General features: G+C 64.7%; 48 protein-coding genes and 2 pseudogenes (2 of these 50 only partly in view). 8 read left to right on the top strand and 42 right to left on the bottom strand.

Annotation, left to right across the window (positions count from 1 at the left end; genetic code table 11):
- From GY791_12755 to GY791_12740, 4 genes are all read right to left on the bottom strand, one after another.
- Positions 1-26, bottom strand: partial view of a YdbL family protein gene (locus GY791_12755; GenBank protein ID MCP4329295.1) — the 5' end (the start) only. The gene continues 325 nt to the left of window position 1, outside the view; 26 of the gene's 351 nt are visible here — the first part of the coding sequence; its start codon is at positions 24-26; its stop codon lies off the left edge, out of view.
- Between the two features lie 12 nt (positions 27-38).
- Positions 39-254, bottom strand: coding sequence for a YnbE family lipoprotein (locus GY791_12750; GenBank protein ID MCP4329294.1), 216 nt, complete (start codon positions 252-254; stop codon positions 39-41).
- A 44-nt stretch (positions 255-298) separates the two neighbouring features.
- Positions 299-3127 carry a hypothetical protein gene (locus GY791_12745; protein MCP4329293.1) on the bottom strand — a complete coding sequence of 943 codons (2829 nt, stop codon included), beginning with the start codon at positions 3125-3127 and terminating at the stop codon, positions 299-301.
- A gap of 96 nt (positions 3128-3223) precedes the next feature.
- Positions 3224-4627, bottom strand: a complete 1404-nt coding sequence (locus GY791_12740; protein ID MCP4329292.1) for a UDP-N-acetylmuramate--alanine ligase — start codon at positions 4625-4627, stop codon at positions 3224-3226.
- Between the two features lie 75 nt (positions 4628-4702).
- Here GY791_12740 and GY791_12735 point away from each other — a divergent pair, with 75 nt between their 5' ends.
- A complete protein-coding gene (locus tag GY791_12735; GenBank protein ID MCP4329291.1) occupies positions 4703-5536 on the top strand; it encodes an LD-carboxypeptidase in 834 nt (277 codons plus the stop codon).
- Between the two features lie 61 nt (positions 5537-5597).
- On the opposite strand, the gene GY791_12730 is transcribed toward GY791_12735, so the two are convergent.
- The 26 genes from GY791_12730 to GY791_12605 all read right to left on the bottom strand — a co-directional run bounded on the left by GY791_12730 (position 5598) and on the right by GY791_12605 (position 39864).
- Positions 5598-6032, bottom strand: coding sequence for a hypothetical protein (locus GY791_12730; GenBank protein ID MCP4329290.1), 435 nt, complete (start codon positions 6030-6032; stop codon positions 5598-5600).
- Positions 6033-6084: 52 nt separating this feature from the next.
- A complete protein-coding gene (locus GY791_12725) occupies positions 6085-9438 on the bottom strand; it encodes a hypothetical protein (GenBank protein MCP4329289.1) in 3354 nt (1117 codons plus the stop codon).
- A gap of 52 nt (positions 9439-9490) precedes the next feature.
- Positions 9491-11578 carry a hypothetical protein gene (locus tag GY791_12720; GenBank protein ID MCP4329288.1) on the bottom strand — a complete coding sequence of 696 codons (2088 nt, stop codon included), beginning with the start codon at positions 11576-11578 and terminating at the stop codon, positions 9491-9493.
- The gene (locus tag GY791_12715; protein ID MCP4329287.1) at positions 11575-14085 is read right to left on the bottom strand and encodes a putative baseplate assembly protein; all 2511 of its coding nucleotides are present in this window, start codon (positions 14083-14085) and stop codon (positions 11575-11577) included. Before GY791_12715 ends, GY791_12720 begins: the two co-directional genes overlap by 4 nt.
- Positions 14082-16568, bottom strand: a complete 2487-nt coding sequence (locus tag GY791_12710; protein ID MCP4329286.1) for a putative baseplate assembly protein — start codon at positions 16566-16568, stop codon at positions 14082-14084. Before GY791_12710 ends, GY791_12715 begins: the two co-directional genes overlap by 4 nt.
- A complete protein-coding gene (locus GY791_12705) occupies positions 16565-16933 on the bottom strand; it encodes a GPW/gp25 family protein (GenBank protein MCP4329285.1) in 369 nt (122 codons plus the stop codon). Before GY791_12705 ends, GY791_12710 begins: the two co-directional genes overlap by 4 nt.
- Before the next feature lie 2 nt (positions 16934-16935).
- The gene (locus GY791_12700; GenBank protein ID MCP4329284.1) at positions 16936-17259 is read right to left on the bottom strand and encodes a hypothetical protein; all 324 of its coding nucleotides are present in this window, start codon (positions 17257-17259) and stop codon (positions 16936-16938) included.
- 42 nt (positions 17260-17301) lie between these two features.
- Positions 17302-17817 (bottom strand): baseplate assembly protein, encoded by a 516-nt coding sequence (locus GY791_12695; GenBank protein ID MCP4329283.1) that lies wholly within the window; start codon positions 17815-17817, stop codon positions 17302-17304.
- Positions 17814-18941 (bottom strand): hypothetical protein, encoded by a 1128-nt coding sequence (locus GY791_12690; GenBank protein ID MCP4329282.1) that lies wholly within the window; start codon positions 18939-18941, stop codon positions 17814-17816. Before GY791_12690 ends, GY791_12695 begins: the two co-directional genes overlap by 4 nt.
- The gene (locus tag GY791_12685) at positions 18934-19296 is read right to left on the bottom strand and encodes a LysM domain-containing protein (GenBank protein ID MCP4329281.1); all 363 of its coding nucleotides are present in this window, start codon (positions 19294-19296) and stop codon (positions 18934-18936) included. Before GY791_12685 ends, GY791_12690 begins: the two co-directional genes overlap by 8 nt.
- Entirely contained in the window at positions 19293-19955 is a 663-nt protein-coding gene (locus GY791_12680; protein MCP4329280.1) for a hypothetical protein, read from the bottom strand. The genes GY791_12685 and GY791_12680 overlap by 4 nt, the downstream gene beginning before the upstream one ends.
- A complete protein-coding gene (locus GY791_12675) occupies positions 19952-22732 on the bottom strand; it encodes a DUF4157 domain-containing protein (GenBank protein MCP4329279.1) in 2781 nt (926 codons plus the stop codon). The genes GY791_12680 and GY791_12675 overlap by 4 nt, the downstream gene beginning before the upstream one ends.
- Positions 22733-23279: 547 nt before the next feature.
- Positions 23280-23558 (bottom strand): hypothetical protein, encoded by a 279-nt coding sequence (locus GY791_12670; GenBank protein ID MCP4329278.1) that lies wholly within the window; start codon positions 23556-23558, stop codon positions 23280-23282.
- 18 nt (positions 23559-23576) lie between these two features.
- Complete coding sequence (locus GY791_12665) at positions 23577-25112, bottom strand: DUF4157 domain-containing protein (GenBank protein MCP4329277.1); 1536 nt, start codon at positions 25110-25112, stop codon at positions 23577-23579.
- A gap of 190 nt (positions 25113-25302) precedes the next feature.
- Positions 25303-27603 (bottom strand): DUF4157 domain-containing protein, encoded by a 2301-nt coding sequence (locus GY791_12660; GenBank protein ID MCP4329276.1) that lies wholly within the window; start codon positions 27601-27603, stop codon positions 25303-25305.
- Entirely contained in the window at positions 27600-27851 is a 252-nt protein-coding gene (locus GY791_12655; GenBank protein MCP4329275.1) for a hypothetical protein, read from the bottom strand. The genes GY791_12660 and GY791_12655 overlap by 4 nt, the downstream gene beginning before the upstream one ends.
- Positions 27848-29830, bottom strand: a complete 1983-nt coding sequence (locus GY791_12650; GenBank protein ID MCP4329274.1) for an ATP-binding protein — start codon at positions 29828-29830, stop codon at positions 27848-27850. The genes GY791_12655 and GY791_12650 overlap by 4 nt, the downstream gene beginning before the upstream one ends.
- Positions 29827-31140: a DUF4255 domain-containing protein gene (locus GY791_12645; GenBank protein MCP4329273.1), complete on the bottom strand. Its 1314-nt coding sequence runs from the start codon at positions 31138-31140 to the stop codon at positions 29827-29829. Before GY791_12645 ends, GY791_12650 begins: the two co-directional genes overlap by 4 nt.
- Positions 31137-31931, bottom strand: a complete 795-nt coding sequence (locus GY791_12640; GenBank protein ID MCP4329272.1) for a hypothetical protein — start codon at positions 31929-31931, stop codon at positions 31137-31139. The genes GY791_12645 and GY791_12640 overlap by 4 nt, the downstream gene beginning before the upstream one ends.
- Positions 31928-32692 (bottom strand): phage baseplate protein, encoded by a 765-nt coding sequence (locus tag GY791_12635; protein ID MCP4329271.1) that lies wholly within the window; start codon positions 32690-32692, stop codon positions 31928-31930. Before GY791_12635 ends, GY791_12640 begins: the two co-directional genes overlap by 4 nt.
- A 2-nt stretch (positions 32693-32694) precedes the next feature.
- Entirely contained in the window at positions 32695-33219 is a 525-nt protein-coding gene (locus GY791_12630) for a phage tail protein (protein MCP4329270.1), read from the bottom strand.
- Positions 33220-33229: 10 nt separating this feature from the next.
- Entirely contained in the window at positions 33230-35176 is a 1947-nt protein-coding gene (locus GY791_12625; GenBank protein ID MCP4329269.1) for a hypothetical protein, read from the bottom strand.
- Between the two features lie 61 nt (positions 35177-35237).
- Complete coding sequence (locus GY791_12620) at positions 35238-35630, bottom strand: hypothetical protein (GenBank protein ID MCP4329268.1); 393 nt, start codon at positions 35628-35630, stop codon at positions 35238-35240.
- Positions 35631-35852: 222 nt separating this feature from the next.
- The gene (locus tag GY791_12615; protein ID MCP4329267.1) at positions 35853-37223 is read right to left on the bottom strand and encodes a sigma-54-dependent Fis family transcriptional regulator; all 1371 of its coding nucleotides are present in this window, start codon (positions 37221-37223) and stop codon (positions 35853-35855) included.
- A gap of 524 nt (positions 37224-37747) precedes the next feature.
- Positions 37748-38488 (bottom strand): protein kinase family protein, encoded by a 741-nt coding sequence (locus tag GY791_12610; GenBank protein MCP4329266.1) that lies wholly within the window; start codon positions 38486-38488, stop codon positions 37748-37750.
- 302 nt (positions 38489-38790) lie between these two features.
- On the bottom strand, positions 38791-39864 hold the full coding sequence (locus GY791_12605; protein MCP4329265.1) for an MBL fold metallo-hydrolase: 1074 nt from the start codon (positions 39862-39864) through the stop codon (positions 38791-38793).
- A gap of 163 nt (positions 39865-40027) precedes the next feature.
- Here GY791_12605 and GY791_12600 point away from each other — a divergent pair, with 163 nt between their 5' ends.
- Positions 40028-40279 (top strand): hypothetical protein, encoded by a 252-nt coding sequence (locus GY791_12600; protein ID MCP4329264.1) that lies wholly within the window; start codon positions 40028-40030, stop codon positions 40277-40279.
- Between the two features lie 90 nt (positions 40280-40369).
- On the opposite strand, the gene ggt is transcribed toward GY791_12600, so the two are convergent.
- Both ggt and GY791_12590 read right to left on the bottom strand, forming a co-directional pair.
- A complete protein-coding gene (ggt, locus tag GY791_12595) occupies positions 40370-42139 on the bottom strand; it encodes a gamma-glutamyltransferase (protein MCP4329263.1) in 1770 nt (589 codons plus the stop codon).
- Between the two features lie 306 nt (positions 42140-42445).
- Positions 42446-42679 carry a DUF1127 domain-containing protein gene (locus GY791_12590; protein MCP4329262.1) on the bottom strand — a complete coding sequence of 78 codons (234 nt, stop codon included), beginning with the start codon at positions 42677-42679 and terminating at the stop codon, positions 42446-42448.
- Between the two features lie 229 nt (positions 42680-42908).
- Between GY791_12590 and GY791_12585 the strand changes: the two genes are divergently transcribed.
- The 5 genes and pseudogenes from GY791_12585 (at position 42909) to GY791_12565 (ending at position 47154) form a co-directional block, all read left to right on the top strand.
- Positions 42909-43604 carry a YafY family transcriptional regulator gene (locus GY791_12585; GenBank protein MCP4329261.1) on the top strand — a complete coding sequence of 232 codons (696 nt, stop codon included), beginning with the start codon at positions 42909-42911 and terminating at the stop codon, positions 43602-43604.
- A gap of 232 nt (positions 43605-43836) precedes the next feature.
- Entirely contained in the window at positions 43837-44628 is a 792-nt protein-coding gene (locus GY791_12580; GenBank protein ID MCP4329260.1) for a DUF1194 domain-containing protein, read from the top strand.
- Between the two features lie 21 nt (positions 44629-44649).
- Positions 44650-45288, top strand: coding sequence for a cupin domain-containing protein (locus GY791_12575; GenBank protein MCP4329259.1), 639 nt, complete (start codon positions 44650-44652; stop codon positions 45286-45288).
- Positions 45289-45720: 432 nt separating this feature from the next.
- Positions 45721-46279: pseudogene (locus GY791_12570) on the top strand (LysE family translocator).
- Between the two features lie 59 nt (positions 46280-46338).
- A complete protein-coding gene (locus GY791_12565) occupies positions 46339-47154 on the top strand; it encodes a methyltransferase domain-containing protein (protein ID MCP4329258.1) in 816 nt (271 codons plus the stop codon).
- A gap of 31 nt (positions 47155-47185) precedes the next feature.
- Here the strand turns inward: GY791_12565 and GY791_12560 are convergent, their stop codons facing one another.
- Positions 47186-47770: a tetratricopeptide repeat-containing protein gene (locus tag GY791_12560; GenBank protein MCP4329257.1), complete on the bottom strand. Its 585-nt coding sequence runs from the start codon at positions 47768-47770 to the stop codon at positions 47186-47188.
- Positions 47742-48155 (bottom strand): annotated as a pseudogene (locus GY791_12555) (branched-chain amino acid ABC transporter ATP-binding protein). The gene GY791_12560 and the pseudogene GY791_12555 overlap by 29 nt, the downstream one beginning before the upstream one ends.
- Positions 48156-48818: 663 nt before the next feature.
- On the opposite strand from GY791_12555, the gene GY791_12550 reads away from it, so the two are divergent.
- Positions 48819-49250 (top strand): aminomethyl transferase family protein, encoded by a 432-nt coding sequence (locus tag GY791_12550; protein MCP4329256.1) that lies wholly within the window; start codon positions 48819-48821, stop codon positions 49248-49250.
- On the opposite strand, the gene GY791_12545 is transcribed toward GY791_12550, so the two are convergent.
- The 8 genes from GY791_12545 to GY791_12510 all read right to left on the bottom strand — a co-directional run.
- Entirely contained in the window at positions 49240-50199 is a 960-nt protein-coding gene (locus GY791_12545; GenBank protein ID MCP4329255.1) for a DUF2877 domain-containing protein, read from the bottom strand. The two genes, GY791_12550 and GY791_12545, sit on opposite strands and share 11 nt — an antisense overlap.
- Before the next feature lie 7 nt (positions 50200-50206).
- Positions 50207-51175, bottom strand: a complete 969-nt coding sequence (locus tag GY791_12540) for a carbamate kinase (GenBank protein MCP4329254.1) — start codon at positions 51173-51175, stop codon at positions 50207-50209.
- A 13-nt stretch (positions 51176-51188) separates the two neighbouring features.
- Positions 51189-52691, bottom strand: a complete 1503-nt coding sequence (gene fdrA, locus GY791_12535) for an acyl-CoA synthetase FdrA (protein ID MCP4329253.1) — start codon at positions 52689-52691, stop codon at positions 51189-51191.
- Positions 52688-53938, bottom strand: coding sequence for a DUF1116 domain-containing protein (locus GY791_12530; protein ID MCP4329252.1), 1251 nt, complete (start codon positions 53936-53938; stop codon positions 52688-52690). Before GY791_12530 ends, fdrA begins: the two co-directional genes overlap by 4 nt.
- A gap of 17 nt (positions 53939-53955) precedes the next feature.
- Positions 53956-54147 carry a hypothetical protein gene (locus GY791_12525; protein ID MCP4329251.1) on the bottom strand — a complete coding sequence of 64 codons (192 nt, stop codon included), beginning with the start codon at positions 54145-54147 and terminating at the stop codon, positions 53956-53958.
- A gap of 86 nt (positions 54148-54233) precedes the next feature.
- Positions 54234-55421, bottom strand: coding sequence for an amidase (locus GY791_12520; protein ID MCP4329250.1), 1188 nt, complete (start codon positions 55419-55421; stop codon positions 54234-54236).
- A gap of 33 nt (positions 55422-55454) precedes the next feature.
- The gene (locus GY791_12515; GenBank protein MCP4329249.1) at positions 55455-56684 is read right to left on the bottom strand and encodes an amidohydrolase family protein; all 1230 of its coding nucleotides are present in this window, start codon (positions 56682-56684) and stop codon (positions 55455-55457) included.
- 3 nt (positions 56685-56687) lie between these two features.
- Positions 56688-57671: the 3' portion of an ATP-binding cassette domain-containing protein gene (locus GY791_12510; GenBank protein ID MCP4329248.1), read on the bottom strand. It continues 1557 nt past the right edge of the window; 984 of the gene's 2541 nt are visible here — the last part of the coding sequence; the start codon falls outside the window, past its right edge; the stop codon is at positions 56688-56690.

Genomic DNA, 57671 nt, shown 5'->3' with positions numbered 1-57671 from the left:
AGCAGAGAACGGAGCAAATATGCCATGGACCAGCCCACCTAGAAGATGTCCGGATTCTTCTCGATGTCTTCCTCAGCCTGCCTTTCGAGCTTCACACGGACCTCGGCATCGATCTTCACGTTGAGATTGATCGTGATCGGCTCTTTCGGCGCCTCGACACGCACGGTTGGCTCGCAGGCCGCGAGCACGACCGCTACCGCGACGGCCAAAACTACGCCATGCGCGCGGATGGTATGGATCGCTGTGGTAGACATCTCAAAGGCAAGCGTACGTTAGCTGTCACCGCCAAACAAGGGACTCATTGCACGGATTGAATTGCGTCCCGCAACAGGTCGGTCGAAAGGCCCTCGCCTTGCTGTAGCGCATCGAGTACCGGCTCGAGGTCGCCGCTCAGGGTGATGTTGAAGCGGAACGGATAACCTTCCAGGACGTCCGGATTTTGACCCTCCATCTGAATCGCCAGTTCGAGGTCGCCCGCGGTTGGCCGATCGATGCCGAGTCCGAGTAGCTTGTATTGAAAGTTTTCGAGAACCTGGACCATCAGTGCCACCTGCTCGCCCTGCTGCGCCAGCACGTCCCTGGAAGAACCGAGATCGACACGCAGAACGCCGCTCTCAGCGGCATCGAGCCGGCCCGCGGTTATTGCCACGCCGTCGGGGCCAAACCGTACCGGAATCGTGCCCGATAGATGACCGGTGCCGCTCAAGCCTTCCACCGCCCACTCCTCGAACAGCTGGGCCAGCGACAATCGACGCACCCGAACGTCGAACTCGCTCATCGCGGCGTCGAGCGGGATCCGGGCGTTGTCGATCGTGATGACGCCGTCGGCAAGCCGCCCCTCGGCATGCGCCAGTTCGACCATCGGCGTTCCCGCCGCGGAGACGACCTGGAAGCGTCCTGCGACATCCGCGATGGTAACGCCGGTGACGACCTTGTCGATCTTGATTTCCGTGTCCGGTTCCGTGGTTGGAGGATTGATGTCGGTGAACTTGATGGATCCGGACAGGCCTTGGACGCGAGCCGCCGGCATATCCAGTGACAACGCGTCGAACGAAATAGTTGCCGTACCGTTCATGTCTCTGCCGGCGCCGAACGAAAGCGCGGCGTCAGAGGTCACGGCACCCGAGACGTTCTTCAAGGTGGACAGACGAGGGCTGAGGTCGGCCGGCTGGAGGCCGCCTTTTTCGAATGCGAGGTCGACGGGACCGGCGGTGAGCTTGCCGCGCCCGTTGTCGAAGCGGTAGCGCGCCTTCAATGGGATGCGAGCCTTGCCGTTGGCCAACGAGGCACGGCCGGTGGCGTCGATCGCGTCCGTCTCGAGGGCCGTCTCAAATTCGATCGTCAGCGGTGAGGACAAAGTGGTTGCCGTCGTGTCCCGGACGACGGCGGACAACGTTCCGCGCGCCGGACCCGCGCCGCCGAAAGGTGTCGTGGCGCGGATGTTTTCGATCCGGATACCAAGTCCCGGAAAATCGATCATCGAGCCGTCGCTATCGATGCGGCCCGAAACCTGCTCGGCAGCCGAAATGGAGAGATCGATGGGACCGGCGGTGGCGGCGAATTCCAGGGCATCGGCGCCGTCACGCGCGATACTGCCGGTGATCGTTTTCGCGCCAGCGCGGATTTCGGCCTCGATCGTAGCGTCGCGATAGACCACGGATCCGCTCTCGAGCCGGAGGTCGACCGGGCGGTTGAGGCGCAGCGCCCCGAGCCTCGGCGGGCGGGCGAGGGACACATGCGCCGGTTCGAGCAGGGTCGCGTCGAGCGCGTCGCCACGACCTGACAGCTTTACGTTGCCGTCGAATGTCGTGGCCTCGAATCGATTGCCGCCGACCACAATGGCTTCGGCCGCTGCCAGAAGCGGACCCTCCAGGGCGTAGGCTCCGTCCCTCATCGATCCGCTGCCGCGCCAATCGAAGGATCCCTGCGCGATCGGACCGGCGGTCAATCCGCGGCCGGCGAAAACGGCGTCGGACACCGTCACCAGACGCGGCCGGTAGGCCGGATCGTGCTCGATCTCGCCCGTAATATCGGCACTGGCGGCGGTCTCGCCGCTCTCCATCAGAAATGCCAGTGCGATCCGGGCGGTGCCGCCGTCCTCGCCCGGCCGCCACAAGATCAGCGGCAGATCGGACGTGCGTTTTCCAAGCGACAGGCGGACCGCCCTGGTGTCACCGATAAAGTCACCCACCGCGCTGCCATCGATCGGTGCCAGCAAATCCGCGGCGATTTCCTCGGCGGCGATCGTGGCCGGAGCCGTCAGGTCGACGACAAGAGCGCCGTCGCGCGGCTCCACGGACAGGGCGGCCGACATGTCGATGCGGTCCGCGATGGTCGGGAACGAGGCCGCCGCCACGTCGATGCGGACCGTGATCTTCGCATTTTTTTCGAGCAGGGTACCTGGGTCGATGGAGCCGTCTGCTTCCAGCGGAATGTCGCCGTCGAACGTAGCCGATATCGTGCCGCTTTGGGGCGGGGACGAAAACCCGGCGGGCCAGGGCAAGGACGCCAGTGCCGCTTCGCCGTCGCCACCAATATCGAGGCGGAAACCGTCGGCGATGCGCGATACCGCGAGCGCGACATGTCCCTGCGCGTCCGGTCCGGTCAGATCTCCGTCGGCCTGCGCGACATCCGCTTCGGCCGACGGATCCGCCCAACCGCGGAACGCGATGGTCACCGGTCCGGCGCCCGTTCCGGTGAACACGACGACCGCGTCGTCGATGCTGATTCGCGGGAGAGCGCCTCCGTCTTCTTGGCCCCCGGGCTCGGCGGCGCCGTCCAAAAGCGCGAACAGACGGTCGAGCGCATCCGGCCTCGAGAGATCGATTTCGAGCGCAAGGCCCTCGATATCGACCAATCGAATGCGGCCCGAGAGCAGTTCGCCGAGCTCATATGATATGACGACCCGGTCGACCGCGGGGGCGCCGGCGCCAAGGTCGATGGATTCGATCACCGCGCCATCGGTGGCGAGGCGGGTCACCGAAATCCGTGCCTCGGGGAATCCGCGCCGGTCCAAAGCGTTTTCGATGACGTATGCGATAAGGCCGTGGCGGAAGAGCAAGACGGCGGCCAGGGCGACGACCACAAGCAGGCCTGCAACGAGCGTGATTCGACGGCGCCGGCTCATATGATAGTGCCTCGTTCACCCATTGTCCGGGTCTCCGCCATAGCCGCGTCCTGACGCGTCGATCCTAATCCATCGACCGTGAGACGGCGCGGAAAGTTAATCGGCGAACCGTGTCAACAATTCGGCGGCGAATTGCGACAGGGTGTCGTCGCGCGCGCCGAGGACGATGATACGGTCACCCGAACGGGCTATTTCCGTCACTTTATCGCCGCATGCGGCGCGGTCGGCGAAGGCATGAGCCTCGCGGCCGCGGGCGATGACACCCCGGACGATGTCCCGGCTCGACACGGTGCGCTCCACGGTGCCGCCGAAATAGACCGGTTCGGGCATGATCAGGATGTCGTCGGCGCGCATGCCGCCTACGAAGCAATCGATGAATTCATTCTTCATCAGCCGCAACGGGCCGAAGCCGTGGGGCTGGAACATAAGAATCAACCGGCCCGGAAAATCATGAAGCGTGGTGAGCGTCGCCGTGATCTTGTCGGGGTTGTGGGCGAAATCGTCGATCACCGTGATGCCCTTTGCCGCACCGACGTAATCGAGGCGTCGCCGGATACCGGTGAATTCGGCGAGCGCCCGGGCGGCGGCGTCGAAGGCGATATCCGCGGCGCGAACGGCGGCGAGGGCAGCGAGAGCATTGGCCGCATTGTGTCGTCCCGGCATCGCCAACCGGATTCGGGCCATCGATCCCGACCTCGTTTCCGTTACGCGAAAAGCGATGCCGTCCGGCGCCGGCTCGAAATCGTCGGCGAACAAATCGGCGCCTGAATCGGCCATGCTGCAGGTGATCGTACGGTCCGGCGAGAGCTGCGCGGCGATTTCAGCGGTCTCGTCGTTATCGAGATTCAAGACCGCTTTCGCCGCCGTCCCGACGAAATCCCGGAACAACTGGCGCAGTTCCGGCAGCGGTTTGTGGTCGAAGGCGATGTTATTGAGCACCGCTATGCTTGGCCTGAATCGGGCGATCGAGCCGTCGCTTTCATCGACCTCGCTGACGAACGCCTCGCCACCGCCGATAACGGCGCTGGCAAACGGCGCGTTCGGAGTGACGAAGTTGTTCATCACCGCGCCGTTCATGATCGTCGGGGCGTGACCGGTGGCATACAAGATCCAGCCGATCATTCCGGTCGTCGTCGACTTTCCGCTGGTGCCGCCGACGGCGATGCCGACGGGTGCCGCATTGAACAGCTCGGCCAGCAGTTCGGCGCGGGTGGTCCGAGCGGCGCCGACACGGTTCGCCGCCGCCACGTCCGGCACCGTGTCCTCGACCGCGGCCGATGCGACGAGGATTGTTTCCGGCCGGGTAACCCCGGTGCCGTCCTGAGGGTGAAGCCGAATTCCCTGAGCACGTAGAAAATCGAACTTATGTGTGGTCCGTCCTTGATCGAGTGCACGATCCGATCCCGCCACGTCACACCCCTTCGCGCGCAGGATCATCGCCAGCGGCAGCATGCCGCTGCCGCCGATGCCGCAGAAGAAATAGTGTTTTTCCTGATTCATCGGCTATAGCTAGGACATGTCCTTGGGTTCGGCAAAATCCGGCGAAAGACAGGCGCCCGCATGAGCGAACGCGATATCAGAATAGGCGTTGTCGCGCCCGGCTCGCGCATTGAGCCGATTGTCGCCGAGCGGGTCAAGGCTATCACGGCCGACCGTTATCCGCGCCGTGACGTCGACATCCAGTTCCACCCGCAATGCTTCCTCGATTCGGGTCATTTCGCCGGCGACGACGCGATTCGCATGGAGGCCTTGGCCGAGTTCGCCAACGATCCGCGTTTCGATGCGCTGTGGTTCGCGCGCGGCGGGTACGGGTCATGCCGCCTGATCGAAAGGCTGCTGCCGAAGCTATCGGGCGTCGCGCGCGAAAAGGCCTATCTCGGCTACAGCGACGCGGGCATCATCCTCGGCGGGCTCTACAACGACGGTTTTGCTCGCCTGGCCCACGGACCGATGGTCACCGACATCAGTCGCGCGGGCGGCGAGGCAGCGATTGTGCGGGCGCTCGCCTATCTGGTCGATGGCGCCGCCGACACGCTGGAGCCGACGGTCACCGCCGCGACCAAGACCGCGGCGTTCAACATCGCGATTCTGAGCTCGCTGATCGGCACGCCGTTTCAGCCGGATTTAACGGATCATGTCCTCATGCTCGAAGAAGTCGGCGAGCATATGTACCGGATCGATCGGTCGCTGTTCCACATCACCGGCAATCCGGCGATTCGAAACGTCGCCGGGATCAAACTCGGCCGCTGCAGCGACATCATTCCGAACGACCCCGATTTCTGCCAATCCGAGGAAGAGATCACGCGGCATTGGTGCGGTGTCGCGGGCATCCCCTACCTCGGCCGCGCCGATATCGGTCACGACGTCGACAACAAGATCGTCCCCTTTGGCGGGCTGTCTCCCGGCTGACCGGACGGACGGCGTCGCGGGCCTTTGTGCGGGGTCGCTAATGGTCCGTGCGGGAGCCGGATCACTTCTTCTTCACGACCTTCTTCTTCGGTTTGGTCTTCTGCTTCAAGATGACCTTATTCGTCGGCTTGACCTTCTTTTTCACGTTGACCTTCCGCTTCACCACGATCTTGTCGGTCGGCTTCTTCTTCGGCTTGGTCGGCTTTTTCGGCTTGGTCTTGAGCGCCTCGCGGCCGTCCTTGATGCGTTTTTCGAGCTCGGCGATCCGGGTCTCGTTGACGCGAATTTCCACGTCAAAGCGCTTGATCGCTTCGGCGCGCGCCTTCTTGAGGCCGGCGACCCGCCCCTTGAGCCGGCCGACGACCGAATCCTGCTCGCGCAGGACGAACTCGGTGCTCATTTTCCGGCCCTTGGTGGCCGTCTCCATATGTTCACCGACACGCTTTACGAGATCCTGATGGGATTTCAGAATCTGTTGGATCGTCTTGGTTGCCATGGTGTTTCTCCCGTTCTCGCGTCGCCGCGCTATGCCGTGTGTCGATGGCGGTTCACACCGCCGTCAGATTGAAGTCGCCTTCCGGCGTCGGGAAGTCGACGAGCTGGGTCGCGCCGCCGCGCGTTATGTTGCCAATGAAAACGCCCCGTGTGCTGCCGAAATCGACCGAGTTGATCTGCGCGAGGGCCTTGATCTGATTACCCATGACCACGGCGCGGCGCCCGGTCAGGCGCACCGTCGCGGCCTGAGCGCCGGCCTGCCCGCCGAGGTGAAAACAGTAATTGTTGCTGAAGAACACGCGCTCGAATCGAACCGCGAAGGTTTGACCGAGGGCGAATTCGTGGAATTCGACGAGCGCGGAGCGTCCGGGGCCGATGAATTTGTTGTTGAGGACCTGGGCGGGAAAGCCGAACGCGAATTCGCCCGACGTATATTCCAGATAGCCCAGGATTCGCAGCGCCCGGTGTTCTTGGTTGGGGTCGAATCCGCTGGTCATGTCGGAATAGGTCACCTCGTTGCCTTCGATCCGGCATTCGAGTACGACGAAACCCCAGATCCCTGTCGCCAGCGGTGCGGTCTGGGTGCCGTCCGCGGAGATCCCGGTATTGATGATTTCGCAGGATTCGATCTGGACCTCGCCGAGGGCGAAGACGAGCCCGATGCCAAGCGCGCCGAACGGCGTCGACGCCGACCCGCAGGAGACGATTCTGTTGCGCGAGATCATCGTCGTCCCCTCGAGCTGGGCCCCGAGGACGCCCCACCAATCGAGGCTCTCGATGCGGTTGCGGTCGATGGTCAGGGCCTGTTGGCCGACCGCCGATATGCCGGCGAGGCCACCGGCGAGGATGTTTGCTTCGACGCTATTCCGCTCTCCCTCGTTGAGGTTGATCGCCGCCTGCGCGTTGACCAATCGATTCGCGGCGACGCGCCCATGCGTGACCTGGGACAGTGTGATGCCGAAACGCACGGGGTCCCCGGCGCTCTCGAGGCGGTTCTCGACGATTTCAGCGTCCATGCATTGCTGGATCAGTATGCCATCCTGGGGTCCGGCCAATCGGTTGTTCGCGACGGTGGCGCCATCGCCGTGGCCGACCGCGTTGTCGGCGTCGAGACCGACCTGGATCGCGAGCGGACGGTCCTCGCCTTGTTGGCCGGCGGGGACATAGGTCAGCCAATTGTGCTCGATCGCACAATTGGTTCCCGACGCCGAAATGCCGCCATAGGCCGCCGAGCTGTAGCTCAGGCGGTTGTCGAGAATGCGGCAGGCGCTGGCGGCCACGAAGATGCCGAAAGCCTTGACGTCGCCCGTAGGTTCCATGGTGGCCACCCGCTCGATGCGGTTGCCCTGGATCAGCGAGCCGGACGCCAGCGAAAACGGGAATTCCGCGAACGGGTCATTGGCGAGCACGATTCCCATGACGAAACCGGAAATCTCGTTGCGTTCGACACGCGAGTCTCCGAACGCGTCCTCGAGCAGGATGCCGGTATTGCCCGCTTCCGTGTTTTGAACGATGCCGCCGGATACGACGTTGTCGAGAATGCGCAGGTCGGTCGAATCGGTGTCCACCCAAACCCCATTGAACGTATTGCCGAGGGTGCAGTCGGACACTTCGACGCCGAATCCGGACGCGATCCTGACTGCGGCGATGGGCAGGAAGTTCGTCGATGATACCCCGCAATGCCTCAACGCCGTTCGTTCGCCGTTGCCGAGCGAGACGATGGCGAACAGCTCCGGGTCGGTGTTTGAGCCGCCCTCGTATCTGAACTGGATGCGTTCGATCGTGGTATCGGTGAGCCGCGTTCCCAACGGGTCGAGGACCCGGAGCAAGGTAACGCCGTTGCTGCGCCGAACGACGGCGCCGCTGCTTTCGCCATGCAGCATGACGTTCGAGCGCTCGATGCGGATCGTGCTGTCGATGTCATGGATGCCGGGCTTGAGGCATACGCAGCCGCCCTCGTCGGGCAGGGAATCGAGCGCCGCCTGGATGCTCTCGCCCGGATGGACCACGACGGTGCAGCACCCGGTGCCGCCTTGCGGAAAACAAACACGGCAATCGAGCGGCTCACCCTCGAACTCCTCGCCGTCGTAATCGACCACCGCCAGTCGGCAGAAGTGGTGGTGGATGCCGCATGGCGGCGCGATCTCGAGGTGCTCGACCGTGGCGTCGGCAGTGCGGGCGGCGAAGACCCAGAAATCGCCGCTCCGCAGGCGGTCCGTCGGGGCGCTGTCGAAGGTGATCTGGACGCCGTCCTCGAGGATGATCGATGTTCCGGCGGCGGGCACCGGAATGACGCCCGTCGCCCCCAGCGCATCGAGGTCGACAAGCTCGGCCCCATCGGTATCGCTCACCGCACCCGACTGGTCCCAGCGGCGGACGCGGGTGTGACGCTCGGGGTCGGTCTGGTCCTGGGCGTTGACCGGGAACAGGCCCGCCGGCAAATCCTCGGTCAGGGTGATGGTCTGATCGGCGTCATCGACGACATCGATCTGGCGGATGATTCCCGGCCCGTCGGCAAATTCGAGGTTGTCGTCGCTGATCTCGACCCAGTCGCCGTTGTTGAAACGGAGCACCGAATCGCGGTTGGTGCGGACGACGTGCAGGGTATCGAGGGTGGCGATGCCGGTCACCGTGCTGGCCACCGTGCCGTTGGTGCGCGACCACTTGAAGGTCGGCGCGCCGGTTTCGCTGCCGTCGTGGATTTCGACCCGATAGAGCCGGTTCTCGAGGCCCTTGTAGCCGCCGGTGGGCGGCACCAGGCACGGGTTCTCCTCGCCCGGAACGTCGACCTCCGTCGTGCTCAGCCGGCCGCCCGAAGGCGCGATCACGTCGAGCCAGTCCGGGATCTCTTCGGGCGGCGTGGCGCAGGTGACGTCGTCGCCGATATCGGCGTGGATCTTGACCTGCCACGCGGTCTGCAGGCGCGTTGTGGTGTCGACACCGACCGCGACTTCGACCAAACCATCGTCTTCCAGGTAAGTCACTTCGCGCTGCCAGACATCGAGATAGACGAGATGCCGGCCGGAATCGAGGTCGTCGGTATCAACGTCGGGCTGATAAAGCTGGGGCGAGAACGGCGTCGCTTCGGTGCCGCGCTCTTCGGCGAGAATGCGGTCGAACTCAACGATGCCGCCGCCGTGGTTCTCGGCCAGCAGGCCATCGACATACATGCGGCCGGGGCCGATTTCGAGCGAACCGCCATTGTTGATGATGCGGAAGCCGTCCGGCGTTTCCTTGGGATAGCCGCAGCGGCCGACGATATCCACCGTTTCGGCCCGCCACCGCCGGTCGAGGAGCTCGGTCTGCTCATTCCAGTCGGCGTCGAGCTGGACCCGGCCTTGCTGCATCAGCACACCGGCGAAATCGTTGCCGGGGTCGAATCTCTTGCGGCTGTAGTCACCACTCATGGCGATTCCTCCTCGTGGTCATGCGGCCGATACTGGTTCCGGCGAAATTCGTTCATGTCGCATGAAAGATCCCCGCTTCCAGGCCGAGGCGCAGGTACTCGTCCAGGCGAATTCGAATATTTGCCTCCCGCTGGGGCTGAAACAGCTTGTGGAAGGCGCCCATTTCCGCCTCGTCGTCGGCACCGGTGCGGATTTCCACCGGGCAGGACGGTGCCAGCTGGCCGTAGTCGGGCGCTCCATAACGCCGTCCGGCGAGCCGGGGTTGAAGGCTGAGTCGGAGGGCGTTGGCGATTCGCGCTTCCTCGATTTCGTCGAGCGTCGGGTTCTTCTTCTTGGCTTCGTCGATGGCCATGCGGATCGCCAGGCTCGGTTGGCAGCGATAGCGTCGCGGCACGCGCGATCCCGGCGGGACATAGGAATACCTGACGCACCCTTGCTGCTTGCGCTCGGCGCGAACCGGGGCGGTCCAGCTATCGCCTTCGCCGAGGCGGGCCATGAAGATCGTGTTCGAGGCGAGTTCCATGAGTGCGGTATGGACCTTGCCGATGACCGTGCTGTTCTCGATCTGCAGGCGGCCGCCGGCACCGTCGCCGTCGATGCCGGCGAACGCGACCTGGTCCGGCTCGTTGGCGTCGACGATGCTGTTGCGGATCCGGACCTCGGAGTCGGGCATCACCCGCAAAGCGCCGATGATGCAGTCCTCGATCTCGACGACTACATTGCGCGCGCGGACGATCAGGCTCGGCGCTCCCGAATTGGTCGGCATGCCGCGGGTGGTCAAACCGCGTCCCGGGACCAGCGTGCAGTGGCGCAGCCGCAAAAGGCGCAGGGCGTTGCCGCCCGCCGCCATGACCCGGAGCCGGCCGCCGGTGATCAGCAGGCCGTTGAGATTGACCTCGCTGTCGGCGCCGCCTGAGATGTCGAGATTGCCGGCCAGTTCGAGCGTCGGACGATGCTCATTGGCGGCCCGAATCTCGAGACGCCGCCCGGCGTCTACTTGGATCGCTGGCGTTTCGACATAACGGGCACTGTCATTGATCTGCACCGCGCCGCCGGCGGTTAAGGCGGCGGCGGAGTCCTGGATCAACGCCGGCGCGGTAATCTCGTCGACCGGTTGTATCTCGCGCTCGAACGATGCCGCACGCTCGTATTCGCCGCCGCCGGTATCCGCGCTGAATCCGTAATGGAACCTCGCCTCCACGGTCGTCGGTGGCGGCTGATTCAGCGGGAAGGCGACGCGGCCGAGGACCGGATCGATGGCGACCAGGTTCTCCGGATGATGGGCCCAGGCTCCGCCGCCGGCGTCGGCCAGGTTGCAGGCCTCGACCTCCGCGATTGGCACGTCGGCGCCGTCGGCACGGATAACGATACTGAGGTCGCGGCCATAATAGGCGGCGAGATTGGCGTCCAACACCCGCCGGCTGATCGCCTCCGGAACATTGATCGGCTCGGCCAAATGAGTGATCTCGTCTTCGGTCTGCGGCCGGTTGAAAAGCGGTGTGTCGTTTCCCAGCGGGCTCAGCATGAAGCGCCGGTCGTCGACCGCCACCGCCGGCGTGTCGGTCAGTGGATAGGCGCCGAGCCGCCACAGAAAAATGCCGATATTGGGTATGTTGTAGCGGCCCTCGCCGCTCGCGATACGCCGCACGTCGACGGTATGGGCGAGGCTATCGAAGGCGCCATTCAGGCGCTCCAGCGGCTCCCACCGGCGCAGATTGGGCGCATACCAACTCTCGGGCCGGACATGGTTCATGTATTGCGTCCAGGCCAGTAGCTGAAAGTACTCGACGACCCGGGCATCCCACCCGCTGACGTCGCGGGCGAGCTGCTCGAGCACCGCGGCGGTGCCCTTGCGGCGGCGGTACCCGATCGTGTTGGCGACGTCGGCGCGCCGGCTGACGACTTTCTCGACGCCATGCAATGTCCGGTTGCCGACGAGGTCGCCGATATAGGGAACCACCCATTCGGCGGCGGTCTCGATAAACAGATCGTCATGGAGCTGCTCGATATTCTCTTCGACCACGCCGACCTGTTCGGCGATGACCTCGATCAGTGCCCGCAGACGGTGGTCCCGCTCGGCATCGCGAATCCGGTACAGCGCGGGCAGCAACTCATAGAGCGTTTGGGCGTCGAACCTCATGTCATTTCACTCAATTGATCGAGCGGCGCGGCATGCAGGGTCAAGAGTTCGGACGCCGACAGACCGCCGGCGCCGTCGTCGATCGGCCGATCAGCGAGCAGCCGGTGGTTGAGTTTCGAAAAGGTGCCGGTGCGGTAGAGTTTGTCGATATCGGCGGCGATGACGCCGGCGACCGCCTGGATCACCGCATAGACTTCGCTCAACATGATCGGCTGACCGAACGCACGGGCATCGAACGAAAAGGCCGCGCGCATTGCCTCCTCGATCGCGGCCAGAACCTTTTCGGCGAGATGGTCGGGGTCGACCTTGATCTTGACCTTGAGTTTGAAAAATGCGGGACGGTAAGTCGCGATCTGGATCGGCACCTGAGGGTCGCCGGCCAGGCGAAGCGCGTCCAACAAGCCGTCGTGGGTGCTGCCGCCGGGCTCGACTGCTGCGCCGTCCGGCCCGGCCACGGTCAGGAACACGCCGCGCGCCCGCCCATCCCAGGTCCAGGTCGCCAGCGACTTGCGTATCCCGGCGTAGGCGCGGGCGAAATCCTCGTAATCCTGGAGCGACACCGCGCGATCGAGCGTCAACACCGTCAACGGCGCGTTGCGACGCGCGTCCTCGCGGGCTTCCGGATCGTCGCCGCCGTCCGTGGCCTCGGGGTTCAGCACCTCCTTGACGCCGAGCGGCCGGGTCATCAGTAGGTTGAGCTGGCCGGCCTTGAGCCGCCCAGCGAGGCCGATGCCCTTGCGGTAGCGGGCGACCACGTTGCTGTCGCCGGTCGGCAGGCGGGCGCCGTTGATGCCATCGCCCATGATCACACTTGTCTTGCCGTCGTCGTCCCGTCGGGTCACATAGCTGCGGTCCTGCGGCCCGGCGCCGAAAAGCGTCGGTACTTCGTGCCAGCGTACGTCGTTGACCCGCACCTCGAGCGTTGATTCGGTGCCGCCCGGCGTCGCCGCGGTGACGTGGGTCAGCGGCGTCTGACGCAAGGCGAAGCGCGGATAGGTTCGGCCGGCATCGCCACTGCCGAGGATCTCGCTGACGGTCTCGCCATGGGTCGCCGGCACGACGTTGGCATTGATGGCCACCGCGTCGGGCACATAGGTGTGCGTGAGATCCTCATTCAGCGTCAGCGTGGTATGGGCGCCGTCCTGGATATCGTCGATGACGGCGATCTCCCGCATCGGCTCGACCGCATCATCGGCGACCACCTCCGAAATCGCGATGGCCTGTCCCTTTCCCAGATCATCGTAGACACCGTCGAGGACGATCGTGTTGCCGGTTATCGCGCCGACGATCGGCGCTTCGGCAAGCGTCAGCTGTTCGGCCTGGGCGTAGACCGCCATCTCGCGGAAGACGCTCAACGAGGAATCGCTGGCGTCCCGCCAATCCGCGCTGAGTTCGAGGTGCGTCGCCCGGCCGCTCATGCCGTACTTGGCCGGCGAGCGCGTCCGCACGGTCTCGGCGGTGCAGAAAATATGGCGGCGGTCGCCGGCGCTGTCCGGATCCTCGCGATCGATGACGACCCAGCTATCGGTCAGAATCCCGTCATAGACATTGTCGAGGGTCAATTCATCGTCGTGCTCGCCGCTCAGGTTCCACTCGCCGAAGGTCGCCACACCGTCTTCGGAGACCGAGGTGACTCTGAGCGGCGCGTTGTTGCCGAACGGCGCCGCCCTATTTCTGAGCGCGAACGCGCCGGCCTGGCCGCTCGTCAACGGCGTCGGCGACTGGTTGCTCGTCTCCAACTCAACGCGGGTCATCTCGGCCGGGCCCGCGGCCCCGGATACGGCGGCGGCATCCGGAAAGCTCACCGTCTCGACGCGGCGCAGCGCGGCCTCGAGCCCGCCGCCGCCGGCCGGCGCGACGATCAGCACCCGGCCGCCGACGGCGAGGCCGCCATCACGGCCGGCCAACCAGATGACCGATGCACCCGCCGATAAAGTCTGCGGTTGGCTGGCGCGGGCCTTGATCGCGTTCCACCGGGCACGGGCCAAGATCGGTTCCGTGGTCTCGAAGGTCTGCGGCACTTCATCGGCCCCCGGCGTGCTTTGCACCTTGGTTCCCGCTTCGACCGTGACTTCCTCCGGCGCCCCGGGCGTCGTTTCCAGGGTGAAGGCGAGGAACGCGTTTGCGGCCACGCCGGGGCTGAGTTCGTAGCCGATCAGCCGCGCCAGTTCGAGCAGCGACCGGCGTTCGGTCGCGGTCCGCAGATAGCCTTCGTTGGCGATCCGCTCCTGGTAAAAAGTCAGGACGTCGGCGACCGTGGCCCAGCCGTCGAGGAGGGCGATCGAAAAATCGTCGGCGTCGCGCGTCCGCAGATCGGCGAGTGCGGGCAGGTCCGACGCCGACAGCCGCGCCACCATGCTGTCGAGGAAGCGGGCATGGGTGCCCGTCCGATACCCGATTGCGGTGAGGCCGGGGCGGTTCTCGATCGCTACCGGCGTCGCCGCCGTTAGGCCATCGGCGCAGCCGCAATCATCGAGACCGCGGAGGGGCATGTCGGTGCCATTCATTTGCCACCTGCCAGGTTCAAGCGGAAACGTCCGTGCTCCGCAAAGTTGGGGTCGTTGTCGAGGCGGGCGATTTCGAGGCGATCGATATCAATCTTGCCCTTGATCAGCGGTATCGGATCCTCGGTTCCGAGCCGCCGGAAAGTCTTGATCTTCACCGAATCGACGCCGGCGACCGCTTGGGCCGCGGCATAGATCGGGCTGACATAGACCGTTTCGCCGAAAACGAATTTGTCGGGATGGAACAGGCCAACGCGTCCGTCGGGTAGCGCGCGGCTTCCCAGGACATTCAACAATTCCCGCCCTACATCGCTGCGCAGATAGTCGGGGCTGACGCAGATATCCATTTCGATATCGAGCGGCACGAAGTGCGGCCCGTCGACTTCGAGGTCGTACCCGGCCATGCGATAGCGCTCGACGTGGTTGCGAATCTCGGCTTCGAAGTCTTGGTCGACGGCCAGCCCGGCGAAGCGGTCGATGGTCAGGAAGACCGTGTGCCAGCTGCCGGACCAGCGAAATGTCGCGGCCGCCATTTGAACCTCGGCGTGACGCTCGGTCACCGCGGCATAGTCGGCCGGGGTCACCGCCCGCTCCTGAATGCGAAACGCACTCGGTGCGCGTTGCCGGACGTCGTCGATCGATTCGGGCTCGACCCCGCCGCGGGCCGGCAGCGGGTTGCGAACACCGATGATTGCGGTATGCGGCGACACGATGTGCGCGATCGCCTCGGCGCCGACATTGCCGGCTCGTCCGTTGCCGACCCGGTAGGTCGCCATGAAACCGGTCCCCGGCTCGGGCCGGGCACCAAGCCGGTCGTCGCCCAGCCTCAGGCGCGCGGTCAGGTCGGACTCGATCTCGACGACGAATTCCCGGGCATTGGCGGCCGAGCTCAACAGGTCGCGACGCGCCTGCCAGACCGCGCTGTCGGCGCCGAGCGTGCTCCTCAGCGACACTTGGGGCGACACATCGCGGAGCGGCCAGGCCATCGCCTCGGCCGCCGGCCGCGCCGCATCGTACGGCGCCGCATGGGTGACCGGCGCCTCCTTCAGGAGCGGGCGAAACCGCGGCGGGATCGGGTCGCGGTCGAATTCCTCGCACGGGTCGCAGCGCGTATCGGCGAGGTAGAGCGCGAACTCGGGCACTCGCCCCAAATCCTCTTCCGAAATCGTCAGGCCATGGTCGGCGAGGACGATATTGCCGCGCGCCAAAGCGGCGTCATCGATGTAACGGCTGCCGTGCTCCTCGTCGGTGCGCGCCGAAACGGTGAGCGCGAACGGCAACGCGTCGGCCCGGTCCCAGAATATTTCGGTGATCTCCTGACCGGTCAGGGGATCGGCCAGCGGCGCGCCCGCCTCGCTGTTGATGACGTCGGTCAGGCGCACCGCATGGCGATGGCTGGGATCGGCGTCGGCGCCCAAGCCGGTCAGCGGGCCGCGCACCTCCTCCAGGATCAAGACCTCGCCGACCCTTAGATTCGGAAAGTGGCCGCGCAGCGTCGCCCAAGTGGCGCCGCGCGGTAGACAGCATTCGCGGTCGGACCAGGTGTAGAACGGCAGTCCGTTGTGGAGGGCGAACAGTTCGTCCACGTCGTGCAGTGTTTCGAACGCCTCCTGGGCGGTGCCGTAGACCTTGGGGTCGTCGGGCAGCGCCGCCGGTTGGCCGGGCAGGCGCGTAAACAGCCTGGTGCCGCCGGGCAGCGCGGGCGGCGCTCCCGGCACGTTCTGGGTCACGTCGGCGCCGACCGCCACTTGGACCCAGGCTCGCGCGTTCGAGCCGTCGCTGATGAAATAGTCGATCAGGCGGGCGTGGCGGCGAACCGATATGCGACTTCGCGCCGTGCCGAGATAGGCTTCGGTGCCGACCGCGTCCTGATGATAGCTGAGATGGTCGCCGACATGGGCGAGGAGCTCGACCAGGGCAATGCCGAGATCCGCCGGGTTGCGCTCGCGCCAATCCGGCGCGATCAAGGCGAGGCGGTCGAGGATCAGCCGGCGGAAGCTGGCATAGTCCTTGGCCAGGTAGTCGATTCTTGGCTCGTCCCGCTCGTCGGGCGGGCACTCGCACGGCGGATCGCAATCGAAATCGCTTGGGCACTCGACCTTGAACGAGAACTCGACCGCCGACAGCATGGGGTCGAAATCCACCGGTGGGCGGTCGTCGGTCGGCCCCCGAACCAGCCGCACAAGGTAGGGCGAGAAATCGCCGGGCCGGTCGACCTCGATCGTCAGAACGGTGGCCTCGTCGCCGGCGCCGAAACCGGCGTCGAGGACGACGATGCCGGTGACCCGTTCGCCGCCTTCGATCCGCACGTTGTCGGGCGTGAAGACAACGCCGCCGGGGTCGTTGATCAGGTGGACGAAGAGAAAGCGCTGACGATCGCCATCGGCGGAGGCGTCGAGGTCCAGTACTTCGACGAAGTCGATCCCGTTGAGCGGGCCGCCGCGGACCTCGGTGCGGCGCCGTTGATCGCAGCAGAAATACTTCATGCCGGGCCTCCGCCGATTTCGAACTCGGCCTCTTCGCGGGCGCCGCTCAGCCGCACGACATAGGTGATCCGCGCGGTCAACCGGGAATCGTCCGCCTCGACCTCGACCGCTTCGACCGTGATGACGTCACCGAGCCATTCCTGCAATGCGCCCTGGACCAGAAACTGGGTCGTCGATGCCAGCTCGTCGCTATTGGGCGCGAAGACCAGTTGCAAAAGGCCGCTGCCGAAGGTCGGCCGATTGACGCGCTCGCCCGGCGTGGTGAACAGCACCTGCTCGATCATGTCGCGGATATGATCGTCGCGGCCGGTCTGTGCGGTGCGCCCACGGCTGTCGAAATGGAAGGGGAAATCGAGTTGCGCCATGATTACATCCCGGTGACGCGCGGTTGGACGACGACCGCCATCAAGGGCGTGCCCGATGGCGCGCAGATGGCCTGGCTGTCCTGCAGCAAGAGCGGCACGCCGAGCGACGTGACCCGCACCGCCGACGTCACCCACGGCGCGGTCACGCAGGGGCCGTTGGCGCCCGGCGGTGGCGGTAGGGTGCAGCCGGCGACCACATAGGGCGCCGCCCGGGTCACCGTCGCCTGGCCGCTGACCAGCACCCGCGGATTGGGGACGGTCGGGGTCGCCTGCCCGGCGTGGGCACAGGTCACCGTGGCGCCGACATGCAACAACGGGCCCGGCATCTCAGGACCTCCTTCCTTTGGCTGTGGTCGGGATGAGCGCGTTCATAGGACGGTCAAGGCTCCCAGGTTGATGTCCACCGAGGCGCCGACGAGATTGATTTCGGCGCCGCGGCCGTTGGAAATACGGATGCCGACATCGGTGATCGAAATCATCGCGCCGGTCGCCGTCATCAATTGGATGCCGCCGGTCGGGCCGGGTACGTCGCTGACCACGATGCCGTTCAGCAACGGGGTCTGCAGGGTGAGCCCGGGGACCGCAGGTGGCACCATGCGGGACAGCCCGGGAACTTCGGCCGCACTGCCCCAGAACCCGCCGACATAAACCGGATAGTCGGGGTCGCCCTGCTCGAATTCGACCCAGACCCCGGCACCGATCATCGGCACCGCGAACATGCCGGTCTGGATGCCGGCCACCGGCGCGCACGGCATGGCCCAGCTCGACAGCATGATGTTGGAGACGTCGGGGACCATGACCTGGATGCGGCCGATCTGCATCGGGTCGACATTGTTGATCACCGTGCCCCGGTACTTGCCGAGGAATTTCTGCGGTTCGGTCATGCCGGCACCTTGTCCAGGGTCGAGATCAGGCCGTTCCGGGTCAGCGTAAAGTCCTGTTTGTAGTCGCCGCGTTCGATCTTGTGGGTGACGCTCGAGACGTAATAGAGGCCGTCGAACGCCGCCCCGGCACCGCGCAGGCCGACCAGCTTTCGCGCCTTGAGCACGCGGCCATAGCGCAAGACGTCGAGGCTGCCGGTGGCCGATGCTGCGTCGCTCGACTTGGCCGCCTTGGCGAGACCGATCGCCGCCGCCCGGATCGGGCCCAGCTTGGCGGTTCCGGTGATCGGTTCGATCTGCTTTGGGATCGGCGGCACCGCGCCGAGCGGTGGGTTGAGCGGCGTGATATCCGGAATCGGTATCGGAATCGGTACCTTGGTTTCCTGATTCTGGATGAACAGGACCGGCAGGGCTTTCGATTCGCTGTCGAAGTTGAAACTGATCGATTCGACGTTGGCGTGGGCATCCATGTCGACGTTGAGCGCCGGCTGCGGCTTGCCGACCTTGATGGCGGGCCCCCAATAGGCAACGCTCATGCCCGGCTCCGGCCCGGCGTCGACGTAGAAGACGTAGCCGACCTCGTCGGCCAGCGCCTTGATATAGGCGAGGTCCTTGCCCTGCTGCCGGGGGATGCGATCGGTGGGGATCGGAATGTCGATGAGAATGCTCGGGATGACCATCGGTACGACGCCGAGGAACGCGTATTTGGCCAGGATCAACAGGACGCGCGCCTCCGCCGGCATCGCCGGGTAGGGGATGCCGCTGAAATCGATGTAGTCCATCACCCGGCTCAGATCCTCGCCGGTCACGGTCAAGGTGGTCTTGCCGCTGGCGTCGCCGCCGCCGATCTCGTGATTGGTCATGACGCCGTCGATCAGGACCTCGGCGCTGCCGTTGAGGGTGGCCACCAGGACCACGCGAATGAGCGGTATCGGCGCCCCGCCGGAAAGCAGGAACAGGGTGTGCAGGGGCGACCGGGTACTGAGCTCGAAGGTGAGCTGGAACACGCTTGGGCCCTCGGTCGATGTCGTCACCTTGACCGCGGTCAGCGCATCCAACACCTCCCGCGAGACCGCCACCGGGATGGCCGGCCCGATCAACAGCGACAGATAGAGGCCCTTATTCATTCGGCGCCCCCGGTATGCCCTCGGGCAAGGTTATGCGGAGCCGGCGGCCGATGGCTTCGATGAGTTCATTGGGCCGGATCGCGCCGTTGGCATCGCACAGCTGCCAGAATTGCTCGGGGTCGCCCAGATAGAGCGCGGCGAGATTGTCGAGCCGGTCGCCGCCGACCACGCTGTGCAGTTGGAGCAGCGCGAACCGCTCCGCCGGCGGCACGAAACGCCGGCGCAGATAGACGGTCTTGTTGCCGTCGGCGTCCTCGATCGTCGCCGCCTCGATGCCGTGATAGCGGCTGGTCGCGGGGAATCGCTCGGGTGCCAGGGCGGCCGGCGAAAACAGCTCTTGCAAGGCATCGGTCATGAGATCGCTCCTATCCCGAGAGTCGACAGCGAGACGCCCTTGCCCTTCTTGGCGAGGCTCTCCTTCTGCTGCAGATAACTCATGAACAGGCTGCCGCCCTTGTGGGCGAAACCGAGGTCGTCGATGCTGAGCACCCGCATGCCGAGACTGACCTTGGCGCGGATCGGATTGAGCATCGGATCGAAAGCCTCCTCGGTGACGCTGAAGTCGGTCAGCCGTACCGGCAGGATTCGGGTCTTGCTCCATACGAACAGGCTGAGCGGGGTTTCCATTGGCGCGATCTCGAGCGTGCCCGACTCGGCGAGGGCGTTGTTGGACTGGAGCTGGTCGCTGGTCGGGTAGACCAATGTCTCCAGTGCGGCCAATTGCGGATGGATGCCGAGCGCGACTGTGTCCGGATTGCTGTCGGGGAATTCGAGCTGGTCGGCGGCGTCGATTTCCGCCTCGAGGTTGATGGTTTCGACCGGTGGGCCCTTGAGCCTCAGGGCCTGGGAACGGTCGCCGCCGCCGCTGCCTTGAATGTCCTGGATCTGCAGGCTGCGGGTCAGCGTCTCGGGGTTGTATTGAAGCCCGATGATCCGTTCGACCGCGGCAGTGGTCGGATCGATCAGCGCGATGCCGCCTTTGACGAGTCGCGGCGATCCGGGGAACGTGGTCATGGCGCGTTCCCCCGTTTTCGTAGCGACCGACCATAGGCGCGCACCGTCTTGCGGTAGGCGTTGGCCCGCGCCGCGGGGTCGGGGAGGGCGCCCGGCTTGAAGACGGTGCCGGCCCGCACCATCGCCTTGAGGTCGTCCTCGATCTTGTCGAATTCATCGATGTAGGACTGTCGTTGGGTGACGATGAAATCCTTGAACTCGCCGTGGCGGTAATCGGTCTCGGCAAACCTCCCGAGCTCCTTCACCGCCATCGGATCGAGCTCGTCCTTTCCGCCCGGCCGCGTCAGCAAGTCCTCCTCGAAGTTCCAGTCGTCCTGAATCGTCAGGAATTTCTCGAAGTAGGGTACATAGGACTGCGCTGCCGCGAGCGCTGCGGTCAGTTTGGCGACCACCGCGTCGAGTTCGGGCCAGGCCGCCGGGTCGACCACCGCCCCGGCCTTGAGTTTGGCCGCCGCCCCGTCGAACGCCTTCCGGGTTTCCTCAATCGAATGGCTCTTCAGGTCGAGGACGATGACGAAGAGGGCGAGGTCGTTCGGTCCGGCAACGGAGTTTCTCAACGCGTCGGCGTCGGCGGCGAACTTGTGATGCCGCTTTTTCACTTCCTCGGCGAGGTCCATCAGGCGGTCGAGCCGCGTGAAGAACCGCTGCCCGAGGGTGGCGGATTCGGTCGAGCCCTTGAGCGGGACCGGCTTAGTCAGCAGCCCGAGGTCGGCGGCATCGACCTTTTCGGTCTTGAGGTCGTCGAGCTCCTGCTCGAGCTCCTGCTTGAGTGGGTGCAGGTGGTTCTTGTCGAGCCAGCGTCCGAGGCCGCGATCGCTCAAGGCGTCGATGCGCTCTTTCTTCTTCGCGTCGAATCGCTTGACGATCACCTTCGCCTGTTGTTCGAGCCAGAACTGGACGAACACCCGCTTGTGCATGAATGCGTATTTTTTCGGCGCCGCTTTCTCTAGGTCTTCCGGGTGAAGGAGATAGGTTTCGAACGATTCCGCGAAATCGTCCTGCGGGTCCGTCTTGGCATAGTCGGTGATGAATTTCGCATCCGCCCTGTAGCGGTAGTAGTTGCCGCCGTATCGATCGTAGCGATAGATGAAATTGCCCTCGGTGACGGTCTTGTCCCGTTCCTCGTTCTTGCGGTGCCGGTCGAGCTTGCGGAGTATGCGTTTGCGGGTTTTCTCGTCGGCAATGAACATGCGGAAGTTTTGTTTCGTGAACGGCTGCCATGCGGAAATCCGCTGGAAGTCGTCAAACATTTGGGCATCGGCGAAATGGGCGAAATGGCCGAGTTCATGGGCGGTCGTGCTGAGTTTCGGTGTGCCCCCGGATAGGGTGACGAAGCCGGTACTTTCGCTCGAAAATCCGCCGTGTTTGGGGTGTGTCTTCTCGCGCCGGAAGCCCTTGAAGTCGGGGTTCGCATAGAGGATCTCGGGCGGGATCTTCGCTAGCAGCTCGTCGATCTTCTGCAAATCTCCCTCCGACCATTGCCGGCCGTAGGCGTCGTCGAGCCCACGATTGAATTCCACGTCCCATCGCAACTCGTATTTGAGCTCTCGCCGCTTGCTGTTCAGCAGCTTCGCGATCCGCGCTTCGAAGTGCCGGTTGATCTTGGTGACCTTGTCGTGCTCGTTGGCGGCAATGGCGGCGGCAAGCTCGTCCTTGTAGTCCTGCAGCTCGGAGGCGAGGTCGGCGGCCGCGGCGGCCAGGATCTGGTTGATGTCGTCTTCGCTCAGAACCTTACCGGCCTGGGTCTTGGACCCGGTGGACGGCCGCGCCGTGATCTCGAAGATCTTTCTCAGTTTCCCCGAGATGTCTCCGAAGACGGTGACGTTGACCTGCGATGCGATCGTCTCGAAGCGCTGCGAAAGGTCGTCGGCGTCGATGGCGCTGCGCAGCTCCGCCTGCCGGTCTTCCGCCGCCAGCAGGGCGGCGAGATCGGAACCGCTGGTCCGCTCGAGCAGGACGACGATCGCCTGTTCCTCGTGCTTGCGGACCCACCACATGGCGATGAAGGCGTCGAGATAGATGGCCTTAACCGGAAGGCCGTCGATCGATCGCGATAGCAGCTCGAGCAGGGTGTGGTATTCCGCTCCATGATAGTCGTCGAGGAGTTTGCGGAAGCGGCCGCGCGCATCGAGCTCCAGCAGGGTGCCGTCGAGGACGCTCTGGTCCTTGGCCTTGCCGAGGACTTTCAGGCCCGATTTTTCGTCTTCGTCGAGGGTCGCCCCGGTGAGCAGATTGTCGAGCAGCTGCGCCGCCTCTGCCGGCCTGAGCGTAACCCCCGACCAGAAATCGCCGTCGATGAGCGCCCGGACGTCGTTGTCGTCGCCCTCGACGGCGGTTTTCAAGGCGCCCACCGCCGGGTCGGCCTCGACGGTTGGCGCGCGGCGGACCACGTCCGAGTTCGCCGAACCATCCGTTCCCGCCGATTGTTGAACGACATGGGTCAACTCATGGGCCAGCAGATGGCGGCCGTCGCGGCTGTGCGGCGCGTAGGTTGACGGCCCAAAGACGATGTCGCGGCCGACGGTGAAAGCGCGCGCTCCGAGTTTCCGGGCGACGGCGCCGGATTCCTGGTCGGTATGAATCCGGACATGCGAGAAATCGAAGCCAAAACGAGGTTCGAGCGATTGGCGGACAGCCCCGGGCAGCGGCCGGCCGCCGCCGCGTATCCCGGCGACCCGGCGGTCGAGGTCGGGATCTAGGTCGCCCGCCGCGCCTCGGTAGCCATCGGCCTGCAGCGCGCCGTCCTCTTCATCCTCCTCTTCCTTGTCGGCGGGCACCGATGGGTCGGTGGCGGTCTCGGGTGCTTCGGGGGGGGCCGAAGATTCCGCCACCGGCTGGGCCTCGTCCGGCGCGGCCTCGACTTCCTGCTCTTCCTCTTCGTCCTCCTCCGGCGTCTCGGCCCGTTGAATGGCGGGACGTCTTATCGACTCGATCGGCGAATCGTCCTCCGGCACCGACTCGGGAGAGTCGGTGATGCGGTCGGCGACGCGTTCGGCCTCGATCTCATAGGGGTCGCCGGAGCGGCCGACGGTCAGCTTGGCTTGGATGGGTATGGTCGCGATCGACCTGCCGTCTGCACGGTCGAACGCCTCGGCGCCGGGACGGACCGCGCTCGCACCGCCGACATGTCTATCCGGCGCGGCAAATCGCGATGTCCGCGTTGCCGTCGCCGACAGCCATTCCGGGTCGCTGGCGCGAAGCTGACGCAGGAATTTCATAACCGCCGCTCCCCGGTGCGGGTGGGGCGACTTCGCCGCGAACGCAGCCCGATCGATCGGCGGTCTCGGCGGGCGTGTGTGTTCATGGAGTGCCTTCCTTCCATTCTCAGAGCACTCGGTAGGTTTCCATTTCGAGGACGTACTGCGTGCCGCGCATGCCCTGGCTGACGAAGGCGCCTTCGCCCTTGGGGTCGGGATAGACCTTGCCCTGCCTCAACACGCCTTCGATCGACAGCCGCCGGTCCAGCACCCCGTCGTCCCACGCCTTCATTCCCTTGACGTAGATGACCTCGCCGTCGTCGGTCATGACGATCGCGCCGGCCTTTGCGTTCTGGGCGGTGACTTCCAACGAGACTCGATCGTCGATATTCGTGGTTAGTTCCATATTCGCGACTCTCTTTTTCTATGGGCTGGCAAGTCTTGAAATGGCGACGCAAAACACCTGCTTGTCGAAATCGCCCAGCCGCTGTGAGTAATGTTTCAGGTTGCTTTCGTAGACTTCCATGTCGCCCAGGTCGGTAGTGTCGCCGGTGCATTCGATGCCGAGGGTGGTTTCGTCGCAGTGGTTGGCGTGCCACCACTTGCCGGTGCTTTCGTCATAGAAGCCATAGTCGAAATTGGTGAACCCGCCGGGCCGCGGACTGAAGTCGTAGCCGCTCATGTCGATTTCGCCGGTTGCCGGATCCGGCTCGAAATCCGCGCCCGACGACCAAAAACGCTTCGAGAAGATGATCGCCCGCCGATTGGGGTAGGCGTCTTCGAGAAAGTCGTTCATTTGCCGTTGTGACTTGAGGGCGTCGGCGAACGATCCATAGCAGGTTCTCAGATTGGGGTTCTCCAATTGGCCCAGGTTCAGAGTCGTAACCCCGACGCATCCGCGGGCGAGCACGTCCTTCTCCTCGGCGGTGATGGAACGTCCCTGCTCCGATTCCCACTTGACGATGTATTCCTCGAACGTATAGGCGACCGATTCCTTTTCCCCGCGCGGATGCAGGGAATTGAGCACCGGGAACAGGGCGTAAAGACGGTCGCGTTCCTTGCCGTGTATCTTCTTGTGGAGTTCCGAGTACCCGACGCTTTCGGCAATCTTCTCCCGGTCGTCGGCGGACGCCGTCTCGAGCAACTCGAGGATGGCACGTTCGTCGGCATTCAAAACCGCGCCGGCGAGCATTTCCTTGATCAGCAGCACCCACAGCGACGGCGGCCATTCCTTGTGCAGCCCTTTCCGGATGAGGGCGCGGGCCTTGTTGTCGCTGTCGAGATCGCCCTCGATCTCATCGGCCTCGAGGAGAACCGAGAGATAGTCGTCGAGAGTTTCGTCGTCGTACTTCGGCTCCGGTCCGGCGGCGGTCCTTTTCTTTCGCGCGACCACGGCCGGCGCGCCGCGTTGCTGGGCAACATGGCCGAGTTCGTGCGCCAGCAACCATTTTCCATCCGGCGCCTGTGGGCGGTACTGCCCGGTCCCAAATACGATGTCCTTGCCGGCGGTATAGGCGAGGGCGTCGATCGCCCGCGCCGAGCGCGCCGCGGTGGCGTCGGTATGGATGCGGACGTCGCTGAATCTGTGCCCCGTTTCCGTCTCCATGGAATGGCGGGTGGCCGGATCGAGGGCTTGGCCCGATGCGGTCAGCGCTTCGTGCACAACGGGCGGCGCATCCGCTTCTCCTCGCGGTTCGGTGGTCGTGCGCGGCAGGATGTCGGGTAACGCCCGCGGCCCGATCATGGGCCCGCCGTGGCGCCCGTTCCGGCCGACGACGTGGTCCGCCATGTGGTCGGCGGCGTGTTCCGAGCCGTGATCGGATGAGGCAACCGAAAGCGCCGGTGCCGCGGTGGCATGGCGGCCTCCGTGGGCCGCCTGCTTGGCGCATTGGCTGCACTGCCCGGCCGCTGCCGTCGCCGCGCCGCAGGTCGTGCAGGTGTGCCCGACCGACCTCGCCATGGCCGAGAATTCCTCGTCCCCGGTCCGTCGGCGCGGCCGCCGCCGCGATCGTCGCGCCCTCACCATACCGCGCCTCGAACGGCTTGGGCCCCGTGCCGTACCTTGACCGTGGTCGGCGAACCCCCCCGACGGCCGGTGTTCAAGCGCCAGCGGCGACGGCGTAATGCGGATGGCGTGCCGGCCGTCATCGTCACGCCCCGATGCGTTCGATGTCGCCGAAGAAGTACGCCTGGTAGAGGTTGCGTACGCCGACAAGTTCGACCAGTTGGGCGGCTTGGCTATAGGACGGATACCGTATCTTGGTGATCGGCGGGATGGTCTCTTCTTCGAAGGGCAATGCCGCATAGGCGTCGCCTTCGACCGCCTGGCGGAGGTCGGTGGCGCGGACACGAGTCTTGGCGTTGGCCCAAACGATTTCGGTGAGGAACGAATCGACGCCTTCGATCAGCGTATTGTATTGGGTCGAACTGTCGCCGAAGCTGTCGGCGTAGGGCTCGTATCGTTTCTCGTCGACGAGCGTGTGCAGGTATTCGTGAATGAAGAACTGGAAATTGTACCACAGGAACGTCCGGTCCTCGGCGGCGCTGTCCCGTTTGATAACCTGAACGAAGATCGCGCCGCCGGCTGCCCCGGCCGGCCAGCCGCGCTCGATCTCGTTGAGCTTCGTGACCTCGGCTTCGGTGTCGGTGAACTCGTCGGCCAGTTCGACCAGGGCGCGCGCTTCGTCGTTTTGCGGGTTGTCGTCGTCGTCGAAATCGGGCCGTGCGTGATGGTCGCGGAAAATGTCCGCGGCCGCGCGCTTCGTTTGCAGGTAATAGAAGATCAATTCACGGGCCAAAGCCGCCTTGTCATCGTCGTCGAAGTCCGGATCGGTCAGATCGGATTGAACGTCGGCCCAATAGTCGAGGATGTCGCCGGGGTGCGGCGAGCCGCCGCTGCTCGCCTTGAACGGTGGGCCGGATTTGTAGCGACCGAAGACCTTGTCGGTTTCGTCCGACGCCGCTTCCCCGATCTCGGCCAGCCGGTCGAGGCTATAGATCTTGTCGGGGTCGGCGTGCTCGGCCTCGCCTTTGCCGACGACAAGTGCGTCATAGTCCCTCTGTATCAAGCCATTGAGGAAGTCCCGCAGCTTGTTCTTGAATTCATCCCGGTCGGTGAACCCGAGCCCGGATTTCTTCCCGGGTGGCCGTAGGGAATCTTTGACCGCCGGCTTGTCCGCCGGATCGATGTCCGTGAGCTTCTGGTTGGTGTCGACCGAGAGTTCGGTCAACGCGATTTCGAGATAGAATTGCTGCAGGATCGCATCGATCCTGAAGATGGCGTTGCGCTCTCGTTCGAGACCCGCTTTCGGGAAACCACGATCGCGGAGCTCCAGCAGTCGGTTGCGGGAGTCGACCCGATAGCTTTCAAGATCGGCAAGGGCGGTCTCCTGGTCTTCGTCCGGGAACTCTCGGACGCCTTCGATGATTTCTTCGACCGTGTATGGGCCGTCGACGCGGGCCTTCAGGGCTGGCCAATTGTAGGCGAATTTGGGCGCGTTCGGTCCCGGCGCGCCCATCGTCTCGACCTTGCCATTGAGGATGGCGTCGGCGCCGCCCACGAAGCGCGTGGCGAAAAAGGCCTCCAACCTATCCGTGCGTTTCTTGTAGTCGATGTCGCTTCTCAGGTCCTCGACCTTTAGGCCATCGGTGAACATGATCCGGAGATCGGCATTGTCGCTGTTCTCGAGCAAGTCCAGGATCGCCTCTTCGTCCTTGCGCAGGGTCGGACCGCGCAGCATCTCCTCGATCAGGAGCGTCTTCTGTTTTGGGGTCAGTTCAAACTTGGCGTCCGCCGCCATCCATTTGCGGGCGATGGCGCGGGCCATGTTGTCGCGGACGAATTTTCGCTCCGTAACGCTGCCCTTTTCGAGTTCGGCCAGGAAGTCGGTCAGTTCATCGTCAGTGAACCTGCCCTCGATCAGACCCAAGCCAATTCCGAAATTACGGCCGACACGCCGCCGTTGAATGAACGACCCGGGAAACGCCGGATCGCTCTGCTGTACGACATGGGCCAACTCGTGGGCCAACAAGCCTTGCCCGGTTCGGCTGTCCGGCGCATAGCGACCGCTGCCGAAAACGATATGGTTTCCCGCAGTATAGGCCTGAGCCCCAAGCGCGCTGGCCGATGCCGCCGCCCGCGAGTCGGCGTGAATACGGACCTTGCCGAAATCGTGGCTTCGGTACGCCGGGGGCGGGTCCGTGCCCATTGCCTCACCCTGCGAAAGCACACGATCGGCGGCGATGTCCGCCTGCCGCTCGTAGCGGTCGCCCGGCTCGGCGGCGAAGGTCGGGGATCGCCAACGTCCGGGATCGTCGCCGTTGCCGTCGAGCGCTGGCCCGGCCGCGCCGAACCGGCGGCCGAACGATTCGTGGGCGGATTGGGGCAGCGGCTGGCCCGGCGCTTCGATCACGTCCTGCGCTTCCATCGGTATCGCGCAGTGCTCCTTCATCCGCCGGCCCCCCGATAGATCGCATGGGCGAGCCGATCGCCGATGTGACGAGCCTCCCCGGTCCCGGCCGCGGCGACGGTCCCGGCATCGATGTGTCTGGCGGTGATTTCTCTGTCGGGTGTCGGCGGCAGTCCCCGGGTGGCGACGAGGTGCTGCAGCTGCCGCTCGATCGCGGTCACGATTTGCTTACCGTCGCGCCGCGAAAGGCCGTCGAGGACGAGGCGCTCGATGCTGACGTCGATCGTCATCGGTCGCCTCCCAATTCGGCCTCGGTTGTCGGCTTGTCGAGTTTGGCGTACTCGCTGCGCGCGGCCTGCAGGACGTGATCCATGGTCACCGGCAAGTCCTGGTCGGCGGCCAGGAAAGCGGCATTGAGCGCGATGTTGCGGATATTGCCGCCGGCCAGGTTCATGCGGCCGAGGCGCGCGACGTCGAGATCCTCGATCGGCGTCGCGGACGGAAAAGTGCGGCGCCAGATCTCGGCGCGCTGGGCGGCGTCGGGAAACGGAAACCGGACGACGAAGCGAAGCCGCCGCATGAAAGCGCTGTCGAGCGCGTTTTTCATATTCGTCGTCAGGATGGCGAGGCCGCGGTAGACCTCGACCCGTTGCAGCAGGTAGCTGATCTCGATATTGGCGAAGCGGTCATGGCTGTCTTTGACGTCGCTGCGTTTGCCGAAGATCGCGTCCGCTTCGTCGAACAGCAGGATGGCGCCGCCGCCCTCGGCGGCGTCGAAGACCCGCTTCAGGTTTTTTTCGGTTTCGCCGATATACTTGCTGACGACCTGTGACAGGTCGATGCGGTAGAGATCGAGGGCGAGGTCGTTGGCCAGCACCTCCGCCGCCATGGTCTTGCCGGTGCCACTGTCGCCTGTGAACAGGGCGCCGATGCCAAGGCCGCGGGCGCTCTTCTCGGCGAAGCCCCAGTCGCTATAGACCTTTGCCCGCCCGCGAACGTGCCTGACGATGTCGCGTAGCACTTGCAACTGTGGCTCCGGCAGCACGAGATCGCCCCAGTCGGCCCTGGGCTCGATCCGTTGAGCGACGTCATCGAGCGGTGGGCGTGCCTGGACCCGGCATGCGGCCCACAGCGTCGATCCCAAATCGCCGCCATCGATATTTTCCTGGCGGGTACCGTTGAAACCGGAAAGCGCGGCCATGCTAGCCGACCGGATTTCCTCCGCACCGAGATCGAAATGATCGACGAGATCTTCGATTTGACCGTTCAGTTTTCGGCCGTCCCTGCCGAGCGCGGACACCCAGATCGCGCGCTGTTCGGCGCGGCTCGGTTTGTCGACATCGATACGCACCGAAGGGCGGGCGAGGGCCGGTAGCGCGCGCTGCGACTCGACAATGACAATGCCCTGAAGACGGTCGATGAAGGACGACAGGGTGCGGCGGGTGTCGCTGCCGTCGTCTTCGTCGTCGCATTCGACGAATAGCGCGCCTCCGCCCAGTACGGCATCGCGATCCCACAACCGCGCCAAGACCGATCTGTCGCCGGCGGCGCGCGGAATGTCGGTGGCACTCAGTCGATAGAGCTTGAACCCAAGCGCGCCGCAGGCAGCCGCGGCAATCGCGCGTTGACCGGTGCGGTCGTGACCGCATAGGCGTATCACCGGCCACGTTGATTCCATACCCTGCGATCGCCTCAGACATTGGCAGGCATGATCCGCGATCGGGCGATGGGAGTTCGCCAGGTCGGTCGACCAATCGCAGGCGGTGACAAGCGTTTGGACTCGGCCATCGAGATGGGACAGGCCGACGAGGTAGTTCAGAATACGCTCGTCGATGGAAAGCGGGCCGGTGGCCAGCGACGGGCCGCGAGCGATCTCGATGAGCGACCAGCGGCGCAGGGGGCTCGCCGGCGACAGCGCGCTCCAATGCGGCTCCGACAGCGTCGCCAGGGCGAGGCCGAACGTGGGCACGGTATCGGGCTTGAGCGCCGGCCCGTCCGATCCGAAAAAGAGATCGAGCTCGAAGCCGGCGCACAACAGAAGGATTTCGCGCTCGAAGGCGGAGAGGGAGAATATTTCGCACAAGCGGTCCAGGGCGGGCGGCGCGGCCATGGCGGCGCGCGCGGCGTCGAGGTCGGATGGGGTGGGGACTGGTTGTCCGGTTTCGACGCCGTCGTGGGCGGCAATCCGCTCCCTGACCACGGCCAACGCCGCCAGCAGGTATTGTTTGTTGGCCTCGGTCCAGGCCTGGCGGTCGGCACCCGCGGTCATGCCGGCACCACGATCTGTTGGGACGGGTCGAACACCGGCGGCAAGGCGGTACGGTCGATCAACACACTGCTGACACCGTCGATCCGCAACCGAGCCCAATAGGTGCCGGCATCGATGTCGGCGATGACGAAGGACAGGGTCCCGGTCTGGACCGGGTGTGGCTCGACAGGGGTTTCGAGCGCGCCCAGGAGCAGCGACGCCGTTTGGTTGGGCCGCAGCTCGGGGCTGGCATCGAAGGTCACGGTTACGGCGCCGGTGCCGGCATCGCGGACCGCGTTGACCGAAGCCATGTCCATACGCGGCGCGATCTGTAGCGGCACCTCGTTTGTCGTTCTGGCGAAGCTCTCGCTCGGCCGCTCGACGCTGATCGAAACCGCGTAGAGCCCGGCCGCCCAATCGGCCGGCGCGCTAGGGTCGGCCGGGGCATCGGGCAGGGTAACGGTGACCTGTGTCGAAGTCGCACCCGGTTCGGGCGCCAATTCGATGGCAGCGGCGAGCCGCGGGCTCTCGAAGCGCACCGTGAGATTGGCCCCGTCGAGGTGGTGCCCGGTCATGGTCAGCAGGTCGCCGAGTTCGGCGCTCGGCCGGCGGTCGGGCGGGGTGATCGCATCGATCGTCGGAAACGGCGGCGTCAGACTGGCCTGGGCGATGACACCCTGGTTGCCCGGCCCGCGCGTTAGCACCGGCAAAGGCGCACGGGTCGCCCGGTTGGCCTCGATCAGCACGACCGAAACCGCATAGGCGGCGGTCGGTCGGTAATTGGCCTGAAAGGCCGCCCACAGCTTCGACATCTCCTCGATGTTGAGCGCTTCCGGCGTGATTTTGATCTGCTCGACCTGGTCGGCGAGATCGGCGGCGGCGAGCGCGGCGAAGGCCGGCGGCAGGATGGTCCCGTTGACCGGGCTCGGCACCAGCGCCTGAGTAATTGCGCCCCGGCTCAACACCGGCGTCTCATGGAGCAACTGCATCGCATAGCCGAGCAGGATCTCGGCGTGGAGATCCTCGACCCCGTAGGCGGTCAGCAGATAGTGGAGGTCGAGCGCCAGGGGCGGGTTGCTGAGGCGGTCGCCGCGGCCGTCCCGCGACGGCAGGCACACATTGCGCCAGCCGATATTGGGTGTCACCTGGTGCATGAAAAGATTGAGCTGGGTCGCGCTGTCCTCGCCCGACGACGGGATGCGGTCCGGCGGCAGCGTGCTGACGGTCACGTTGCCGTCGACGGCGCCGGTGACGTTGTGGTCGATCAGCCCGTTATTGAGCAGGTCGCGCAGCACCGCCGTGACGGCGGCGATGGCCAGCGCGTTGCTCATGACCCGCCCCGACGCCGCTCGGCATAGTCCTCGAGCGACAGTACCGGCTCGTGCCGCGCCGCGCGACGTATCGGCTGGGGTGCCGCCGGGCGTGAGGCGCGGACTTCGATGGTTCCGATGGTGACCCGGATTGCGGGCGGCGCGGCCGTCTCCCGGGCCGGCGGCTGAGACCGGTCGACGGTTTCCGTCGGCCGCCCGTCGTGCGCCGGCTTCTCGATCTCGGGTGTCACCACAGGCAGAATCGCGGTCGCCGTGATCGTCCGGTCGGTCTCGATGGATTCGGGACGTGGCACCACTACCCGCTCGACCTCGCGGGCCGCGTCGGACCTGTTCGGCCGAGCATCGGCGGCGGGCGTGATCGGGTCAACGTCGGCGATTCCCGGTAATTCTCCACCTCGCGATTGGGGTACCGCTTCGATTGCCGGTTGGGCTTTCGCCGCCACCGCCGGTTCGGGCTCCTCACCCGGCCCGTTCTCAACCGCGATCGGGACGACGGTCCGGTCGGGAAGCAATGGTGGCGGCCCCTCGGTCGACGTGGTCGTAGGCGGCGCCATCGCGACCTCAGATGGGACGACCTCGCCGTTGTGTTCCGCTTCGACTCGGTGGTGGGGCGGAGCGACCTCTTTGCCCATGGACCGGTCGGGTCCGTGCTCCCGAGTCGAGGTCGCGCTTTCTTCGGTGTTCTCTTCCTCGACCGGCATGGCCGGATCGAAACGCGCCGGTCCGACGGGTCTGACCCGTTCCGTCACGCCGACCGCGCGGGCCGCGGCCCTGGTCAAGAAATCGGTCATGCGCCGAGAAGCCCGCGATAGAGTCCGCGTCGCGTGGCCGACATCGAGAGGATATCCGCTTCCGACCAGCCATAGGCCGAGGCCAGGGTGTGGACGTCGGTCAGGAGATGCCGGACCCAAGTCGAGATCTCATCCCAGAAAAAGTCGGCGATGTCGAAATGCAACGGCCATCTCAGGCCGCAGGCGGGACAGGTCAGATCGATCAGGATCTCGGCCAGCGGGTCGCGACTGGCGATCGCTTCCGCCAATTGGACGACCACCCATTCGGGAAGCGCCGCGGCGGTGACCGCCTTCCGTTTGTGTCGCGCTTCCACCACGCAGCATTCGAGCAGCGCGCGGCGCGCCTCGGCCACGGTTCCGGCCGCTGCGGCATTGACGAGGTCGCGGCTGTCGGGCGCGCGAAAGGCGATCACGTAGCCGTCCGTCCGCAACTCACCGCGAGCGTCCGCGGTTTCCACGGCACCCGGGAAATCGTCTGCGTCGACCGAGAATTCGAGGCGCTCGGCGCAATCGGGACAAGCCGCTTGGCCCGACAGGCGATCGCCGAAGACGCGCCGGCGCAGCTCGAGCAGCCGGCGATCGCGTTCGCCGATCGGCAGCGTTTCGAGCGAACGCCGGGGTTCCTCCGGCCCGGCCGCGGCGATCAAGGTAATCGCCCGATCGATCGGGTGCTGACGCCGCCCTTCCTCCCAAATATCGAGAATCTGGTTGGCCGAAAGCGCCGCCGGTGGCCGCGCCGGGTGCTGCCGCGGAGCCGGCATCGTCAGGCCGGCTCGGTGAACGTCGGCTCGTTCGGCTCGGCGACCTCGAGGTCGCGCTCCCAGCCCTCGTTCTCCAGCTTGAGAGTCTGGATCGCGACCGCGTTGGCGCTGGCGTCCAGCTCCGGCATCGCCTGGTATTCCGACGCCCAGCAGCGGAACACCTTGTAGGCGATGGCGAGCTGTCCGGCTTCGTTGTAGACCTCCAGAATAATGTCCTTGCGGAAGTCCTTGAGCGATACCTCGGCGCCGAGCCCGGAACCGAAGTTCCACACCTTATTGGCCCATTTCTCGAACTCGGTGTCGTGGGTGACGCCGCGTTCCAGAGTTATGGCCTCATACTTGGTTTGACCCGGCGACCGGCGCACGCTGCTGGGGTCGCCGCCCTCGCGATGCTCGACGACCTCGGTCGTGCGTTTGAGGGCGCTGACTTTGCTCAGCCCGGCGACATATTTCCCGTCCCATTTGAGGCGGAACTTGAAATTCTTGTAGGGGTCGAACCGGTCTGCATTGACGCTGAATTGGGCCATTTGGTTCTCCTTACGTCTCGATCTGTCCGGCAAGCTGCTGGATTTGGATGATGACGAACTCGGCGGGCTTCAACGGGGCGAACCCGACCAGGATGTTGACGATCCCCAGATCGATATCGTTTTGGGTGGTCGTCTCGCTGTCGCATTTGACGAGGTAGGCCTCGCGCGGTGTGCTGCCCTGGAACGCGCCCTGGCGGAACAGGTTGTGCATGAAGGCGCCGACATTCAGGCGAATCTGCGCCCACAGGGGCTCGTCGTTGGGCTCGAAGACGACCCATTGGGTGCCGCGGAACAGCGACTCCTCGAGGAACAGGGCCAGCCGCCGTATCGGCACGTACTTCCACTCCGAGGCGAGGACGTCGGCTCCGACCAAGGTCCGGGCACCCCAGGAAACGTTGCCGAAGACATCGAAATTGCGCAGCCCGTTGAGGCCCAGCGGATTCAGCTGGCCGTGTTCCGGATCGGTGAGCTTGTAGGCAAGGTCCGGAACCCCGCGCAGCGCGGCCTCGATTCCGGCCGGCGCCTTCCACACCCCGCGTTCGCTATCGCTCCTGGCATATTGGCCGGCCATCGTGCCGCTGGCTCCGATCGGTCGCAGCCGGAAGTCGTTGAGGGGATCGGGCACCAACGGCCGCGGGAAATAGGCGGCGGCATTGCGGTGCCGGAGGCCGGCATTGTCGTCCAGCCAGTCCCGTGCCTCCTGGAGGGTGTCGATGTCGGCCGGCAGATCGACGATCATGAAGGCCCGCCGCTCCATGCAATAGGCCTGGGCCTCGCTGACCACGTCGGTCATGGCGGTGGCGCTCAAATCGGCGGCTCGCGGCATACACAGGATATTGAAGATATCGACGTCCTCGAGCGCATAGATCCCCGACTTGTCGGGATCGCGGATGCCGCGCAAATCGGTGCCGCCGGGCAGGTCGCCGTCATTGCCTTCGGTGCCGGCATTCTGTGCCGCCACCGCGGTGGTGTCGCCGAGGGCATATTGCTGGACGTTGGCGAAGGCGCCGGCCAATCCCAAATCGGTTGCCGGTGTTCCCGTATTGTCGGTGAAGGTGAGCAGGGTGGCCGGATCGAAACCGGCCCCCGAACGGCCGGCGAGGACCCGGAACTGGGTGCCGATGAGCTGAACCGTGGCTCCGGTCAATAGAGGGTTGGGCGGCGACAGCGCGGCCCCGGCCGCCCGGATCGCGGATTGCACGATAGTCCGTACTTCCTGCAGGTTCGCCGGCGTTCCGGCAAGAACGATCTCGGCGGTGGCGATGCCGCCGATGTCGAAAGTGTCGGCGTTGACCAAGGCCGCTTCGGCGCCGGTCGCATCCGCCCCCCAAGTCCCGGTCTGCGCCGGCCGGTTGAATGGCCAGGCGGCGTCGCGGCGAAGCTGGATGAGCTTCGAAGCTTCGTTGACAACCTCGACCGCGTTATTGGCGGCGCCCGCGGTCATCGTCAGGTTGCGATAGGACTCGCTGGTCACCACGGTGCCGGCGCCGTTTTGTACCTCGATCTCGCTCACCGTCAGATTGAACAGGGTCGCCGGATCGGTGGTCGCGTAATCGACATCGACGCGCAGATTGTTGCCCCAAGCGCCGGGGTCTTCGACGGATTCCTGCTTGATCCGGCGGCCGGCAAAGACCTCGAGCACGTCGTTGGCGGCGTCATCCTGCAGCACCGTCGATGCGGCGGCGAAGGCGCCCGATGCGACCCTTACGACGTGGGCGTTCGAGCCGCCGTTGAGGAAGAATTGGCGGATCCCGTAGCTGGCTTCGCTGTCGCCGCGAAGACCACCGAATTCGCGCTGGAAATCGCCGAAATTGAAGATTTGGAGAGCTCGGTTGAGGGGACCGCGCGCGAACGAATCGACGAACGCGGCGACAGACGTCGAAACACCCACGATGGTGCGGACGCCGCTTGGCAGTTCCTGGATGTAGACGCCTGGATAGGTCGGATTTACAGCCATTTGGATTCCTTTCTAGTGCCGCGTCCCGGCGCGCCGCCGGACGCTGTGTGCAAAGCGAGCATCAGGGCGACGGCGTGGCGTCTCGCCCGACGAAGATCTGTACGGTGGCGTCCCGATCCATCGAATTCGAAAAGAAGAGGCTTGCCGGTGCCGGATCGAGAAGGCCGACCGCGCCTTCGCCGCCAAAAACCTGCGGGGCATCGAGCGCCACCGGCGCGCCGGCCGCGTTGTTGACCCTGTAGGTCAGGTCGCTGCCGTAGACGGTGGAGGTGATCGAGATAAACTTGACCTGGCCGGAGCCACCCGGCTGGACCTCGACCTCCAAGTCTGCGACAGCCGCGTCGACAACGACCTTGATCGAATCGTAGGCGTCGACGGCGATTGCACGCGACGCGGATATTTCCGGACCGCCCGAAACGGTGGCGCTGACCGACAGTTTGACCATTTCCTGCAACGGGCTTCTCCCCTGGGTTCGATTTCCGCGGCCGCTGTGGTGGCCCTGCCGGGGATACGAGCAAGACTCATGCCAAGCGTGGGTTCGGCGACGATCGGGAGGAGCGTGGCGGAAATGCGGTGCTGATGGGCCGGCCCGGTCGGCGCCGGCGCGGCGCGGCGCCACAGGGTTACGTCTCATGTGACGCAACATCGATACAGTTGTTACACGATCGGGACGAGATTAGTCGCGGAGCGGTCCGCTGCCTTCGGCATCCGTTTCGATGCCGTATTTGGCCATCTTTCGGTAGATCGTCATGCGCGAGCAGTTCAAGCGTTTGGCCGCCTCGGTCTTGTTCCACCGACTCGCCGAGAGGGTGCGCAGCAGCTCGCGGCGGTCGTCAGCGCACGGCGAGCCTTTCGCCGGCGGACGGTCCCGTCGACCGAGACAAGGCTGCAGATCGGCCTCGGTGATCTCACCGGTCGCGCAGGTGGCGATGGCCGTCTCCAGCGTATTCTTGAGCTGGCGGACATTGCCCGGCCATTCGCGCGCGGTGAGGTGATCGCGTGCCGCCGGTGAAATCCCGACGCTTTCACGATCGTACTTGGCGCGAAGTTCATTGAGGTAGTAGTCGATCAGCGCACCAATATCCGCGCGGTTGTCGGCCAGGGATGGCAGCTCGATCCGCGCGGCGTTCAATCGATAGTACAGGTCCTTGCGAAAACGACCGTCCGCGACCGCCGATTCAAGGTCCTGATTGGTTGCGGTGATAAAGCGCACGTCCAACTGGCGGCTCGTTGAAGACCTCAATCCGGTGACTTCCTTGTCTTCGATCACGCGCAGGATCTTCGCCTGCGCGCCGAGACTCATTTCACCGATTTCATCGAGCAGTACGGTTCCCCCTTCGGCGAGGATCAATTTTCCGGCGAATCGCGAATCGGCACCGGTAAACGCACCCTTCTCGAAACCAAACAGTTCGCTCTCGAGTAGGCTGTCGGGAACGGCGGCGCAATTGATCGAAACAAACGGCCTTTTCCGGCGGCTGCTGTGACGGTGGATGAGCTGGGCGACCCTGTCCTTGCCGGTTCCGGTTTCACCGGTGATCAGGACGGTAATATCGGTCGCCGCGACGCGGACGAGGTAGCGGCGGATTGCGCGGATCGTCGCGCTGCCGCCGACGAGCGGGGTATGGGGCATGACCGGTGCGCGGCGTTTGGGGTCTGCCGAGCGCTTGCGCATTTGGTCGGTGAGCAGGCGTCCTACGCTGGCCAGAAACTGGTCGCGCGTTAGGGGACGCAGAAAATAGTCCGTTACGCCGGCTCGTAAGGCCGCCACCGCGTTCTCCGTCGTGCCGTCGGCATTGACGATGATGATCGGGAGTTCGGGATCGCATTCCCGCAATTCGCGGCACAGCGAAATCGGATTTCCGTCCCGCCGATCGGTCGAGCCGACGATGACCAGCCGGGGATTTCCTTTGCTCACGGCCGACAAGATTTCCGACTTGCGACCGACGGCGACGAAAATGAATTGGCCTTTGTCGAGAACGGTCCCGAGTTTATCGCGGCTCCGTTGGTCCGCTTCGACCAAAAGGATCTTAGTGTCCGTGCGTAACACGCCACTCACTCCTTTTGACCCCAGCGATTAATCTATCGGCTCACCGGCTTCCCTGGCGATCTTCGCCGCGCCGAAGATCGGGTTCGTGAATTCAGGGTCCCTCGAAAGCTCGGTCCGGGCTATGCGATTTCTCACATTACGAAACCAAACTTCCCCGCAAATCCCGCCACCGGCGTCCGAAGAGATCGATTCGAACAGGCCGGAATATGCAATGAAAACAACGATCAGGATGGCGGCAAAACCGACGGAATGCAAGTCGGACCGGAACCCCGGCCGGTGGCCCGGAAGGCGCCGGAAGCGTTGCGCCGCCGCTTTCACCGCTTCTTAGAAATTGGCGATAAGGTTCTGGCGCCGCTGCAAATGAAGCTGCCACGGGTCCCAGTCAGGCGATGGAACAAGGCCCCGCCAAGCGAACCGGCAAGGGGACCACGGCGGCGAACGGGGCCGTGTCAAAAATCAGGCGGTCGCCGGTGTGCCGCCGTCGCCGCCAAAATTGTGCGCGACGGTCGGTCGATCAGCGGAACCTATACCGTCGCGAGTTCTGCCGTCGTCTCGAGATGGCGGCGCAGGTGGGTCGCCGTGGGAAACGCTTTCTTGATAAGGTCCCGCCGCAACCCGCGACAGATCGCCTTGATCGCTACCGGTTGGCGTGCGTAGTGCCGCCGCCCACCGGTCATCTCATGGAGGAGGTGGACCAGGTCGACCACGTCGCCGCGCCGATGGGACGCGTTCGTCGTTCCCTGGTTATAGAAATCGACCAGCTTGGCGTCGAAGAAGATGCCGCGCGGGCGAATCAGGATATTCGCGGAATGCAGATCGCCATGATATTCGTGCCGGACGTGAATCTGTTCGACGCCGCGCACGACAGCGTAGAGCAGGTGCAGGGCCTTGAATGGCGGAAGGCGCTTGCCGCGATGGGCGGCAATGAAATCGGACAGTAGGATTCCATCGACGAATTCACTGATCAAGCATGTCACCGGCACGTCTTCGACCGTTACGCGCTCGGCATGATGATACTGAATGACGATTGGGCAGTCCCGCAATCGGTCAAGCCTTCTGGCATAGGTGCGCGCCGCCCGGTTGCTGCGATTTTCCTGCGGATAGAATAATTTCGCCGCCCGTCGGATGCCGGTTTGAAGCTCTGTTACACGGTAGACCTCGCCCTCGAGCCCGCCGCCGAGGAAGTCCTCGACCCGATACTTGCCGCCGACCTTTTGGCCGGGAGAAAGGTCAAAGCTTGCGACTCTAACGGTTTGCTGCGCCATGGTTAATGTGTGCCCTTCGGCCCTCATCCTCTTGCATTCGGACCGTCCCCGGTGACGATTTGGGGATCGTCCAAATGCCCTGGCGTCACGACCCGCGGCGGAATTTTCAAGCCGTCGCCATGATCGTTTGGCGGAGGCCGTGCCACGCTCTGAGGCAAATATCTTGCTCTGACGAATGGTCGGAATGGGAAGCGAATTCGCTTACGACACTCGACCGCCCATTCATACAATGAAGGGCCGTCTATGGATATGGCGAATTGCGGATCGGGTGCGGCAATTGTGGAAAAAATCGCGCCGGCGACTCAGTCCGCGCCGCCGACCACCGGCAACCCCTGGGCGCGCCACCGCAGCATGCCGCCGGCCAGGTTGGCGACATCGCCGAATCCGGCCCGCTGCAGGATGACCGTGGCCTGGGCCGAGCGTCCGCCCGCCCGGCACACAGCCACCACCGGCTTGTCCCGCGCCAGCTGATCCGTTTGCTCCGCCAGTTGGCCAAGCGGGACCAGGCGCGCGCCCTTGATATGTCCGAGCGGACCTTCGAATTCGTCCGGTTCGCGCACGTCGAGAATCTGTATGTCGGCAGCATGCTCTTCGACCCACGGCCCCCGGATCTCCCAGATCCCGGCGAACGTGAAGGCGAGCGGCGCCCAGGTCGGCTCCGGCTCCAAGGGTTCGCTGCGCTCGGGCCGGCCGCAGCGCATATTGGCAGGCACCGCGATATCGATTTTCTTTGGATGTGGCAGGCCCAAATTATCCATGTATCCGGCGAAATCGCTTACGCTGAGATCGCCGCCGAGCCGCGGATTGTAATGTTTTTCCTCGCCCACCGAGGTGACGGTGATGCCACGATAATCGTGGCCCGGGTAGAGCAGGCAGGAATCGGGCAGGGTGAAAATCTGCTGGTGGACCGATCGATACAGGTTCTGAGCACTGCCCTGCTGAAAATCCGTACGGCCGCAGCCGCGAATCAATAGGCAATCGCCGGTGAACGCCCGTTGTTCATCGTCCAGAACGTAGGTGACACAGCCATAGGTATGTCCGGGCGTCGCGCGGACCGTCAAATACCGCTTGCCGAACTCGACCCTGTCGCCGTCGTGCAGATACCGGTCCGCGCCGTCGGCCTCCGACGCCTCGGAGAGCGCGATCTTGCTGCCGAGCCGCTGGCCGAGCATCCAGCCGCCGGTGACGTGGTCTGCGTGGACGTGGGTTTCGAGCGTATAGAGGAGATTGAGCCCGAGTTCGTTGATCAGCGCTCCGTCGCGGCGGGCTTGCTCGAATACCGGGTCGATGAGCACCGCTTCGCCGCTGCCGGCATCGGCGAGGAGATAAGTATAGGTCGACGATTGGGGATCGAAGAGCTGTCGAAAAATGAGCATCGTCACCCTCGAATTCCGTTCAGGCTTCGACGGTCGTGCCGCCGCCACTCCAGATTAGTCCGATCCGACGGTTTCATAAAGCGGCTAGGCCGTAGAAGGCGAAGTCGAACGTGATAGAATGAAAGGCACCCGATACCGAATCGCCGAACCGAGGAGCGCGCCAATGAACAGGATTCTCGCCGCCGCCATCTTGACTTTGCCGCTCGTCTTCGGTTGCTCCGGGAACTCGGAAGACGCCGATGGCGGCTGGGTCTGTACCGCATCCGCCGAAAGCGACGCCGGCGCCGATCAGGTATTCAGCTGGCACGACATGAACAAGCGCGTCGCCCTCGCCAACGCGCTTTCCAGCTGCAAGGTGCACAGTACCGTCGCCGGAATGTGCGCGGCCGGCCCGTCGGACTGCACGCCCTACTGAACCCAATAATCGTGCATTCGGCCGATCGACCGGATTGGATTGAGCGCGGCTGGGTCGGATTGGCCGGAAAGCACCGGTCCCGGCCGTCGATTACCGCCCGATTGCCAAACCGCGCGGCCGGCGTTGGTCGTTTGCTCCATAGAGAAACCCGGGCAGCAAGAAGCTGCCGTGCACGGAATCCCCATAGCCTTCCATCTTTGGCCCATGGGGTAGGCCCTCCTCGGGCACTTTCATGATCGCTTCGAGCGCCCCCCAGGGCCTTTGTTCCTTAAGCTCATAGCCTTTGTGTTCGAGCAGTCTGGCCGTGTCGCGGGTAAAGGCACGTGGTTCATGGAACACGGTATCGGGCAGCCACTGGTTATGGATTCGCGGCGCGTTGACCGCCTCGGCGATGTTCATCTTGAAATCGATGACATTGACGATTCCTTGAACGACGATGGTAATGATGCGGCCGCCGCCGGGGCTACCGAGGACGAGAAACACCTCGCCGTCCTTCTTGACCAGCGTCGGGCTCATCGAGCTCAGCGGCTGCTTGCCCGGTTCGATCGCGTTCTGATCCCCTTGGACCAGCCCGAACATGTTGGCGACGCCCGGCTTGGCCGTGAAATCGGCCATCTCGTCGTTGAGGAAGAACCCGGTGCTTCCGGCGATTCGCCCGGATCCGAAATAGCTGTTGTTCGTCGTGGTCAAAGCGACCGCATTGCCGGCCCCGTCGATGACCGATAGATGTGTCGTGTGCGCGCCCTCGCCGAGCGCCGAATCGTGTTCGATGTCATCGATCGGCGTCGCCTTGGACAGGCCGATGGTTTGGCGCAGCCTGGCGGCGTAGCTCTTGGCCAGCAGTTCTTCGATCGGATTGGCGACGAAGTCCGGATCGCCAAGCAGCATGTTGCGATTGACGTAGGCGCGGCGCATCGCCTCGACCATGAAATGGGCATTTGCGGCCGAGTTGAAGCCGAGCCTCTCGAGCGGATATCCCTCGAGGATATTCAGGATAAGACAGATCGTCACCCCGCCGGAGGACGGCGGGGCCATCGACAGCACTTCGTAACCGCGATAATTGCAGCGCACCGGATCCGGCTCCGACACCCGATAGCCGGCAAAATCCTCAAGGCTGAGAATGCCACCATCGGCCGCACTGGCCTCGACGATGGCCGCCGCAATCGGTCCGTCATAGAACGCGTCGGGGCCGTTTTCGGCGATCCGCTTCAGGGTTTGTGCCAGATCGGCCTGGACAAGACGGTCGCCGGGGCGGAAGGGCGCGCCGTCCTTGAGGAAGATGCGGGCGACGTTCGGTTGAGCGCGGAAAATCTCGGTCCCGAGGACGAGGATATTGGTGTCGTCGAGGGTGAGTTCGAAGCCGTTTTCGGCCAGATCGATGGCGGGCGCCATGACCTGCCCGCGGTCCATGGTACCGTAGCGGGTGAGCGCGGTATCGAGCCCACGCACGGTGCCCGGCACGCCGACGCCCAGATAGCTGTGCTTAAGCAGACTGTACTGAACCTTACCGGCCTCATCCAAGTACATGTCCTTGGTCGCGGCGCGGGGCGCCGTTTCACGGAAATTGATGGTGAGGTCGCGCCCGTCCTCGGCCAGGTGGATGGTCATGAATCCACCGCCGCCCAGGTTTCCACAGCACGGGTAAACCACGGCCAGGGCATAGGCCGTGGCGACCGCGGCATCGATGGCGTTGCCGCCCTGATCGAGAATACCGGCACCGACCTTGCTGGCCAGCGCATGCGCGCTCACCACCATGTGTTGCTTGCCGACCACCGGCGTCGAATAGTCGGCTAAGGCGCCGACTGCCGGCAACGTGAAGACGAAAACCGCCGCGACGACGGCCAAAACCCGTTGCACCATGAGCATCCCGTTGGATCTATGACAGAGGACTCATTAGTCGCTTCCGGGCGCCGAGGCAACCGAAGGGCCGTCCATCGCCGAACTACGGCGATCCGCGATGTGGTCACTGGCGTGTGAGAAAAAGCCGGCCGGAGGTGCGACCCAGGGAAAGTCGCGAACCCCCCGGCCGAATCGCCGAGAGCAAGATCGTTTCAGATCGAATCGATTTGAAACGATCTTGCTCTCACTCATAACGTTGGGGCGTGATTCACGGCTCACTTCGTTGCGACGTGAGCCGATCACGCCCTAGGTATTCAAAGCTAGAATTCAGGCCTCACAGGTTTGCGCCGGTACCGCGTTCGGCCGGCCGGACCTGATCGAGGCGCCATTGCTGTTGGGTGCCGAACCGCGAACGGTATCGCCGGCTCCAGCCAGGCCATCGATTGCGGTTTCGATCTGGCCGCGTTCGATTCCGATGTCCTTGAGCAGTCTTGCGTCGAGCTCCATGAGTTGCCGTATGGCGAGCCGCCGATTGCGCCAGTGCAGGAAGGTTCTCCACATCCGGACAAACAAGGTGATACCCATAGTCTTTCTCCTTTGGTGTGCCGGGCCGCCCGTTGAATTGGCCTGTCGTATTCGTGCGCGACCGGCTGGCTGGATCCCGAGTTGGCCGCTATCCTACCCAAAGCCTCCTGACACCATGCTGTCAGGAGGTCTCTGCTAGCCTGCTTTCTGATGACACATAGCGTCAGGAGGCCTCGATTCAGCTGCCGGTCTCGAAAGGATCGCCATGCGCCGCGCCGACCGCTTGTTCGAGATCATCCAGATCCTGCGTCGCCGCAAATTGGCGCGGGCCCAGGATCTGGCCGAGCGATTGGAAGTCTCGGAGCGGACCATCTATCGCGATGTCAGCGATCTGATGGCGAGCGGGGTGCCGATCGAAGGCGAGGCCGGCGTCGGTTACATATTGCGTGAAGGGTACGATCTGCCGCCGATCATGTTTAACGAACAGGAAATAGAAGCGCTTGTTCTCGGCGTCCGGATCGTGGAATCGTGGTCCGATCCCGAATTGGCCAAGGCCGCCGGCAACGTCATCGCCAAGGTCGAATCGGTGGTCCCGGAACGGCTGCGCCGGCATATGGCCGAGACCGCCCTGCTGGCGCCGGCCGATCACTTCATGGAACCGGTGACCGTCGATCCGGGCGCGCTTCGACTGGCGGTGCGTCACCGGCGGAAGGTTCATTTCCACTACCACGACGCCGACGACAATCCAACCGAACGCAGCGTCCGCCCCCTGGGACTGGCGTTTTACGGTCCAGTCTGGTTGCTCGCGTCATGGTGCGAGCTGCGTCTCGACTTCCGATCCTTCAGATTGGATCGCATGGAGAATCTCGATATTCTCGACGACACCTTTGTTCCCGAGGCAGGCAAGACGATCGAGGATTTCGTCGATCGCGGATTTCTCGAGCGGACGACGCGGCTATAGGGCTTCGAGATGCACGTCCCGTCGACGCCCGATTAGGCATTTCGGACCCGACCGCACATCGCATGCGCCGGCGCAGGTCATTGTGGTGCCGCCTGTTAAGATTGGCGTATGCTGGGATTGCCGTATCCGGAGCGTCACCGCGCAGCGGAGAAACCGGCGGGTTTTCTCTGGGGTTTAGCGGCGCTCGGTGTCCGGTGGAAAGTTGACGAAAAGACCTGCAACGGGCGGCGCCATGGTCTTGTCTACAGCGCGAGTCAAGCGCGTCACGGCCTTCCTGGTTTGTGCGCCGGCGCTGTTTCACATGCCGGTTTCAGCACTGGGCGGCGACATTCGGCCGGTCGAGCTCGAGCTCGTACTGGCGATCGATACCTCGGTCAGCGTCGACGATCGCGAGTACGCCCTGCAGCTGCAGGGCGTCGCCCATGCCTTTCGGGACCGCGCGGTGATTGCCGCGATACGGGACGCCGGGGTGAACGGCATTGCCGTTACCGTGGTGCAGTGGGGTGTCGGCTTGCAGCAACGTGTTGCGGTGGATTGGACTCATATCCACGATGGGGCGTCGGCGGAATCGTTTGCCCGCGAAGTCGAGGCCGGTAGACGGTTATTCGTCGGTAATGGTACCGGGCTCAGCCGTGCACTGACCTTCGCTTCCGAGCAATTCGGCGGCAACGGATTTTCCGGCCGGCGCCGGGTCATCGATGTATCGGGGGATGGCCGCAACAATTCGGGCCGTTCCCCCGCCGAGGTTCGCGACCAGATTGTCGCGGCGGGCATTGTCGTCAATGGTTTGGCGGTTCTCGATGGCGACACCGCACTGGGGACCTATTTCGAACGCTATGTCGCGGGCGGCGCGGCGTCCTTCGTGCTAACCGTCGGCACCTTCGAGGATTTCGCGGTCGCGATGAGGGCCAAATTGCTGCGCGAGATCACGGTCCCGATGGCGCGGTCTCCCGGTTGCCGACAGTCGGATTGCGGGGCGCCGGTAGGGCGATTGGCCAGGGCGTCGTACGCCATGCCGCTCTAGGCGGTGACCGGTTGGAGCGCCGTGGTCGATTTGCTTCTGCGCGAGATAAGAAAGATCTGTGCCGACGGCATCCGGCGCGGCGGCGAGGCGAGCGCCTATCTGCCGCGCATTATCGCCGCGATCGATATGGGCGGCACACCGACGGCGCTTGAGCCGCGTCGCCTGCCGGCCACCGATCGTCACCTCGGAACGGCGCTCGCCGAGGCCCGGCTTGCGGGGGCAGGGGATTTGGCGGCGGCCATCGACGCGCTTGCCGATCAATTAAGGTGGCACGATACCTACGGTTTCTATGGCCATGATCCGTCGCTCGAGCCGTTTCAGGGCGAATACGCCTTCACCGCGATCATGGCACCGGAGTCGCGCGGCCGCTTCGGCTTGCTGACAAGCGACCGGACCTTTTTCGGGCTCTCGCTCCAGGGCCCGAATATCTACTACCCGCCCCATGCCCACACCGCGGTCGAGGTCTATTATGTGATTGCCGGATCGGCGGCTTGGCGGCGCGGCGACGAGGCGTGGACGATCCGCAAGCCCGGCACCTTTATCCTTCACGACAGCGGTGTCGCGCATGCGATGAGAACCGCGAACGAGCCGTTGCTGTGCCTCTATTCCTGGGTGACGGACCTGGTTTCGCCGGTCGATTTGGTGGCCGAATTCGCGTAGCCGATGGTCGCGACACCAGAGCCCTTACTATGAACTCAGAGTCAATTCTGTTTCGCATCCGGCGCGCCGGCCCGCAAGGAAGCGCGCGTAGCGCGATGCCGAAGCATCGGGCAAGCTTGCCGACGCCGTGGTCGGCCGCCAGATGGAAACCCTACGGGACGGGCGCTTTTGACCGCCGGGGGCGTCGCTCGTCGCTCGATATGCTTCGGCATGTCGTCGCTCCTCGCCCCTGCCCGGCGGCCAAAACCGCTCCGTCAGAATGGCTCCGAGTTCATAGATAGGGCTCTATGTATTGCGGCCAGAGGGCTCACTTGGCACGCTTTGGTCCTGATTGGCCCAGTACAAATTCGCCTGCAATCCTCTTCCCGTGCGAATCGTTGCCTGGCTTCGGCACAGGTCCGCTCGTGCAACGCCACAGCAGACTGAACCAGAATGGCGAACAACTCTGGGTCGTCGGCGGAACCCGCCGGCAGTTTCGAGCCGCTCTTTGCCTTCTTCCTGCTGATTACGCCGGGTCCCGGTGTTCTGACCACCGCCGGTGTCGGCTCGCTCTTGGTCGAGGCGGCGTTGGTGACGGGATTGGCGGCATTCCTGTTGCCATACTCGCCGCTGCGGACAGTGCTGCTCGGCCACGCCGTCGTCTATTTGCTCTATATTGCTTACCGGATCGCAACCACCCGCACCGATGTCGCGATCGTGGCCGCCAGCCGTCCGCTGAAATCTTCGAACGGAATCGCGCTGCAGACCGTCAATCCTAAAGCCTACGCGGTGATGACCACCTTTTTACCGGGTTCGCGTTCTACCCCGAGAACCCGGCCCTTGAAGCGCTGGTCAAGGCGGTCGTTTTCACCGGCATTTCATTCCCGGTCGACCTGGCCTGGCTTTACGCCGGCGATAGCCTGAAGCGCTGGGCGTCCGGGCGACGCGGGCAATCAACATCACCACGGCGCTGGCCATGGTGGCCGTCGTCCCGCTGGCGATGCTAATCTGAACACATAGCGCTCCGGATATCGCGATGAACGAGCCAAGCGGAACACGGGACAAACATAGATGAACCAACCGGAACGATGGCAGCTAACGGATGCCGGGGCGGAGAGCTACGAGCGCTATCAGGTGCCAAGCGTCTTCGCGCCGCTGGCCAAGATTTTCCTCGCCCATGTTCCCTTGGGTCCCGGCCAACGCGTGCTCGACCTCGCCTGCGGCACCGGGATCGTGGCGCGCCTCGCCGCTTCCATCGTCGGGCCCGAGGGTCGCGTCGTCGGTATCGACCTCAACGAAGGCATGCTCGAGGTCGCGCGCCGCCATTCGCCGGAGGGCGCCGCTCCGATCGAGTGGCACCGGGGCGACGTCGCCGCACTCCCGATGCCGGAGTCCGCGTGCGACGTCGCGTTGTGCCAGCAGGGTCTTCAGTTCTTCCCCGACAAGGCGGCGGCGCTGGCGGAGATGTATCGCGTCTTGTGCCCGGGCGGGTGGCTCGCGCTTTGCGTCTGGCGGTCGATCGATCACAGTCCGTGCGCCACTGCTGCCGCCGACGGCCTACGGCACCATATCGGCGTTGAGGCGGCGACCCGGATCGGCGCACCCTTCGTTCTCGGCGATGCCGCCACGCTGCGGGCGCTTGTCGCGGCCGCCGGATTCCGAGACATCGACATCACCGCGGCGGTCCTGACCCGACGCATGCTTCCGCCGGCGGAATCAATTCCCGGTTTCCTCGCCAGCACCCCGGTCGGCCCCGACATCACCGCGCTCGAGGAGCCTGCGCGGGAGAGGATGATCGCCGAGATCGGCGACGCCCTCGCGGCCTATCGCAATGCCGAGGGGATGGCCATTCCCCAGGGAACCCATATCGTGTTGGCCAAGAAATAAATGGGCCGGTGCCGCGAAATTTGAATACGATCTAAGACCGAGAAACCAGCAACAGACAGGCCGCCAGCAATTTACGGCTGTCGCCGAAAATCGGCGACTTCTCGCCGCGCCAGCGGGCGAGCCCGCGCGCCGGCGGGTCACCGCCCTCGGCGAGTGCGCGCACCGCCTGACGCGCCTCGGCGGCGAAGCGCCCATGCCGTTCGCGGATCGTTGCCTCGTATTGATCGCGATGGAGTGCTTCCATGCGCAGGTGGAACAGCGAGCTGCGGGCCCGAAAATCGACCTTCATGCCGACAACCCAAAGGCCGCTCGCGTCCCACACCCGCCGTGCTTCGGAGAATAGGGCGGCGGCGGCCTCGCTGCCCTCGTGACGCAGTGCGAAGGCCGCGTTGGCCAGGCTGGTGCCGATGCGGGGATCGGGATTCTCGAACGAATCGCGCGCTACCAGGAGCGTCTCGCGCCACAGCGGTGCCGCCGCCTCGATATTGCCGTCAACGGCGAGTTGGGCCGCCTGCTCGGACTTGGTTTCCCACTCGATGTCGGCCGTCGACCATCCGGCGGCGCGAGCCGCGGCATAGTCGAAATCATTACCCGCCGAGGTAGGCTTTTCGGACATGGTCGTTCTCATTCAATTCCGCGGCCGGCCCTTCCAGCGCCAAGCGGCCGATTTCGAGGACATGGGCATGATCGGCGAGTTGCAGCGCCAACTCCGCATTCTGTTCGACCAGGACCACGGGCACGCCGTGAGCGCTGATCTCGCCGATGATATGAGCGATTTCCTGGACGATGACCGGCGCCAGTCCCGTCGACGGCGCGCCGAGCGACAGCAGGCGCGGATCGGCCATCAGAGCCCGCCCGATCGCCAGCATCTGCTGCTCGCCGCGCGACATCGTCCTGGCCCGTTGCCTGCGCCGCTCGCGGAGCTGGGGAAAGCGCGTGAAGGTTTCCTCAAGGTTCTTTTCGATCGCTGCCGTGTCGGCGCGCAGAAAGGCGCCGGTCCGATCAGGCTGCGGATCTCGCCGCGCTCGATCGAGAAACTCAGAGCATCGACCGCGACCAGCCCGCCGAACTGCATTTTCAGGGATTCGACCGACAGGATGGGCATGGATTGTCCGGCTCCGAGATTTGTGTATCTATGATTGACGGGCCCAACGGAAACAAGGAATCGGGTAACGGCCGACCGGCCAAGGTTGGAATGGGGGTCGTTGCCTTCGACCGTTGCGAGCAAGTCTAGACCGCGTGCGGAAGAGGTTCAACCAAATGCTACCAAATAGTACCGAACCTGTTAATTGGATACCGCTTTGACAGGGCAGGGCGATCGCTGCTGCCTTGCGAGTAGCTGAAAACGTCAGATTTGTGCTGCGTATCAAACTGAGACGGTCGTGTCGAATTGGCTCATAATTGGTCTGATTCGGTTTTCCCAACCGCCAGGGGCGGGGTGGCGATGAATGTGCCCGCCGCCGCCTTTGCGAACGCCGGACGAACCTCCGTCCCGGAATCCGGCCGCCGATTCCGGGGCAGGAGCGCTATCGGGTTCGCGGCGGTTCTGCCCTCGCCGTCCACTTGGCCGGGAACGACAGGCTGCAGGTGATTGACGCCGAGGGTCTGCAACCGTGCGAATTGATCGCCTTCGGCGCCGATGGCTGGGTTTCGAGACTCTGGACATGTTGCGGATCGAAGCCGGACTAATACCGCCCGGCTCCGAGTATGACGACCAGATCGACCCGTTCGAGGCGGGGATCGGATTTACCGTGCCGCTCAAATCCAAGAACGAGGATTCCATCGGCCGCGACGCCTTGCTCAAGCGCAAGGACCATCCGCAGCGGCGCCTCGTCGGCCTCGAACTCGAAGGCGGAGAGCCGGCCGCCCACGGCGATTGCGTTCATGTCGGACGGCTCCAGGTCGGCACCGTTACCAGCGCAACGCGGTCGCCGATTCTGGCCAAGAACATCGCTTTGTGCCGGATCGCGGTCGAGCATGGCGACGTCGGGACAGAGGTCGAGGTCGGTAAGCTCGACGGTCAACAGAAACGCTTGCCGGCGCGGGTGGTACCGTTTCCCCTTTACGATCCGAAGAAGGAACGGGTCAGGGCCTGACTATTGGCGGGGTGCTGGCGGGGCGCGCCGGAATCCCGTCGCGCTCCGAGACGGCGACAACGGCGTCCAACGCGGTGATGACTCCGCACAAGGTATCCCAGCCCGAGCAATGGCCGATGCGGTCGATGGCGTCGAGGCGTTCGGGATAGGTAACCGTACGGCCGGCCCGGAGTTCCCCCAGTAATTCGTGAATGGCGGCGCTGCCATAGCCTTCGGCGGCTGCCCTCACGTGGGCGGTGCTGATCCGGTTGCCGGCCCGGTGCACGTCGTCACAGGCACTGGCTGCCAGGCGAGTCCGGGCTGCGTCCGCGCCGACCGCATCGAGAGCCAATATCGTCCCGCCGAGGAAATCGTCACCCGAGGGCGTCAATCCGGGCCCGAGCCCGGCCAAGGCGTCCATCGCCGGCGGCGGGTAAGGGTCATGATTGGGACTTCTCGCGAGTGCCATTTCGAGCCAAGTCCGAAGCTCTTCGATGGGGCCGCGGGCAGCCTTCGCCAAGGGTGTCGTCGGGCGGCGGTTTTGGCCGCCGAGGACGCAATGCGCGAGGCCTTGGTCGGGCAGGCGGGCGGCCATGACGCGCCGCAATTCCTGCAAATTCCGCCTCAGGTCGGCGGGGTGGGGCGCCTCGGGATAGGGTCGCGGATGCCAGCTTTCCATGGCAGCGGTCTCGAAGGCGAAGCTGCCGCGGATACGAACGCTCCGGTCGATCGCGATGAACGGGGTTCCGTCGCGGAGCCCGCTGGCCAGCCAATCCGTCTTGCCGGGTGCGTCGCAGATCGCATTGAGGGGGCCGAGGCCGAGCGTCTCGGTGCCGATACAGACGAACCTTCCCTCCGATTCGAGATAGAAACTGCTGGAAAAGACGGCGGCGACGGTGCCGGTCGTGCCGGCGCGCAGGACACGTCCGCCGATGGTGCCGCAACTCAGCAGTCGGAAGTGATGGGACACCTTCTGCCTATTCGTCGTCGGCGACGACGTGCGTTCCGGTCTCGCCGTGCAGGGCGGACATGGCTTCCTCGAGATGGCCGATGATGACGCGCTCGCCGCCGCCTTCGAGGAAGCGGACCGCTGCTTCGATCTTGGGACCCATGCTGCCCGAGGGGAAGTGGCCCTCGGCGTCGAGCGCCCGCAGCTCGCGCAGGGTCACCGTTTCGAGATCGCGTTGCTGGGGTGTCCCGTAGTGGATGGCGACCTTCGAGACGGCGGTCAGGATCATCAAGGTTTCCATGCCCAGAACATTCGCCATATGAGCCGAGGTCAGGTCCTTGTCGATGACCGCGGCGACTCCATGGCGGACGCCCTTCGGACCGCGGATGACCGGGATACCGCCACCGCCGCCGGCGATGACCACGGTCCCGCGGCGCGCGAGCACCTGGACCAGGGAGATGTCGCAGACGTGACGCGGCTTCGGCGACGGCACGACGTGGCGCCAACCGCGGCCGGAATCCTCCATCATCGGCCAGCCGAGCTCCTTGCTGACAGCCTCCCACTCATCCTCGCCGAAGAACGGTCCGACCGGTTTCGTCGGGTTGTCGAACGCTGGGTCGTCGGGGTCGACCTCGACTTGGGTTAGCAGGCAGGCGACATGACGGTCGCTGTCCGCGTCACGGAGCGCGTTCTCCATCGCCTGCATCAAGAGATAGGCGATGCCGCCCTGGCTGTGGGCGACACAGATGTCGAGCGACATCGGCGCCACGCGGTCGCGGGTCAGCACCTGACGCATCAGAATCTTGCCGACGACCGGGCCATTGCCGTGGGTCACGACCAACTCGTTGTCGAGCAGGGTGAGGGGCAGCAGTGACTGCGCGGTCTTGGCGGCGATCGCCTCCTGTTCGGCGGATGTGCCTTCGATGTTCTCGGGATGGGTCGCGTTGCCGCCAATGGCGACAAGCAACCGGCCGGGGATTTCGACGTTGGGTGCCATGTTCCCCGCCTCCTCAGGCCTCGCCCCGGGTACAAGCCAATGCAAATGCGGCGGCATCGGCGTTGGATGGCGCGACGTGAACGCCTGCGGCTTCGAGTTTCGCGATCTGCAAAGTCAATCCCTGCGGATCGCCATCGGTGCCGGTGACCGATGCTACGACGATTGGCCATTTCTGCCCGGCGTGCGAGGCCAGGGTGGCGGCGAGGTGACCGGCAGGATCGGTATGAGCGCCATAACCCAGGACCAGATCGAGCAGGATCACCGCCGCTTCCGGGTCGGCGAGCGCGGTCGCGAGGGCGTCGTCGCGCACCGATGGGTCGATCATCGGGTGCGGTTTGCCACGGGTATATTCATCGTCGCCGAGGTCGATCAACGGATGCGCGGGTTCCTCGCCGGCGAGGGTCGGCACGCCGGGTATCGGCGCGTTCGACTCGATCGCCTCCCCGGCCATGCGGAAAACGACCTGAGCCTCCGCGCATAGCGTGCCACCGGCGAATAATCCGTGGACCCGCCACCGCGACGCCGGCGCGTGCGCGATATCGCGCGGCACGTCGAGCAGCGTGCTGGCGCTCTTGTTGCCGAGCGCATGGGTCGCGCCGGCCTTCAGCGTCAGCGCCACCGCCGCGTTGGCCGGCGCCTCCGATTCGTCGCCGCCGATGAAGCACAGGGTGAAGGTCTTGTCGCTGCCGGCGATTCGATCCGTCACCCGTTTCGCCACCGCCGCCGCGGGGGGCTTCGATATCAGGACGATATGCCTGGTCTCCGGATCGGCATCGAGCAAGTCGAGCGCCATCAGGGTGGTGATGCCGCCGACGTCCTCCTTGAGGTCGCGGCCGCCGACGCCGATGGCGTGGGAAATGCCCCCGCCGCCTCGGGCGATGAGGCAGGAGACCTCCTGAATGCCGGTCCCCGATGCGCCAACGATGCCGATATCGCCGCGCGGCAGTTTGTTGGCGAATCCGAGCGCGGCGCCGTTGATGATCGAGGTGCCGCAATCGGGACCCATGAACAACAGGCCGAGCGCTTGGGCTTCTTGCTTGAGCGCGGCCTCGTCGGCGATGGCGACGTTATCGCTGAACATCATGACATGGAGGCCGCGCCGCAATGCCTTGCGGCCCTCGGCGGCGGCGAAATCACCGGGCACCGAGATCAGCGCGATATTCGAGTCCGGGGCCGCCTTGACCGCTGCGCGCAGCGAGCGCGGCCGCCAGCTCTCGCCGGCTTCGCTCATCCCTGTCGGACGTTCGAGCAACCGGGCAGCTTCGACTTTGGCCGCGGTGGCGGCGGCGGCGGTGGCGGCGCGGATGCCGATGATCAGATCGCCGCCTTCCGCCGTATCGCCGTCCTCGGTCAACAGATTGGCATCGGCCATGATCCGCTTGTTGGCCGGTGTCCCCATCATCAGCGCCGCCTCTTCGATACCCGGCAGGCCGGCGATTTCTCGAGAAAAGCGCATCAAGGCCACCGAATCGAGATAGACGCCGCGGCGGATCTCGTTGTGGATCACCGCGCTCATGCGACACCCAGCCGATCCGCCAGCGCGACCAGTGCCTGCTTGAAGCAGGCCATTGGCGCGCGGACCACGCCGGCGCCGACCTGACCGACGCCGGCGTCCTTGTGGGCGATCCCGGTATTGATCGTCGGCGCCATGTCGGTATCGACGACCAGGCGAATATCGATGCCGGTCGGCACGCCCGCATAGTCCATGGCCGGGATTGTCCATTCCGGGTTTTCGGCGACCGTGATCTCCGACATGTTTCGGGTAAAGTTGGCCGCGTCCGAGGCCGCGCCGGCGCCGACGAACCCCGCCACTGCCGGTGACGCACCCATCGCGAAACCGCCGAGTCCCATGGTCTCGACAATTGTCGAATCGCCCATGTCGGGGTTGGCATCGGCTTCCGTAAAGCCCGGAAAATACAGCCCTTCCGGCATCTCGACCGGGGCCGTGAACCAACTATCGCCGGTGCCGCTGACGCGGATGCCGAAATCGGTTCCGTTGCGGCACATCGCGGTGACGACACTCGATCCGTCGATATCGCGGACCGGATCCGTGATCGCCTTGCCCATGGCCATCGCGATATTGAGAAAGAACTGGTCGTTGCCACCGATGAAGGCGAGGGTCTCTGCCAGCTTGTCGCCGTCACGCAGCGTACGGGCCAGCGGTGGCGCCAATTCGCGCAGCGTGAGCCCGGAACAGGCGACGTTGCGCTGGTGCATCTCATCGCCCATGGCCAAGCCGCGGGCGACGATGTTCTTGAGCGGAATACCGCCGCAATCGAGGATCGCCGCCTTCAACGCCGGGCCGAGCACGTCCCGCAGCCAGCGCAGGCGGTTCAGGACCTCGTCGTCGTTGCCGCCGAACCGCATGACCTTGCCCAGCCCCTCGTTGATCGTGCAGTAGGCGCGATTGCCGAAGGCCCGGTTCTCGACCACCATGACCGGCTGGTTCAGAGTCGTCATGCCGGTCATCGGGCCGACGGCATCGAAATCGTGGTTGGGGTGGAACGCGAAATCTCCGGCCGCCGCCATTGACGCGGCCGTCTCGAGTTCGTCGGCCCAGCCCTCGAAGACGGCGATCCCGGTCACCGCACCGCGCATCGGGCCGCACATCCGGTCCCATTCGATGGGCGGGCCGGCATGGAGGATCATGTGATCGCCTAAGGTCGGGATCGCTTCGCGTGCCGGAACCACGTCGACCAGGACCGGATCGGCCGCCAGCATGCGGCGGACCGCCTCCTGATTGGCTTGTTCGATCTTCTCCAAGGTTTTGGCCGCCTTCCTCAGGTGCCCAGCTTGGACAGCAGGTCGGCCAACACCGGGTCGCCGCCGGCCGGTGGCGACCAGTCGATATCGATCACGGCAATGCCCTGGTTTTTCAGATCATCCGCAAAAAACGACAGACCCACATTGACGACATGGGGTTTGTCACGCAGCAGGCTCGCGATGTTGTTGGATCCCTCGGCGTCGCTCATCTCAATCCCAGCATTCTTTGTCCGCCCCATTTGCCATGCGTTGACTATACGTCACCGTGGCCGGCGGCGGCACAATAACCATCCGTTCAGGCCGCACCCGCGCCGGCCATGATTTGCTTCGCCAGGCCGAGCAGCATGAGATCGGCGCCGGGCCGGGCAATAATCGACAGGCCCAGCGGAAGCCCTCCCAAGCGCGCCAGCGGGAGGCTGATCTGCGGCAGCCCGCCGAGCCCCGAGACGCACAACAGGCACATCGCGTGGTGGCGAAACCGGACCTCGACATCGTCGGTCGGCGTGTTCTTGAGCGGTGCGACGCGCGGCGAGGTCGGCATGCAGATGACGTCGCCATCCTCCAGCACAGCGGCGAGACGGGCGCGAATACGGTCGTGGTCGCGCCGGCACCGCGCCACCACGTCGCGGTCGACCTTGCTGGCCCATTCCATACGCTCGCGAACACCGCGACCCAAATCGGGTTTGGCGGATTCGATCCACGAGCCATGGTTGGCCCAAACCTCGGACGCCTGGATGACGCGAAACACCTCGAACCATTGCGCCAAACCGTCCTCGCTGACGGTTATGCGATCGGCCGCGCCGATCGTGGCGGCAACCCGCTCGACGGCGGGTGCCAGCGCGTCGCGCACGTCCGGATCGACGAGAGAGAAGGCATCCTCGGCCACCCGCAGGCGCCGAGGCGCCGGTGCCGGCCCATTTTCGGCCAACAGCACGCGGCCGACGCGGTCGAACAGGTCACCCTCGCGCGCAAACCACCCGACCACGTCGAAACTGGCACTGAACGGGATAATCCCGTCGGTGGCGATCCGTTCCAGTGTCGGGCGCATGCCGAGTATGCCGCAATAGCTCGCCGGCAGCCGGACCGATCCGCCGCAATCGGTGCCGAGCGCGAAGTCGACCAGTTCCGTCGCGACCGCCGATGCCGAGCCGTTGGACGAACCGCCGGGGATCCGGTCCGGCGCCGCCGGGTTGAGCGGCGTGCCGTAATGCTTGTTCTCGCCGGTCAGGCTGTAGGCCATCTCGTCGGTCAGGGTCTTGCCGACCATATCGGCGCCGGCATCCAACAGGCGCTGCACCGCCGAGGCGGTATGCGTGGCTTCGGAATGGGTCTGCAGCCAGGTCGGATTGCCGAACCCGGTTCGGTGACCGGCAATGTCGATGATGTCCTTGACGCCGAATCGCAGACCCTTGAGCGGGCCCTCCGCTGCGCCATCGAGGGCGACATCGGTGCCGCGGCAGAACGCGCCGTGGGGATCGTCCATTTGGCTGCCTGCGATCTCGAGCCCAACCGCCATTCAATGGGGCCGGTGCAGTGCCGCCGGCTCGCGGGTAAATGTCCGCCGGCCCCGCTTGAAGCCGTAGATCGGCGGTATGAGTTCGGCCACCGCGGTCGCCGCGTCGGTGCAGTCGTGGACGACCATGTCGGCCGAATTGCCCACCGCGACGCCATAATCGTCGAGGCGGATCAATCGGGCGGAACGCTCGGTCACCATATTGAAGCACTCGAGCACATCATCGCGTTTCCCGACATGGCAGATATTCGCATAGAGATTGGCCATTCGGATCAGCGAGCAGTCGCCGAACGGGGTGAACGGGTTCAGCACGTTGTTCGAGGACAGGGAGCAATTGACGCCCGAATCCAGCATGGTGTGGACTGGGACGACGCCGCGCATGATGTTGTGATCCATGTGCCGGCCCATGAGAAAAAGATCGGTCGACGGCAACACGGTGACGGCGACGCCAGAATCGGCCAGCGGCTTCAGAAGCCGTTGAAACTTCTCCGGCGGCATCGTCGACAGCTTGGTGACATGGCCGACCGCGACCCGCCCGCCATAGTCGAACTTGTCGGTCAACTCGCAGACATAGGGGATGTCCAGCTCGTCATGAGTGGGGCCGAAATCCAGATGCATGTCGATGTCGACGTCGAACTCGCGCGCCATCTCGAACACACGATCGATCTGCCCCCTGGGGTCACTGTCGGTATAGGGCGCGGCCCCGACGACGCGGCAGCCGCGCTTCAGCGATTCGACCATCAACTCGTCGGTGCCCGGATTGTTGAGCAGGCCCTCTTGGGGGAAGACGCAGATCTCCAGGTCGATCGCCCATTTGTATTCATCGATCAGCGGCATTAGGCCCTCGAGACTACGCAGGCCGACGACCGGATCGACCTCTAGATGGGTCCGCATATGGGTGGTGCCGTGGAGCAGGCTTTTTTCCAGCGTACGCACGGCGCGGTCGTGGCAATCCTCGGCGGTGAAGCCCTTTTTCGCGAGCGCGACTTGTTCGATTGCCTCGTCGAGGTGTCCCTTTTCCGATTTGCAGCGTTCGAGGATGCAGGACTTATCGAGATGGATGTGGGTCTCGATGAACCCCGGGCCGACCAACCGACCGCCAACGTCGAGCTCTTCGCCTTCGGCGATCAAGTGGGGCTCGATGACGGCGATCCTGCCGCCATCGATGCCGATGTCGACGGGGTTGCCGTCATTGACTACGGCAACCCGCGCGTTTCGCAAGATTAGATCCATGGCTTACTCCATTCCGCCGGTCGGTGCCGGCGATGCTTGGTTTTGACCCGATATGCCGGCCTCGCCGAGATAGGCTTGTTCGAGCGCCGGGTCGTCGCGAATTTCGTCCGTGGTGCCCTGATGAACGATGCGCCCCGATTCGAGAATATACCCCCGATCGGCAACCGACAGGGCGAGACCCGCCATTTGATCGACCAGCAGAATTGTGATGCCCTCGTCGCGCAGCTCCGCCAAGACCTCGAACAATTCGTTGATCAGGGTCGGCGCGAGGCCGAGCGATGGCTCGTCGAGCAGGAGAATCGTCGGTTTGGCAACGAGGCCGCGGGCGATGGCGAGCATCTGTTGCTCGCCGCCGGACAGCAATCCGGCTCGGCTTCCCGCCCGTTCGCGTAGCTTGGGGAATCGGTCGAGCATCGCTTCGACCTCGATCCCGTCGTCGAAGTCGCTCCGCGCATAAGCACCGAGCCGGATATTGTCGACGACGCTGAATTCCGGAAAGACCTGGCGCCCTTCCGGGACCAGGATCAGGCCTTCGCCGGCGATGCGGTTGGCGGTGAATTTGGTGATGTCGCGGCCGAGCAGAAGTACATTGCCCTGTTCGGGCCGGTGAAGTCCCGTCACCGTGCGCATCAGCGTCGACTTGCCGGCGCCGTTGGCGCCCAGGACGGCCACCATCTCGCCGCTTCGGACCGACAGATCGACGGCCTGGAGCACCGGCGCCGCGCCGTAGCCGGCGGTCAACGCCTCGATCTCGAGCACCGGTTGGTCGCTGGGTTGCCACGCTTCGGGGCGTCCTCGGCCGGCAAAGTCGCTATCGCCGAGATAGGCTTTGCGGACGTCGGCATTGGCGCGGACCTCGGCCGGCGATCCGTCGGCGATCCGCCGGCCGGCATCGAGAACGTAGATGTGATCGGAGATGCCCATCACCAGGGACATGTCGTGCTCGACGATGATGACCGTGACCCCGGTATCGGCGATGCGGCGCAG

The organism is Alphaproteobacteria bacterium (assembly GCA_024244705.1).
Classification (GTDB): domain Bacteria; phylum Pseudomonadota; class Alphaproteobacteria; order JAAEOK01; family JAAEOK01; genus JAAEOK01.
This window is presented reverse-complemented; position numbering and strand designations above follow the sequence as displayed.

Coding starts and splice junctions, on each gene's coding strand:
- GY791_12690 (MCP4329282.1), bottom strand. CDS start 18,941: ATGAATAAGGGCCTCTATCTGTCGCTGTTGATCGGGCCGGCCATCCCG.
- GY791_12700 (MCP4329284.1), bottom strand. CDS start 17,259: ATGCCGGGCCCGTTGTTGCATGTCGGCGCCACGGTGACCTGTGCCCAC.
- GY791_12750 (MCP4329294.1), bottom strand. CDS start 254: ATGTCTACCACAGCGATCCATACCATCCGCGCGCATGGCGTAGTTTTG.
- GY791_12605 (MCP4329265.1), bottom strand. CDS start 39,864: ATGCTCATTTTTCGACAGCTCTTCGATCCCCAATCGTCGACCTATACT.
- GY791_12520 (MCP4329250.1), bottom strand. CDS start 55,421: ATGGACGATCCCCACGGCGCGTTCTGCCGCGGCACCGATGTCGCCCTC.
- GY791_12640 (MCP4329272.1), bottom strand. CDS start 31,931: ATGACCGATTTCTTGACCAGGGCCGCGGCCCGCGCGGTCGGCGTGACG.
- GY791_12580 (MCP4329260.1), top strand. CDS start 43,837: ATGGTCTTGTCTACAGCGCGAGTCAAGCGCGTCACGGCCTTCCTGGTT.
- GY791_12660 (MCP4329276.1), bottom strand. CDS start 27,603: ATGAAGGAGCACTGCGCGATACCGATGGAAGCGCAGGACGTGATCGAA.
- GY791_12540 (MCP4329254.1), bottom strand. CDS start 51,175: ATGGCACCCAACGTCGAAATCCCCGGCCGGTTGCTTGTCGCCATTGGC.
- GY791_12550 (MCP4329256.1), top strand. CDS start 48,819: ATGTTGCGGATCGAAGCCGGACTAATACCGCCCGGCTCCGAGTATGAC.
- GY791_12565 (MCP4329258.1), top strand. CDS start 46,339: ATGAACCAACCGGAACGATGGCAGCTAACGGATGCCGGGGCGGAGAGC.
- GY791_12585 (MCP4329261.1), top strand. CDS start 42,909: ATGCGCCGCGCCGACCGCTTGTTCGAGATCATCCAGATCCTGCGTCGC.
- GY791_12745 (MCP4329293.1), bottom strand. CDS start 3,127: ATGAGCCGGCGCCGTCGAATCACGCTCGTTGCAGGCCTGCTTGTGGTC.
- GY791_12720 (MCP4329288.1), bottom strand. CDS start 11,578: ATGAGGTTCGACGCCCAAACGCTCTATGAGTTGCTGCCCGCGCTGTAC.
- GY791_12635 (MCP4329271.1), bottom strand. CDS start 32,692: ATGCCGGCTCCGCGGCAGCACCCGGCGCGGCCACCGGCGGCGCTTTCG.
- GY791_12685 (MCP4329281.1), bottom strand. CDS start 19,296: ATGACCGATGCCTTGCAAGAGCTGTTTTCGCCGGCCGCCCTGGCACCC.
- GY791_12525 (MCP4329251.1), bottom strand. CDS start 54,147: ATGAGCGACGCCGAGGGATCCAACAACATCGCGAGCCTGCTGCGTGAC.
- GY791_12600 (MCP4329264.1), top strand. CDS start 40,028: ATGAACAGGATTCTCGCCGCCGCCATCTTGACTTTGCCGCTCGTCTTC.
- GY791_12725 (MCP4329289.1), bottom strand. CDS start 9,438: ATGAGTGGTGACTACAGCCGCAAGAGATTCGACCCCGGCAACGATTTC.
- GY791_12740 (MCP4329292.1), bottom strand. CDS start 4,627: ATGAATCAGGAAAAACACTATTTCTTCTGCGGCATCGGCGGCAGCGGC.
- GY791_12670 (MCP4329278.1), bottom strand. CDS start 23,558: ATGGAACTAACCACGAATATCGACGATCGAGTCTCGTTGGAAGTCACC.
- GY791_12715 (MCP4329287.1), bottom strand. CDS start 14,085: ATGAATGGCACCGACATGCCCCTCCGCGGTCTCGATGATTGCGGCTGC.
- GY791_12560 (MCP4329257.1), bottom strand. CDS start 47,770: ATGTCCGAAAAGCCTACCTCGGCGGGTAATGATTTCGACTATGCCGCG.
- GY791_12655 (MCP4329275.1), bottom strand. CDS start 27,851: ATGACGATCGACGTCAGCATCGAGCGCCTCGTCCTCGACGGCCTTTCG.
- ggt (MCP4329263.1), bottom strand. CDS start 42,139: ATGGTGCAACGGGTTTTGGCCGTCGTCGCGGCGGTTTTCGTCTTCACG.
- GY791_12625 (MCP4329269.1), bottom strand. CDS start 35,176: ATGGCTGTAAATCCGACCTATCCAGGCGTCTACATCCAGGAACTGCCA.
- GY791_12610 (MCP4329266.1), bottom strand. CDS start 38,488: ATGGCGCAGCAAACCGTTAGAGTCGCAAGCTTTGACCTTTCTCCCGGC.
- GY791_12730 (MCP4329290.1), bottom strand. CDS start 6,032: ATGGCAACCAAGACGATCCAACAGATTCTGAAATCCCATCAGGATCTC.
- GY791_12680 (MCP4329280.1), bottom strand. CDS start 19,955: ATGACCACGTTCCCCGGATCGCCGCGACTCGTCAAAGGCGGCATCGCG.
- GY791_12650 (MCP4329274.1), bottom strand. CDS start 29,830: ATGACCGCGGGTGCCGACCGCCAGGCCTGGACCGAGGCCAACAAACAA.
- GY791_12590 (MCP4329262.1), bottom strand. CDS start 42,679: ATGTGGAGAACCTTCCTGCACTGGCGCAATCGGCGGCTCGCCATACGG.
- GY791_12705 (MCP4329285.1), bottom strand. CDS start 16,933: ATGGCGCAACTCGATTTCCCCTTCCATTTCGACAGCCGTGGGCGCACC.
- GY791_12645 (MCP4329273.1), bottom strand. CDS start 31,140: ATGAGCAACGCGCTGGCCATCGCCGCCGTCACGGCGGTGCTGCGCGAC.
- GY791_12515 (MCP4329249.1), bottom strand. CDS start 56,684: ATGGATCTAATCTTGCGAAACGCGCGGGTTGCCGTAGTCAATGACGGC.
- fdrA (MCP4329253.1), bottom strand. CDS start 52,691: ATGAGCGCGGTGATCCACAACGAGATCCGCCGCGGCGTCTATCTCGAT.
- GY791_12710 (MCP4329286.1), bottom strand. CDS start 16,568: ATGAAGTATTTCTGCTGCGATCAACGGCGCCGCACCGAGGTCCGCGGC.
- GY791_12665 (MCP4329277.1), bottom strand. CDS start 25,112: ATGGCGAGGTCGGTCGGGCACACCTGCACGACCTGCGGCGCGGCGACG.
- GY791_12630 (MCP4329270.1), bottom strand. CDS start 33,219: ATGGCCCAATTCAGCGTCAATGCAGACCGGTTCGACCCCTACAAGAAT.
- GY791_12695 (MCP4329283.1), bottom strand. CDS start 17,817: ATGACCGAACCGCAGAAATTCCTCGGCAAGTACCGGGGCACGGTGATC.